Source organism: Vibrio sp. MMH1-50, assembly GCF_022347645.1.
Lineage (GTDB): Bacteria > Pseudomonadota > Gammaproteobacteria > Enterobacterales > Vibrionaceae > Vibrio > Vibrio harveyi.
Genome location: NZ_JAKRGG010000002.1, coordinates 1 through 57,671, shown reverse-complemented (window position 1 = coordinate 57,671; position 57,671 = coordinate 1). Strand labels below are relative to the sequence as shown.

At 45.6% G+C, this 57,671-nt stretch carries 40 protein-coding genes and 3 pseudogenes (1 of these 43 running past the window's edge); 25 read left to right on the top strand and 18 right to left on the bottom strand.

All coding sequences use genetic code 11. The features are described from left to right. A protein-coding gene (locus MHO32_RS02310) for a Crp/Fnr family transcriptional regulator (protein ID WP_239210584.1) crosses the window boundary here: on the bottom strand, nucleotides 1–451 show its 5' portion. The gene continues 230 nt to the left of window position 1, outside the view; the window shows 451 of its 681 coding nt (coding positions 1–451); it begins with the start codon at nucleotides 449–451; its stop codon lies off the left edge, out of view. A 212-nt stretch (nucleotides 452–663) separates the two neighbouring features. On the opposite strand from MHO32_RS02310, the gene MHO32_RS02305 reads away from it, so the two are divergent. The 5 genes and pseudogenes from MHO32_RS02305 to MHO32_RS25885 all read left to right on the top strand — a co-directional run. Further along, nucleotides 664–1,470, top strand: a complete 807-nt coding sequence (locus MHO32_RS02305; protein ID WP_239210583.1) for a class I SAM-dependent methyltransferase — start codon at nucleotides 664–666, stop codon at nucleotides 1,468–1,470. Nucleotides 1,471–1,473: 3 nt separating this feature from the next. Beyond that, nucleotides 1,474–1,797, top strand: coding sequence for a cupin domain-containing protein (locus MHO32_RS02300; RefSeq protein ID WP_009698239.1), 324 nt, complete (start codon nucleotides 1,474–1,476; stop codon nucleotides 1,795–1,797). Nucleotides 1,798–2,003: 206 nt separating this feature from the next. Continuing rightward, nucleotides 2,004–2,471 carry a hypothetical protein gene (locus tag MHO32_RS02295; protein ID WP_069686975.1) on the top strand — a complete coding sequence of 156 codons (468 nt, stop codon included), beginning with the start codon at nucleotides 2,004–2,006 and terminating at the stop codon, nucleotides 2,469–2,471. Between the two features lie 192 nt (nucleotides 2,472–2,663). Beyond that, nucleotides 2,664–4,301, top strand: a complete 1,638-nt coding sequence (locus MHO32_RS02290; protein ID WP_017819109.1) for a methyl-accepting chemotaxis protein — start codon at nucleotides 2,664–2,666, stop codon at nucleotides 4,299–4,301. 227 nt (nucleotides 4,302–4,528) lie between these two features. Further along, nucleotides 4,529–4,642 (top strand): annotated as a pseudogene (locus MHO32_RS25885) (alpha/beta hydrolase); the annotation flags it as partial. A 438-nt stretch (nucleotides 4,643–5,080) separates the two neighbouring features. Here MHO32_RS25885 and MHO32_RS02285 read toward each other — a convergent pair. Then, nucleotides 5,081–5,719, bottom strand: coding sequence for a winged helix-turn-helix domain-containing protein (locus MHO32_RS02285; protein ID WP_239210582.1), 639 nt, complete (start codon nucleotides 5,717–5,719; stop codon nucleotides 5,081–5,083). 497 nt (nucleotides 5,720–6,216) lie between these two features. Here MHO32_RS02285 and MHO32_RS02280 point away from each other — a divergent pair, with 497 nt between their 5' ends. The 3 genes from MHO32_RS02280 (at nucleotide 6,217) to MHO32_RS02270 (ending at nucleotide 11,812) form a co-directional block, all read left to right on the top strand. After that, the gene (locus tag MHO32_RS02280; protein WP_017188234.1) at nucleotides 6,217–7,353 is read left to right on the top strand and encodes an efflux RND transporter periplasmic adaptor subunit; all 1,137 of its coding nucleotides are present in this window, start codon (nucleotides 6,217–6,219) and stop codon (nucleotides 7,351–7,353) included. A gap of 2 nt (nucleotides 7,354–7,355) precedes the next feature. Continuing rightward, nucleotides 7,356–10,517: an efflux RND transporter permease subunit gene (locus MHO32_RS02275; protein WP_239210581.1), complete on the top strand. Its 3,162-nt coding sequence runs from the start codon at nucleotides 7,356–7,358 to the stop codon at nucleotides 10,515–10,517. Nucleotides 10,518–11,359: 842 nt separating this feature from the next. Next, nucleotides 11,360–11,812 (top strand): MarR family winged helix-turn-helix transcriptional regulator, encoded by a 453-nt coding sequence (locus tag MHO32_RS02270; protein WP_005446725.1) that lies wholly within the window; start codon nucleotides 11,360–11,362, stop codon nucleotides 11,810–11,812. 28 nt (nucleotides 11,813–11,840) lie between these two features. On the opposite strand, the gene MHO32_RS02265 is transcribed toward MHO32_RS02270, so the two are convergent. Beyond that, the gene (locus tag MHO32_RS02265; protein ID WP_050935199.1) at nucleotides 11,841–12,587 is read right to left on the bottom strand and encodes a FadR/GntR family transcriptional regulator; all 747 of its coding nucleotides are present in this window, start codon (nucleotides 12,585–12,587) and stop codon (nucleotides 11,841–11,843) included. 517 nt (nucleotides 12,588–13,104) lie between these two features. On the opposite strand from MHO32_RS02265, the gene MHO32_RS02260 reads away from it, so the two are divergent. The 3 genes from MHO32_RS02260 to MHO32_RS02250 all read left to right on the top strand — a co-directional run bounded on the left by MHO32_RS02260 (nucleotide 13,105) and on the right by MHO32_RS02250 (nucleotide 16,600). Continuing rightward, nucleotides 13,105–14,352 (top strand): allantoate amidohydrolase, encoded by a 1,248-nt coding sequence (locus MHO32_RS02260; RefSeq protein WP_038875687.1) that lies wholly within the window; start codon nucleotides 13,105–13,107, stop codon nucleotides 14,350–14,352. A 132-nt stretch (nucleotides 14,353–14,484) separates the two neighbouring features. Further along, nucleotides 14,485–15,876, top strand: a complete 1,392-nt coding sequence (locus tag MHO32_RS02255; RefSeq protein ID WP_009698222.1) for a YfcC family protein — start codon at nucleotides 14,485–14,487, stop codon at nucleotides 15,874–15,876. A gap of 22 nt (nucleotides 15,877–15,898) precedes the next feature. Next, nucleotides 15,899–16,600, top strand: coding sequence for a DUF1028 domain-containing protein (locus MHO32_RS02250; protein ID WP_239210580.1), 702 nt, complete (start codon nucleotides 15,899–15,901; stop codon nucleotides 16,598–16,600). A gap of 64 nt (nucleotides 16,601–16,664) precedes the next feature. Here MHO32_RS02250 and MHO32_RS02245 read toward each other — a convergent pair whose 3' ends face one another. From MHO32_RS02245 to MHO32_RS02230, 4 genes are all read right to left on the bottom strand, one after another. Beyond that, entirely contained in the window at nucleotides 16,665–17,474 is an 810-nt protein-coding gene (locus MHO32_RS02245) for a fumarylacetoacetate hydrolase family protein (protein ID WP_239210579.1), read from the bottom strand. Nucleotides 17,475–17,561: 87 nt separating this feature from the next. Further along, nucleotides 17,562–18,518 carry an AEC family transporter gene (locus tag MHO32_RS02240; RefSeq protein WP_009698219.1) on the bottom strand — a complete coding sequence of 319 codons (957 nt, stop codon included), beginning with the start codon at nucleotides 18,516–18,518 and terminating at the stop codon, nucleotides 17,562–17,564. Between the two features lie 179 nt (nucleotides 18,519–18,697). Further along, nucleotides 18,698–20,314, bottom strand: coding sequence for a polysaccharide lyase 6 family protein (locus MHO32_RS02235; protein WP_239210578.1), 1,617 nt, complete (start codon nucleotides 20,312–20,314; stop codon nucleotides 18,698–18,700). A gap of 65 nt (nucleotides 20,315–20,379) precedes the next feature. Beyond that, nucleotides 20,380–22,158 (bottom strand): sodium:solute symporter family protein, encoded by a 1,779-nt coding sequence (locus MHO32_RS02230; RefSeq protein WP_239210577.1) that lies wholly within the window; start codon nucleotides 22,156–22,158, stop codon nucleotides 20,380–20,382. A 1,421-nt stretch (nucleotides 22,159–23,579) separates the two neighbouring features. Here MHO32_RS02230 and MHO32_RS02225 point away from each other — a divergent pair. Both MHO32_RS02225 and MHO32_RS02220 read left to right on the top strand, forming a co-directional pair. Beyond that, complete coding sequence (locus tag MHO32_RS02225; protein ID WP_005450861.1) at nucleotides 23,580–24,839, top strand: alginate lyase family protein; 1,260 nt, start codon at nucleotides 23,580–23,582, stop codon at nucleotides 24,837–24,839. A gap of 69 nt (nucleotides 24,840–24,908) precedes the next feature. Then, nucleotides 24,909–25,625, top strand: a complete 717-nt coding sequence (locus MHO32_RS02220; RefSeq protein WP_005450860.1) for an oligogalacturonate-specific porin KdgM family protein — start codon at nucleotides 24,909–24,911, stop codon at nucleotides 25,623–25,625. Nucleotides 25,626–25,783: 158 nt separating this feature from the next. On the opposite strand, the pseudogene MHO32_RS02215 reads toward MHO32_RS02220, so the two are convergent. The 4 genes and pseudogenes from MHO32_RS02215 to MHO32_RS02200 all read right to left on the bottom strand — a co-directional run. Further along, nucleotides 25,784–25,885 (bottom strand): annotated as a pseudogene (locus MHO32_RS02215) (DMT family transporter); the annotation flags it as partial. Nucleotides 25,886–25,938: 53 nt separating this feature from the next. Then, on the bottom strand, nucleotides 25,939–26,655 hold the full coding sequence (locus MHO32_RS02210) for a 3'-5' exonuclease (RefSeq protein ID WP_239210576.1): 717 nt from the start codon (nucleotides 26,653–26,655) through the stop codon (nucleotides 25,939–25,941). Then, nucleotides 26,655–28,517, bottom strand: coding sequence for a putative nucleotidyltransferase substrate binding domain-containing protein (locus tag MHO32_RS02205; RefSeq protein WP_239210575.1), 1,863 nt, complete (start codon nucleotides 28,515–28,517; stop codon nucleotides 26,655–26,657). Before MHO32_RS02205 ends, MHO32_RS02210 begins: the two co-directional genes overlap by 1 nt. A 177-nt stretch (nucleotides 28,518–28,694) precedes the next feature. Continuing rightward, complete coding sequence (locus MHO32_RS02200) at nucleotides 28,695–29,414, bottom strand: FadR/GntR family transcriptional regulator (protein WP_005450857.1); 720 nt, start codon at nucleotides 29,412–29,414, stop codon at nucleotides 28,695–28,697. Between the two features lie 368 nt (nucleotides 29,415–29,782). On the opposite strand from MHO32_RS02200, the gene MHO32_RS02195 reads away from it, so the two are divergent. The 3 genes from MHO32_RS02195 (at nucleotide 29,783) to MHO32_RS02185 (ending at nucleotide 32,872) form a co-directional block, all read left to right on the top strand. Continuing rightward, nucleotides 29,783–30,559 carry an SDR family NAD(P)-dependent oxidoreductase gene (locus MHO32_RS02195; RefSeq protein WP_239210574.1) on the top strand — a complete coding sequence of 259 codons (777 nt, stop codon included), beginning with the start codon at nucleotides 29,783–29,785 and terminating at the stop codon, nucleotides 30,557–30,559. 119 nt (nucleotides 30,560–30,678) lie between these two features. Next, nucleotides 30,679–31,395 (top strand): FadR/GntR family transcriptional regulator, encoded by a 717-nt coding sequence (locus tag MHO32_RS02190; RefSeq protein WP_005450855.1) that lies wholly within the window; start codon nucleotides 30,679–30,681, stop codon nucleotides 31,393–31,395. A 187-nt stretch (nucleotides 31,396–31,582) separates the two neighbouring features. Then, a complete protein-coding gene (locus MHO32_RS02185) occupies nucleotides 31,583–32,872 on the top strand; it encodes an MATE family efflux transporter (protein WP_239210573.1) in 1,290 nt (429 codons plus the stop codon). Between the two features lie 767 nt (nucleotides 32,873–33,639). Here the strand turns inward: MHO32_RS02185 and MHO32_RS02180 are convergent. Both MHO32_RS02180 and MHO32_RS02175 read right to left on the bottom strand, forming a co-directional pair. Further along, on the bottom strand, nucleotides 33,640–35,805 hold the full coding sequence (locus MHO32_RS02180; protein WP_239210572.1) for a heparinase II/III domain-containing protein: 2,166 nt from the start codon (nucleotides 35,803–35,805) through the stop codon (nucleotides 33,640–33,642). A gap of 2 nt (nucleotides 35,806–35,807) precedes the next feature. Next, a complete protein-coding gene (locus MHO32_RS02175; protein ID WP_009703184.1) occupies nucleotides 35,808–37,973 on the bottom strand; it encodes a heparinase II/III domain-containing protein in 2,166 nt (721 codons plus the stop codon). 421 nt (nucleotides 37,974–38,394) lie between these two features. Here MHO32_RS02175 and MHO32_RS02170 point away from each other — a divergent pair, with 421 nt between their 5' ends. From MHO32_RS02170 to MHO32_RS02155, 4 genes are all read left to right on the top strand, one after another. Continuing rightward, nucleotides 38,395–38,730 (top strand): cupin domain-containing protein, encoded by a 336-nt coding sequence (locus tag MHO32_RS02170; protein ID WP_005450851.1) that lies wholly within the window; start codon nucleotides 38,395–38,397, stop codon nucleotides 38,728–38,730. A 34-nt stretch (nucleotides 38,731–38,764) separates the two neighbouring features. Continuing rightward, nucleotides 38,765–39,697: a sugar kinase gene (locus MHO32_RS02165; protein WP_050926276.1), complete on the top strand. Its 933-nt coding sequence runs from the start codon at nucleotides 38,765–38,767 to the stop codon at nucleotides 39,695–39,697. A 78-nt stretch (nucleotides 39,698–39,775) separates the two neighbouring features. Next, nucleotides 39,776–40,399: a bifunctional 4-hydroxy-2-oxoglutarate aldolase/2-dehydro-3-deoxy-phosphogluconate aldolase gene (locus tag MHO32_RS02160; protein WP_005388506.1), complete on the top strand. Its 624-nt coding sequence runs from the start codon at nucleotides 39,776–39,778 to the stop codon at nucleotides 40,397–40,399. Between the two features lie 618 nt (nucleotides 40,400–41,017). Next, on the top strand, nucleotides 41,018–42,775 hold the full coding sequence (locus tag MHO32_RS02155; RefSeq protein WP_005450846.1) for a sodium:solute symporter family transporter: 1,758 nt from the start codon (nucleotides 41,018–41,020) through the stop codon (nucleotides 42,773–42,775). 177 nt (nucleotides 42,776–42,952) lie between these two features. Here the strand turns inward: MHO32_RS02155 and MHO32_RS02150 are convergent. The 3 genes and pseudogenes from MHO32_RS02150 to katG form a co-directional block, all read right to left on the bottom strand. Further along, a pseudogene (locus MHO32_RS02150) lies at nucleotides 42,953–43,107 on the bottom strand (alpha/beta hydrolase); the annotation flags it as partial. A 405-nt stretch (nucleotides 43,108–43,512) separates the two neighbouring features. After that, entirely contained in the window at nucleotides 43,513–44,391 is an 879-nt protein-coding gene (locus MHO32_RS02145; protein WP_017819133.1) for an NAD(P)-dependent oxidoreductase, read from the bottom strand. Between the two features lie 427 nt (nucleotides 44,392–44,818). After that, complete coding sequence (gene katG, locus MHO32_RS02140; RefSeq protein WP_239210571.1) at nucleotides 44,819–46,999, bottom strand: catalase/peroxidase HPI; 2,181 nt, start codon at nucleotides 46,997–46,999, stop codon at nucleotides 44,819–44,821. Between the two features lie 796 nt (nucleotides 47,000–47,795). Here katG and trpS point away from each other — a divergent pair. After that, nucleotides 47,796–48,818 carry a tryptophan--tRNA ligase gene (gene trpS, locus MHO32_RS02135; protein ID WP_009698207.1) on the top strand — a complete coding sequence of 341 codons (1,023 nt, stop codon included), beginning with the start codon at nucleotides 47,796–47,798 and terminating at the stop codon, nucleotides 48,816–48,818. A gap of 194 nt (nucleotides 48,819–49,012) precedes the next feature. Then, nucleotides 49,013–49,567, top strand: a complete 555-nt coding sequence (locus MHO32_RS02130) for a hypothetical protein (RefSeq protein ID WP_009699822.1) — start codon at nucleotides 49,013–49,015, stop codon at nucleotides 49,565–49,567. A 185-nt stretch (nucleotides 49,568–49,752) separates the two neighbouring features. Here the strand turns inward: MHO32_RS02130 and MHO32_RS02125 are convergent, their stop codons facing one another. Together MHO32_RS02125 and MHO32_RS02120 are read right to left on the bottom strand one after the other, a co-directional pair. Beyond that, nucleotides 49,753–50,712 carry a chromosome partitioning protein ParA gene (locus MHO32_RS02125; protein WP_239210570.1) on the bottom strand — a complete coding sequence of 320 codons (960 nt, stop codon included), beginning with the start codon at nucleotides 50,710–50,712 and terminating at the stop codon, nucleotides 49,753–49,755. Beyond that, nucleotides 50,709–52,037 carry a sphingomyelin phosphodiesterase gene (locus tag MHO32_RS02120; protein WP_222325670.1) on the bottom strand — a complete coding sequence of 443 codons (1,329 nt, stop codon included), beginning with the start codon at nucleotides 52,035–52,037 and terminating at the stop codon, nucleotides 50,709–50,711. The genes MHO32_RS02125 and MHO32_RS02120 overlap by 4 nt, the downstream gene beginning before the upstream one ends. A gap of 508 nt (nucleotides 52,038–52,545) precedes the next feature. On the opposite strand from MHO32_RS02120, the gene MHO32_RS02115 reads away from it, so the two are divergent. The 3 genes from MHO32_RS02115 (at nucleotide 52,546) to MHO32_RS02105 (ending at nucleotide 57,529) form a co-directional block, all read left to right on the top strand. Then, nucleotides 52,546–54,186: a methyl-accepting chemotaxis protein gene (locus MHO32_RS02115; protein WP_005450826.1), complete on the top strand. Its 1,641-nt coding sequence runs from the start codon at nucleotides 52,546–52,548 to the stop codon at nucleotides 54,184–54,186. A gap of 209 nt (nucleotides 54,187–54,395) precedes the next feature. Then, on the top strand, nucleotides 54,396–56,834 hold the full coding sequence (locus tag MHO32_RS02110) for a M9 family metallopeptidase (protein WP_239210569.1): 2,439 nt from the start codon (nucleotides 54,396–54,398) through the stop codon (nucleotides 56,832–56,834). A 443-nt stretch (nucleotides 56,835–57,277) separates the two neighbouring features. After that, nucleotides 57,278–57,529: a hypothetical protein gene (locus tag MHO32_RS02105; protein ID WP_005450822.1), complete on the top strand. Its 252-nt coding sequence runs from the start codon at nucleotides 57,278–57,280 to the stop codon at nucleotides 57,527–57,529. Nucleotides 57,530–57,671: the final 142 nt, after the last annotated feature.

The following is a 57,671-nucleotide window of genomic DNA, read 5'->3' as shown; positions in this document are numbered from 1 at the left end:
CCAGCTTCATCACCAGTCTTTGGTTCGCGTTTACTTGCGTCAAAATGTTCACGGTATCCATCAGCTGGTGGATGCGATTGGTCATGTAGTTCATGACTTTTAATGAAGTCTGCGGAGACTGAGTAAACACCGTTAACACATCTTGGTAGTGGAACACTGATAACTCCGTGTCCTGATCGACACGGGCACTCATCGGATAGGTTCTTGGGGACATAAACATCGCCATTTCCGCAATCATTTCTCCCGCCATAAACACTCTAAACAGCTTTTCGTCGCCGTTTGGCATCAAACGAAACAGCGAGACTTTTCCTTTCTCTACCAAATACATATTTTCCGCAGGCTCCCCACGTTCAAACAGTTGATGCCCTGCATCGCAATGCAAAGGCGAGCGTTTTGAGAAGAGTTGCGTTTTTTCTTCTTCGTTCAGGAGCGAAACAATAGAGCCGGGCACGCTGTTTTCCTTAGCTTGATAATTATCAAGCAGCAAATTCGGACTTGGGGGATAAGATACAAATAATAATCATTATTGATTGATGTGCCAACTTATCCAACCTGAGAAAGGAGAACAGTTATGGACGGTATTAGCCACGTATTTCGATGGGTTGCCTTGTGCGGTCTGGTCGTTCTTTTTGTTCCCGTCGCCATCTTTGCTTAGGAGTCATTATGTCTAAACGATTAGCGATGCCCAATGAAGGGCGAGAAGTGACAAAAACACCGGGACACTGGGTACTCGCTCAACTGGGTAAGAAAGTGCTGCGTCCTGGTGGCAAAGAGCTAACACAAAAAATGCTGCAAGGGTTGGCAATTACCCGTGATGACTGTGTTGTCGAATTCGCGCCTGGTATGGGTTATACGGCACGTTTGTGCTTGGAAAAATCCCCTGCAAGCTACACCGCTATCGAACAAAATGAGCAGGCAGCCGATATTGTTCGCTCTTACTTACAGGGGGCAAACCAACGTTGTCATGTCGGGAATGCACAAGAGACAGGGTTAGAGCCAGAATGCGCTTCAGTGGTTTATGGCGAAGCTATGCTGACGATGCAATCCGATGCGCGTAAAAACGAAATTATTGCTGAGGCTGCTCGAATCCTCGCAACTCATGGTCGTTATGGTATCCATGAACTGTGCATTACGCCAGATACTATCGATGAAGATAAAAAGCGCGCGATTCAAAGAGAAGTTTCCGAGGTCATTCAACACCCCGCCAAACCTATCACACCCGCAGAGTGGAAAGCTCTGATGGAAGAGAATGGCTTTGTCGTTGAGTTTGAAGCTGTTGCTCCAATGCATTTACTCGAACCAAAACGCGTTATCGCCGATGAAGGCTTGAGTGGGTTCTTAAAAATCGTGAAAAACGTACTGACTAAACCGCAAGCGAGACAGCGTGTGTTAGGCATGCGTAAGATTTTCCGCAAACACGAAAAGAACCTATCTGCGATAACGCTTGTCGCAAGAAAGAAGGAAAGCTAAATCATGTTTGAATACACCTTATATGAAGATCTCGCCAGCGAAGTGGATATCCCCAAAGCAGGTATCACAAGTTGTCCTGTGTACAAAAGTGAGCGTTTGCGAGGTGTTATTTTCGGGTTCGCCGAGGGTGAAGAAATGAGCGAACATACTGCAGCAGTACCAGCGATTGCACAAATACTCGAAGGAGAATGTACGTTCACATTAGAAGAAGAGGCGAAAGAACTAAAAGCTGGCGCTTGGTTGCTAATGGACGCGCATTTGCCTCACAGCATTATCGCAAAAACGCCATTGAAGCTGATGCTGTACCTGTTGCGCGAGCCTAAGTAATGTTCAAATAAGGTACGCCATCATTAAAACCAAATTGTTAGTTTACTAGGGCAACAGTATTTGGCAGCCTCAATAGCGATATTGAGGCTGTTTTCTTTCTGTTTCATTATTCGCCATTGTGCGTCCCAAAAGCCACGTGCACATTTGCACTCTGGCGTGTCATTCTTAAGCTATCTCTCTCGGTTTTTATCTTGATAGGCAAGGGCATGAAGGAATACGCACCGCAGTACAGCAAAAAACAAAAGATCATCAGGGTCGTTATTGCTGGCGTATTTTGCATTCTAGCTGGTGTGCTGTTTAAGCTTGAGGGGGAGCCTCTACTGCAAGCAGTTGCCAAAGCGCCGGAATGTTATGAAGTGTTCGGTATGCAGGGATTAGAACTTCTGGTTTACATACTGTTCTTTTGGGTGCCACTGTCCGTGTTTTTACTTGCTGCGGTATTGATGTTGCCACTTGGCGTACGTGGTTTGATCGAAGGTCAGTTTCCACCTAAAGGTGTGAAGGTATTCAGACCCACTGTGATTCAACGCGGCAAGCTCGGTACGTTCAAATCCCTTATTCATCTCTTGTTCCCCTTATTGTGCTTTGGTTCTGTCGTGTGGGGTAATGGTCAAATCGAACCCATGATGGAGATCTTCCAACCAAAACAAGGGGAAACAACTTGTATTGACTGAAGTTCTTGATGTGTCTTTGTGACCTTGGTCCCTTATAGATAAGCCAATAAATTCAATTATTTGTTGAATCTAAAATATTAGTCGTAAAGATAAAAATTATTATAATACGTTGCACTGTATATGAAATTACTTGTGCTGTCTCTTTGTTATAATTGGGCGCGATTTGAACAATATAACAAAAGGTATCTATTCATGTTCAGCAACCTCTCTATCAAGCAAAAGATAGTTCTCCCTCTATCTTTGATGATTGTATTACTGACTTTAAGCTCAGTATTGAATGTTCTCACGATGTGGAAACAAACCGAGCTTAGCGACACGCTTAACGAGCAGGTTACCCCAAGCCTTTTTACCATTGAAGATGCGTATCGCGACCTCTATCAAGCAACTTCAGCGATTCAAGGTTTAGCTCTGGCGCAGTCTCAAGCGGAAATTGACCACCATCTATTTGAATACAAAGACAACGCATACAAAGCTCTGCCACGTATGAAAAAAGTCATGTCACTGTCCGATGCGGGGGTAATGCCTCGCAGTCATGGTAGCGAGGTGCAGAAGCTAGTATCAACAGGTGAGAAATGGCTGCAAAGCTATGAAACCATGATCAGCAAGCCACAATCGCAGTGGGTAAGTTATTACGAGTCAAACAAAGCGGAATTTGAACACCAATTTGGTGCGGTACGTGAACAACTAAATGTGGTGAAAGATGCGATTGAAGCAAAACAAAAGACGCTAAAAACGGATATCGCAGCAGCGGCGCTCCGTGCAGAACTTATTCTTGAAGCAGGCATCGCAATCGTGATTATTGCAGCGCTTGGTATGGTGGTATTACTGCTAAAAACTGTTGTGAAGCCAATCAACGACATCAAAGAAGCAATGGTGCAAATTGCGTCTGGAGAAGGGGATTTGAGCCAACGTATTAGCATCAACTCGCAAGATGAAATTGGTCAACTTGCTGGTGGCTTCAACCAGTTCGTGACTAAAATTCAAGCGACAGTGTCACAAGTCGTCGAAAGCGCAAACACATTGCGTCAGGAAATGAACAACCTGAATTCGTTGACCTCAACCATTGCAGATTCAACAGTTCATCAACAACGTGATAGCGAAGCTGTTGCCGCAGCAGTTCATGAAATGCAAGTGACCAGTCGCAACGTAAGCGACAGCGCTACAGAAGCCGCTTTGGCAAGCCAAACAGCGAACGAAGAGCTGTCGAATACCAATGTGATTTTGGAGCAAACAGTCGCAGCGATTCGTGATCTTGCGGGTGAGATTGAAAGTGCAAGCCAAGTTATCAATACACTAGATAATGACGTAAGCAACATTGCTTCGGTATTGGACGTTATCCGTGGCATTGCAGAACAGACCAACTTGTTGGCATTGAACGCGGCGATTGAAGCGGCGCGTGCTGGTGAGCAAGGTCGTGGTTTTGCTGTTGTGGCAGATGAAGTTCGTTCCTTGGCCAGCCGTACTCAAAAGAGCACGGGCGAGATTCAATCGATGATTGAGAAGCTGCAAGCAGGCGCTGCTCAGGCGGTGGAAGTGATGCAGGGCAGTAAAACCAGCAGCGAAGACACCATTCAATCGGCAGGTTTGGCGACAGAATCTTTGGCTGAAATCCTTAACGCGATCGCACGTATGAACGAGATGAACACGCACATTGCGACAGCAGCAGGTCAACAAAGCTCAGTGAGTGATGAAGTGAACAGCAACGTTCAAGGTATCGCAGACAGCAGCACGTCGATTGTTGATGTGGTGAGCCAAGCGCAACAGTCACTGTCTATGCTGTCAGAACAGACGCAACAGTTAGACAAGCAAGTCAGTCAGTTCCGCGTTTAATCAAGTGGAAGATTAGGTAACTCAAAGCCCCTTTAGTTTGGGGCTTTTTTGTCTTTAGGTGTTTGAACCCGCACCATTATTCGGGGGGCGGGAAGTCTCTATTCATCATTGAAGCTGGTGTCTGGCGATGTGCATTTCTCGCTTTCTTCCTACGAGCCACCGACATCGGAACAAAATATTTATCGTAAGGTCATGACTAAACGAGACTTCCGTTTATTAATGAGTAGAAGTTGTGGATTGAAGAAGGAGTGGGGCATAGTGCGCCGATATTTGATTCCCAGAAGTATGTTCCGCACGTGATGGCGTTTCTTAACAAACACTTTCCCGTTATTTCGAAATAAAAGAAAACCGAGCTGAAATTATTCAGCTCGGTTTTTATGCTCTAACTGCGACTACAATCGTCTTAATAAAAGCATCTAAATCCCATGTTTTTTAGGGTTCGCTCCGCTCTGCCAAAAAAGAGCAAACTGCATTGTTCATCTAGATAGTAGATACGATTGTGGCGCATGGTCACTGGCTTTTCGTAACTCAATACAATGTATTCGTTTCCCTTAGACTTTGAATATTCATATTGATAGTCAAGCGCTTGAAAGTCTGTCACAGCACCACCGATCGGTGAGTAATGATTCCGAGTCTCAATGTGATCTTTGTAGAGTTCAGTATAGGTCGTCCACCTATATTGCATCGCTTCTACCTTGCCAAACAGTTGAACTTTTGACTGGTGTGCAGTGAACAAGAGAATACCGTTGAACACGACTAATGCTATCAATACTTTGTGTTTATGGGCATTGAAGTAAAAGCTGATCTTTGTGATAAATGCATTCATGGTTGTTAATTGTCACTATCGTTTTTCCGTCATCGGAACGTTTTATTTCTGGGTAAGCTTTGGCTCTTAGTACTTGTTCAAAGTCGTGCTTGTAATACAGCGCTTTCGCTGTTTCATAAAGGTTGAAGACTGTTAGCACGAGCAATGCTGCGAGTAGAAGGCTCCATAAACCTTGGCTTTGACCCGTTTTGATAACACTCATTGGAGGCGTTTTTTGCTTTGGCTCAATTATTGGCTCAGAAACGAGCTTTTCTTGCTCAGCAACATCGAAGTTTAATGCATAGCCAACACCAGGGGTGTTTATGAGAATCGCTTTGTCGTCATCTTCTAGTGTGCGTCGAGTGCGATTGATCAGCTGCGGCAAGCTCTCTTGTGAGATATGCTCATAACCCCAAACCTGTTGGATAATCTCTTTATTGCTGATCGTGTTTGGATGCGCATCAACGAGGCAGTTCAATAATGCTTTTTGTTTATTGGTGAGCTTAATTGTGTCTTGCTCTTCTGTTTTGCCACTCAAAAGGGAGGGCAGTAAATAGTGAGTCGTCCTGTCCCATGTGAATTTCCCTAATACTATTCTATTGTTGTTTTTCATAACCAACTTATTTCGTATTTCAGGCTGTTTTAGGGGAGCGGATTATAGGGAAATGAAGAAGGAAATCAACGTCTATATTTGAAAAATAATTACGCAAAGCGAAGCGTAAATGTTCAGCTTATGATTCAATGTTAATCAGGTGTAAATGAAATTCAATGCCACTTTGTTATCATTTCAGTTTATGCTCTGCTTATATTAATTTCTCTCCAATATGACTTTTTGTTGATTTTTTTGTCACTAATTCTCTGGTTTTGTCTACTCTTTTTTCCTGTTTTTCTTAAGAGAAATTCAATTTCAATTGCTCACAGAAAATTTATTTTTCCAATAGAAAAGCGCTCAAATTGAGAGATCAATTACAGCTTTAGAACAAACATTTTTGTCTATCGTAAAGAGCGGTAAATTTTGTTGTATGTACAACATTGAATAATTATCATCCCGACTAATATTTGCTGACTTTTTATTGAGTCACGTTTTTTAGTTAGGAAGAGAGAATTTTCATGACACGTAGAACCACGCTATCGCTCTTGATTGCGTCGAGCCTATTATTGGTCGGGTGTGAACAGAGCCAAGAAGGACAAGCACAAGGTGGTCCAGCGCCGACACCAGAAGTGACGGTAATGACGGTTGAACCGGTTCGCCAAGCGTTAACGGTAGAATTGCCTGGTCGTAGCCGAGCGTTTAAAGAGGCAGAAGTTCGCCCACAGGTCACGGGTATTATTTCTGAGCGCAATTTTGAAGAGGGTGGTGTGGTTGAGAAAGGTCAGTCGCTTTACCAGATCGACGATTCTACGTTCCAAGCAGACCTATTAAGTGCAGAAGCGGAATTGATCCGTGCTCAAGCTTCGGAAGAATCGACGTACTCAACAGTTCGTCGTTACCGCGCGTTGATTACGAAGAAATCGATCAGCCAACAAGATCTCGATGAAGCAGAAGCGGCTTACAAAGAAGCGAAAGCGCAAGTGTTGGTAGCGAAAGCGAAGATCAACACAGCGAAGATCAATCTTTCTTACGCACAAGTGAAAGCGCCAATCAGCGGTGTGATCAGCAAGTCTAACGTAACGGCGGGTGCGCTAGTAACGGCAAACCAAGCGGCGACGCTAACGACTATCCAACAGCTAGACCCAATCAATGTTGATATCGTGCAATCTTCTGCTCAGCTACTCCGTTTGAAAGCTGCGATGTCACAAGGTCACTTGCAAAAAGACGAATCCGCTCAAGTAACACTAACGCTTGAAGACGGTTCGACGTATGCGCATAAAGGTATTATGAAGTTTACCGAAGTGAATGTAGATGAAAGTACTGGCAGCGTAACGCTACGTGCAGAATTCGCGAACCCAGATGGCTTATTGCTACCGGGTATGTTTGTGCGCGCAACGGTAACAGTAGGTGTGGACCCAGTGGCGATTCTTATCCCGCAGAACACAGTTACGCGTGACGCAACGGGCAAAGCCTCAGTAATGACAGTGGGTGCGGACAACAAGGTAACAATAACTCCGGTAACAACGGCGGAGTCTATTGGTAACCAGTGGCGTATTACTGACGGTCTGAAAGTGGGTGATAAAGTCATCACAACCGGTCTACAGATGATCCAACCGGGTAATCCAGTAACTATTCAATCAGGTGAGCAGGCTTAATCATGGCACGATTCTTTATCGATCGTCCGGTATTTGCTTGGGTACTTGCGATTCTGACTATGTTGGCGGGCGTAATGTCTTTGTTCAACTTGCCAGTTTCTCAATATCCAACGATTTCACCGACCACGATCTCAATCAGTGCTCGTTACCCTGGTGCTTCTGCGAAAACCGTAGAAGACTCAGTAACTCAGGTTATCGAGCAAAACATGACGGGTCTGGACTACCTGCGTTACCTAAACTCAAGCAGTGATGCGTTTGGTAATGCCACCATCACGCTGACGTTTGATAGCGAAGCCGATCCAGATATCGCGCAAGTTCAGGTGCAGAACAAACTGCAATTGGCGATGACATCACTTCCGATGGAAGTACAAAGCCAAGGTATCGTTGTAAACAAATCTAACACCTCATTCTTGATGGTTGTGGCGGTTTACTCTGAAGACCCGGACTTTACAGAAAACGACATCGGTGACTTTGTTGTTACCAATATTCAAGATCCGATCAGCCGTGTAACGGGCGTAGGTCAAGTGCAAGCGTTTGGTTCTCAATACGCAATGCGTGTTTGGCTAGACCCATTCAAACTGACTCAGTTCAACCTTACTGCAATCGACGTCGCGAACGCTATTCGTGAACAGAACGCACAGGTTTCTTCTGGTCAGTTGGGTGCAGCGCCTGCGCAAAAAGGTCAGTTGCTTAACGCGACCATTTCTTCAGCAAGCCGTTTAACCAGCGTGGCTGAATTCAGAAACATCATTCTGAAATCAGAAGCGAACGGTTCGAACGTTTACCTTAAAGACGTGGCGCGTGTTGAGCGCGGCGCAGAAAGCTACGATATCAAAGGTCAATACAACGGCTTCCCGGCGGCAGGTCTTGGTATCTCTCTCGGTACTGGTGCGAACGCGCTAGAAACGGCAGAAGCAGTAAAAGAACGTCTTGGTCAGCTAAGTGCGACTTTCCCAGATGGTTTGAAGATTGCTTACCCGTTTGAGACAACGCCATTCGTTGATGCGTCGATCAAAGAAGTAATCAAGACACTGCTTGAAGCGATCGTGTTGGTATTCTTGATCATGTACCTATTCTTGCAGAACTTCCGTGCGACGATCATTCCAACGATTGCGGTTCCGGTGGTATTGCTGGGTACGTTTGCGATCCTTTATGCGACCGGCTTTAGTGTTAACACCTTAACCATGTTTGCGATGGTTCTGGCAATCGGCTTGCTGGTGGACGATGCGATCGTTGTGGTAGAGAACGTGGAACGTGTAATGCACGAAGACGGTCTCGATCCAAAAGAAGCAACGAAGAAGTCAATGGGGCAGATCACTGGCGCACTAGTGGGTGTTGGTCTGACGCTGTCTGCGGTATTCGTACCGATGGCGTTCATGTCTGGCTCAACTGGTGTTATCTACCGTCAGTTCTCTATCACCATCGTAGCAGCGATGACGCTATCGGTATTGGTGGCGATCATTCTTACTCCGGCACTTTGTGCGAGCTTACTGAAAAAAGGCGATGCGGAATTTTCGGATAAGAAAGGCTTCTTCGGCTGGTTCAACCGTAAGTTTGATGCGGCAACGGCAGGTTACGAAGCGGGCGTAGCGAAAATGCTAAAACGCACTGGTCGTATGCTGTTGGTATTCGCGGCAATGAGTGCGGGTGCAGGTTGGTTGTTCATGAACCTTCCGACATCGTTCCTACCGGATGAAGACCAAGGTACCGTGTTCTCAATGGCAATTTTGCCACCGAACTCGACTCAAGAGCAGACTGAAAAGACACTAGAAAAAGTTCGTAACTACTTCCTTGAAGAAGAGAAAGACAATGTTAAATCTGTCTTCTCGGTAGCGGGCTTCAGCTTCGCGGGTCAAGGTCAGAACATGGGTATGGCGTTTATCGGTCTGAAAGATTGGTCAGAGCGTGAAGCACCAGGTTCGGATGCAGCCTCGCTGACAGGTCGTGCGATGGGGTACTTCTCAACGATTAAAGAAGCAATGGTGTTTGCGTTTGCACCACCGGCGATTCAAGAGTTGGGTAACGCGACTGGTTTCGACTTCTACCTACAGGACTCAACCGGTAATGGTCATGAAGCGCTTGTAGCGGCTCAATACCAAATCCTAGGTATGGCAGCACAAAACCCGAAACTGGTGGGTGTGCGTCCAAACGGTCAGGCAGATGCGCCGATGTACCAAGTTCATATCGACCACGTGAAATTGCGCGCGCTTGATGTGAGCATCAACGATGTAAACCAAATCCTAGCTTCGGCATGGGGTGGTGCGTACATCAATGATTACATCGACCGCGGACGCGTGAAGAAGGTAATGGTACAGAGTGACGCAGAACACCGCATGCAGCCGAAAGACTTCGACTCATGGTACGTGCGTAACTCACAAGGTGAAATGGTGCCATTCTCGGCATTCGCAACGGGTGAGTGGACTTACGGTTCTCCACTATTGCAACGTTTTAACGGTCTACCTGCGATGAATATCCAAGGCGGCGCGGCTCCGGGCGTAAGTACTGGTGAAGCGATGGCAGAAATCGAAGCCATGGTAGAAAAACTGCCTCCTGGCTTTACGGTGAACTGGAACGGCATCTCTTACGAGGAACGTCTGTCTGGTAACCAAGCGCCAATGCTTTACGCGCTGTCGATTCTGGTTGTCTTCCTTGTACTAGCAGCACTGTACGAGAGCTGGTCAGTACCATTCGCGGTTGTGCTTGTTGTACCTCTAGGTGTGCTAGGTGCGGTACTTGCAGTAATGACTCGCGGTATGGATAACGACGTATTCTTCCAAGTTAGTTTGTTGACCACTGTTGGTCTGGCAACGAAGAACGCGATTCTTATCGTTGAATTTGCGAAGGAATACTACGAGAAAGGCGCGGGCTTGATTGAAGCAACGCTGCACGCGGTACGTGTTCGTCTCCGTCCTATCATCATGACCTCGCTTGCGTTTGGTCTTGGTGTAGTGCCACTGGCTATCAGTGCGGGTGTAGGCTCTGCGGGTCAAAACGCGGTAGGTACGGGCGTACTTGGCGGTATGGTAAGTGCGACCTTGCTTGGTATCTTCTTCGTGCCTGTGTTTTTCGTTGTGGTTGAGCGTTTGTTCGACCGCCGTGCAAGAAAAGAGGCTCAAAAAGAGCAAGTGGAATCTACTTCACAACCAACGGCAAACCAAGAGTAGGACTTAGCGCTAAAGACTAAGTTATACTATTGCTAATAAGTACAAGAAAAGGGCGCTTCGGCGTCCTTTATTTTTGGATTCAATTGGATAGTTTGGTTTAATTTTTACGTCATTCTGAACAGCGAGGGACGAGTGTGATTCAGAATCTGCTTACCGAGTATTGTGGCTTGATGAGAAATATTGAGCCAAGAGCGTGTGGCAGTTAGATTCCTGATCTCGCCTAGGCTCGTCGGAATGACGGGGTGTTGCTCTCTCGGTTATGTTTCTCGTCATTCTGAACAGCGAGGGACGAGCGTGATTCATAATCTGCTCACCGAGTATTGTGGCTTGATGAGAAATATTGAGTGAGAGCGTGTGGCAATTAGATTCCTGATCTCGCTTAGGCTCGTCGGAATGACGGGGTGTTGCTCTCTGGGTTATGTTTCTCGTCATTCTGAACAGCGAGGGACGAGCGTGATTCAGAATCTGCCCACCGAGTATTGTGGCTTGATGAGAAATATTGAGCCAAGAGCGTGCGGCAGTTAGATTCCTGATCTCGCTTAGGCTCGTCGGAATGACGGGGGTGTTGCTCTTTCGGTTATGTTTCTCGTCATTCTGGACAGCGCGGGACGAGCGTGATTCAGAATCTGCTCACCGAGTGCTGTTGCTTTACGTGAAATATTGAGTGGGAGCGTGCGGCAATTAGATTCCTGATCTCGCTTAGGCTCGTCGGAATGACGGGGTGTTGCTCTCTCGGTTATGTTTCTCGTCATTCCCGAAAGCGACGAAGGAGCGCAGTCGGGAATCTCTTGCAAGCACCAGACTATCCAATTGAAAACAAAGCCGAAAGTAGAACAGGCAATATGAAAGATCAGAAGATTTCTCCGATATCCGTGTTGGATCAAAGCCCAATGTTTGTGTGTGGTGTGATGCACCGAACATTCCGTAATCGTGCACAAGCAGAGCTATCGCGTCAGAACTTGATGACGTTGGAAATGGCGAGTGCCTTGGCCGCGTTGGAAGAGTTTCAACCGATGAGTCAGCAAGAATTGGCGGATGCGGTACTAACAGAGCGAAGTGTCGCAAAACGCATGGTGGACAACTTAGAAAAGCGTGGCTTTGTACAAGTCTCTAAGAGCGAAACCAATCAGAGATTAAAGATTCTAACACTCACAAAAGAAGGGGTAGAAGCGGTACGCAAAGTGCACCGCATCATGACTAACCTCAAACAAGATTTCTTCTCTTGCCTGACGGAAGAAGAATCCGATGAATTCTTCCGTTTGGTGCGTAAAATGACCTTAGCCAATCACGCTTAATTCAGCATTTCAAACGATGGCGAGCCAATTAGCTTTCTGTGAGAAAACGGTTCGCCACTTCAGCTTCTTGTTTCTTCATCAATTGATGCGCGGTCAGCATGTGTTGTTCCATCACTTGCTTGGCTTTTGATGCGTCACTTTTACGCAATGCTTCCACCAGTGCACGTTGGCTTTGCACACCCGTTTGCCACAGCTTGTGGTTGCCCGGTTCATACAGTTTGCGATAAATCGTTAGCTCGGTAAGCATTTGCGCAGTAAAGCGAACCACAAACTTCAGCAGCTCGTTGCCAGAATAGCTCGCTAAGAGGCTGTGAAACTCAATCGATGCAATGTGGTGTTCGCGCTCTTGATACACATCTTCCGGTGGCGTCTGGTACTTATCGATCTGCTGATCGAGACGAGCAAGTTGCTCATCGGTCAATGTGCCCGCCAATGATGCCGCGATCTCTGGCTCTAGAGATAAGCGGATCTGGTACAGATCAGAAATTGAAACGTCTTTGAAGAACAGGTAGTTACTCAGTAGTGCCTGAGCTTTGTTCTCACTCATTTCGCTAACAAACACACCGCCTTTTGGCCCAGTCTTGGTCGAGAGAATACCTTGAGCCTCTAAGATACGCATGCTTTCACGTACTGTGCTTTTTGATGCATCAAAAGTTTCCATCACGTCGATTTCGCTTGGGAGACGATCGCCGGGTTGTAAAGCTTGATCGACAATCCATGCTTTGATCGATTCGGCTAATTGTTGAGTTCTACGTCCTTTTGCGCTGCTTGCCACATTATCCTCGCTGGTTTTTCTCGCGGTATCTAGGGTCTGTTGATCTTTCGTGGTTAAATTTTGTTCGAGATAAAGTCGTTTTAGGCGAGGCAAGGAGTGTGCCGCCTAGCCACTCTAAGCAAATACTCCTTAACAAAGCATAAAACGATTTTGCGGGGGCGCCTAGCCCGAACCCTTTGGGCAGCGTTTGTTGGCCATTTCTACTTCGTTATCGACTTCTCATGTAGGCTAACTACACATCAAAGTCTCCGCCTTGTGTAAACACCCAACAATTCGCTGCAAAAATCAGCACGAAAGGTTAACAGACCCTATTGAATTCTGAAGGAAATTCAAAGGATGTCACCTGTTTTCTACGTTTCTTTTTTTGGAAAAAGTACGGGTTGTTGATTATGAAACCATCCGATTATCGATCGAATCACTCTCACAAAAAAGTCTATTTATCATGATAAATGTCTTTCATTTGATATTTATCATGATAAATTAAAAATGAACATGGTTAGAAAAAGAGCGATTCAAGATGGAAAAATTTGTAGAAACTGCCAGCCTAGCGTGGGAGTGGTTGGAAGATATTGCTCAATGCAGCCAAACCCAAGACCCAGATAGCGAAGGTGTTACTCGCTTATGTGCCAGTGAAGAGCACGCAAAAGCGAATGAAAAACTACGTGAGTGGATGCTGTTGTCTGGTATGGAAGTGCGCATGGACAATGCTGCAAATCTTATTGGTCGCTATCACAGCCCAAATCCAAATGCCCAGACGCTGATTTTTGGCTCTCACCAAGACACGGTGCCAAATGGTGGTAAATACGATGGCATCTTGGGTGTGATTCTTCCAGTTGCGTTGATTCACTATTTTCATCAACAGAAATTCGAATTCCCATTCAATATTGATGTGATTGCCTTTAGCGATGAAGAGGGAACTCGATTCCAATCGACACTACTTGGCTCAAAAGCGATATCTGGGACGTTTGACCCAAGTGTGCTGGATGCGCGAGATGCCCACGGTGTAACCATGCGTGAAGCGTTAACGTCGTTTGGTTGTCATCCAGATCAGATCGAAAAAGACGCTTACGACAAAGAAAAGGTGTTAGGCTTTGTGGAACTGCATATTGAGCAAGGGCCACAGCTTGAACAAGCGAACTTGCCGGTCGGTGTGGTTACTGCCATCACTGGGATTGAGCGTCATACTTTGTCGATTGTTGGCAAAGCCGGACACGCAGGCACCGTGCCAATGGACATGCGTCAAGATGCGCTAGTTGGGGCAGCTCAGGTCATTCATATGTTTGACCAACTGTGCAAACGTGAAGACGACCTAGTGGGCGTCGTAGGTAAAATCGCCAACTTCCCAAATGGTGTGAATGTGATTCCTCAGCAGACGGACATCACTATCGAACTGCGCTCTCCAAATGATGCCTCTCGCATTGCCGCACGAAAAGAAATGCTGGAGAACATTCAAACCTTGATGGCGCAATACAACCTCGCGTATCACCACGAACAAACTTATGAGCAAGCTGCTGTCACCTGTTCTGATTCACTTTCTTCGGCACTTACTCAAGCGATCGCACTATCCAATATTGACACCAAACATCTATTCAGTGGCGCGGGTCATGATGGTCTGGCTGTGTGTGAGCTGACGGATATTGCGATGTTGTTTATGCGTTGTACGGGCGGGGTTAGCCATCATCCTGATGAAGCGATTTTACAACAAGACCTCGTAGCAGCAGTCGAGGTTCTGAACCATTTCTGCATGCTGATGAAACACCAATAAAGCGAAATAACACAAGAGAGGGTGGGGATTCATCCTCTTTTTTACTTTCAAAACCAAGACTTGGTTTTAGCTTGTGAACGTGAAGGCTCATACCAATGGGTTTTCATTCCTATACTAAGGAGAGATTTTGTTATGGATATGACAAAAAAGATGGAGACAACAGAGAAGAAGGCTTGGTACAAGAGTATGCCGGACCCAATGGTCCTGATCTTTATGATTTTGGTGGCAACGTATCTACTGACTTTTGTTGTGCCTGCCGGGGAGTTCTCACGTGTTGTGGTGGACGGTCGTACTACCGTTGTCCCAAACTCATTTGCTTATCTGAGTGATGTGCCTGCGGTGCATTTCTTTGACATTTTTGTCGCGATTCCGAAAGGTTTGATCAGCGCGGCACCTTACTTGTTCATCGTATTCATTGCTGGTGGTTTGTTCCACATCTTGCAACGCACTGGTGCGCTTGAGAACGCGATTGGTGTGGCGGTAAACAAAGCTGGCGTGAAGAACCGTAATCTTATCATCACAATCGGCACCTTTATCTACGGTTTCTTTGGCGTGGCGGTAGGCTTTGAGAACAACATCGCACTCGTTCCGGTTGCGGTTCTGATTTCTGCTGCGGTTGGTTACTCCAGCCTTGTCGGTACGGTAATGGCAGTGGGCGGTATCGGTGTAGGCTTTGCACTGTCACCAATCAACCCTTATACCGTAGGTGTTGCTCAAGGTATTGCTGAACTGCCTACTTTCTCGGGCGCTTGGTTGCGTGCAGCGATGGTAATTTCCTCTCTTGCATTGCTGTCTTACTACATCTGTACTCGTGTGGCGAAGATGGAGTTTAAAGAGCCAGATTCAGCAGAGGGCTTAAGCAAAGATTTATCGGAATACCACCTAGAGAAGAAAGACAAACTTACGCTAGGCGTATTCCTAGCTGGTCTTGGTGTGATGCTTTACGGCGTATTTGCTAACGGTTGGTACATCAACGAGATCGCAGGTCTGTTCTTATTAATGGCAATTGTGATCGGTGCGGTGAACGGTTTAAGTGCGAATGGCATCGTGAAGCAAATGATGGAAGGTGCATCGGGCGTAACCGCAGGCGCCTTGGTGATTGGTGTTGCGGCGTCGATTCAAATCATTCTCGACCAAGCGCAAATCATCGATACCATCGTTAACGCGCTAAGCTCACTTATCCAAGATATGCCGATTGCTATCTCTGCGATTGTCGCAAGTGTGGTGCAAGGTGTGATCAACCTATTTGTGCCATCGGGTTCTGGTCAAGCGATGGTGACCATGCCGATCCTAATTCCTGTTGCAGATCTTACTGGCATGAGCCGTCAGCTTATGATCACTGCATTCCAAGTTGGTGATGGTCTTACCAACCTTATTGTACCGACTTCTGGTGGTACGCTAGCCATGTTGGCGCTGGGTCGCGTCTCTTACGAGCAGTGGTTAAAGGCAATTATGCCATTCATGGTATTTGTTTACGCCTTGTGTTGGTTGGCGCTGTTTATTGGACAAATGGTCGGCTACTAACGTCTTTTTATATCGAGAATCTATGACGATTTCACTTATTCATGTTAATCCTGAAACGGGATTATCGGCTTCCATCACAGCCACTGGCGGTGTTGCCGTTGGTGGTTATGTGAACCACAGTTGGCGTGGAGTTGGCGCCTGTGCAACTCAAGGTTTGTTTACCAATCCTTGGTATGCAGACAATGCCAAGCGATGGTTATCTCAAGGACTGTCTTGTCATGAGGTGATTGACCGTTTGAAAGAAGGTGATGCGGAATTCGCCAAGCGCCAATGTATGGTAATGGACAAACATGGCCATACCGCGTTTATAAACGGCGAAGAGAACATCGCGTACGTAGGATCTCTAGCACTTCAAGATTTGGCGGTTGCCGGAAACATGCTTGAAAGTGATGCGGTTATTGAGGCGTTTGCAGATTCGTTCCTAGCTCAGACTGTGATCAATGCCGAGCAAGTGAGAGCTGGGGGCAAACCGCAATATCGTGATAACTATGAGGTAACGCTAGCGGAAGTGCTTATTTCTGCATTAGAAGCCGCATTGGAAGCGGGAGGGGATAAGCGCGGTACCTATTCTGCCTCTCTTCGTATAGAAAGTTATACTCATGCGCCGATTGATATTCGCGTTGATTGGTCTGATGACAGCTTGATGGAAGACATGAGAAGGGTACTGAGCCGAGTACGAGCGCCGAGCTTTCAAGAGTTTCTTAATGGCGTGCCGAATCAGTAAGAGGATTCATGTCGCGCAAAATAAAAAGCCGAACAGTGACTGCTGTTCGGCTTTTTTGTATTGGTTAAAACATAATTTTGTTTTCAACTTTAACGATGCCATTGAGTGAAACAGAAACGACATCGTTATCTTTCACCTCCACAGTGTGGGTTGGTAAGTCGATGTAAATTAAATCGCCCGGTTTGAGTGTGAAATACTGACTGAGTTCACTCACGATTTCTGCTGGAGAATAGGTAATTTCAGCAAAGGCGTCATTGTTAATGGCTTTACCGTTGATTTGCGAAGAAACATGAATCTGGGTGAAATCGAGTCCGCGAACGATCTCATTCGCAATTGGGGCAAAACCGTCTGCGCTTTTTGCTCTTAGCGAATGGGCATCATACTGCAGCCAGTTTGTTTCCGTAAGATCGCCCCCAACGGTGAGTCCAAATATAGCGGCTGACGCTTGCTTGGTATCGATGTTCTTACTTTGCTTTCCTATCACGACCACGAGGGAGCTTGAATACTCGATGTTATCGGCATCATATGGTACTTGGATTGGAGCGCCGGTAGAAATTAACGCTGAAGGCAGTTTAAAGAAAAACTGATAATCACTTTTCTTCGCCTTATCTGCTTGTTTTTTCGCTTGAACGATGAACACTTTTTCTGGCTTAGTCGGAAGCAGCAGACTGACATCATCAACGGAAACTTGACGAGGTGAGAGTGATGAATCGGAGAAAATATCCCCTTTAAGAGGATAGATTGAGTCTTCTACTAACTTGCCGTAACTGATTTTCCCGAGGTGTTGATAGCGAACATAAGTCGTTGACGCTGCATTTGCCGTTAGGCTGACCACACTTAAACACACGCCCAAACATAATGCGATGAGTTTCATTATAGAAATCCTTATTTTTTAGCGCATTATATCGGTTAATTGCTGGGAAGCGTATGCCGAACTCTCCTACTTGGGGTTATGTCCCGATTAAATTAGGTTGTAACTCTTAAGAATGACGATACCCAATGTACAGGTAATTGTTGAGAGTACGGTCGTTAAAGCGATGATGTTTGCCGCTAAGACAGAATTACCTCCCATAGAGCGTGCCATGACATAACTTGCCGCCGCAACGGGAGAAGCGTTCATAAAGAACAAAATGCCAAGCTCAATCCCTCGAAAGCCAACTAAATATGCACCTGTGGTAATCACGATAGGGGCGACGACCAGTTTGTAGCTGCTGGCAAACCAAGACGGCCCTTTCTCTTTCTTCATCAAACTTAAATCGAGTGAGCCACCGGTACACAAGAGGGCGAGGGGAAGCGTCATCTTCGATAGGTAGTTACCAGCATCAATCGCTACATCAGGAACAGGAATCGACAGAAGGTAGAACACCATGCCAGAGACGATCGCGATGATCAGCGGATTGCGCGTTAAGGTTCTCACCATCATTTTGGCGGCTTGAGATCCAGACGTTGCGCCTTTTGGAGACAAACAAATTACCGCTTGTACGTTATAGATAAAGGTGGTTACCGCAACATAAAGTGCAGCCAGCGCCACACCTTGTGAACCGTAAGCATTCGCCACATACGCAATGCCGATGATGCCCGTATTGGCGCGAAAGCCACCTTGGATTAAAACGCCTTGATCGGGTGACGATTTGAAGAACAGCTTGACGGAAACATAGGTGAAAATGAAAAACGCGATGCTGGCAACAATACCGTAATTGACGAAGCCGCTAGCCGCGGAGAAATCGTGCTCGGAGACGACGATACTTAAGAACAACATCGCAGGCAGCGTGACCTGAAACACCAGTTTAGAGCCGATTTCGATAAAGTTGTCGTTGATAAGTCCTATGCGTTTGAAGACAACGCCCAAAACCAGCATTAAGCAGATGGGACCAGTGATCGATAACGAGAATTGCAACTGATGTAAAACAGCATCCATGAGTGTATCCGCAGCAAAAGAAAAGAGTTTTATAATTGTCATACAATTAAACCACAACTCAATCTTGGGAGACAGTAGGGTGGTGAAATTTTCTTCAGTTATTGTGGGGTTACTGGTGAAAGGAGAGGGAAACCAGTCTGGCTTGTATCACCAGACTGGAAGCAAACTCTAAAGCAGAATTACTTTTGGGTATTTGCAAGGAGGTAATCAGGACCAGCTGTTTCTGCCGTTACTACAGACAGTTTGCTCGTATCCGCACCAACGCCTTGGTATTGGGTAAAGCCTTTTGCTTGCTCGCTCTTCGGCAGTTCTACTGAGTAAGAAGCGATTTGCTCTGCGTTAGTCACCGTGCCAACGTACACTTCGTTGTTGTAGGTAGGATTGACCAGCGGTAACTCTTCTGTCGCACGTACACTGACGAATTGCTTTTGCTGATGGTTATCAACCACGTTGCTATCGAAGTGAACATCTACGCCAGCGAAAATGTTTTTCACTTCACTGTTGTTGAACAAGCTCACACGGTGCGTTTGGTTGCCGTAGACAATGCCCCATTCCGTATCTACAAGGGTGTTGTTACGAATGGTGATGTTCTTTGGTGTCCATTGCTTGTTGAGCTCTTTGCCTTTCACTGCTTGGTCGAGCTTCTCGCCGTTTGCCACATCAATGATGCCCGTATTGATTACGATGCCGCCACGTAGATCCGCATTGCCTTCAATTTTGCCATCACGGCCACGCGTGCCAGTGATGTAGTTGTTCTCGATCACGTGGTCTTCATCGTAAATACGCATACCGCCAGTAAGCAGTTTTTCGTTACCTAGAATCACGTTGTCTTTCACTACGTTCGCTTTACCGTGACGAAGAGAAATCAGAGACGCACTTTCAAAGATAGTATTGCCAGAGATTTCATTGCCACCTGACTTAATCGAAATCAGCTCGCGTTCACCATCCATATCAATCAGCAGGTTATTGGTGAACTTAGAGTTTGACGCCCATTGAGACGATTTTGAATCGCCAATTCGAATCGCTTCCCAGCTGTTGCCGTTGTAACGAATCGCATCTTTGATGTCGAATTCATTGAACTGATTTGGCTTTTGGTCCAAGAAAATGTTGTTAGCAATAAGGTGGTTATCTGGTGTGTCATCTTTTTGTACACCAATCAAAGTGCCGCGCTTTTGCTTACCTTCAAAACGGTTATTGAGCACCTTGCCATCTTTACCCCAAAGTGAAACCCACAAGTATTTCGGGTATTCCGAGCGACGTTCGTCCGGTTGGTATTCGTAAGCGTGGTTGAAGTAGTAGAACGTAGAGTTTTGTAAAGTGTTGTTGTTACCCATCATACGCACACCACCGAAACGTTCAGCAGGACCGCCTTTGGTAAACACCAAACCGTCGACAGTGATGTTGTTACCTTCAAGACGAAGCTGAGCCAAACCCGTTAGCCAAACGCTGCCAGGTTGCTCCGCCTTGATGGTAATGTCGTTGGCTTTTACCGTGACGATATCAAGATCCGCGTATTTACCCGCAGGAATCGTAATTGTTGTACCGTCTGCGGCATTCTCCATTTGTTGTTTCAATGCTTGCACGGTGTCTGCGGATTGCGCTTGAAGTGCGCTGCCATCCACTGTGTTTAAGCGATCCGTAGCAAGCAAGTAATCGCGAGTGATGTCATTCACTGCGGTTTCAACAACAGCGGGAGCCGCGGCTTCCTTGGTTTGAGAAGGTGAAGTGTTACAACCTACTAGGGTTAGGGCAGAAATGGACGCGGCGACCACGCCAGCAAGCATTGTTTTTTTCATAGTCATGATCTTTTTTAAGTAGAAAGCGGTCGGAAGACGACCGCTTAATTAGAGAAGGGAGGAATCTAGCTTTCTGTAACCGTTTCTGAAGCTTGCTCTACTTTGTCGTCAACCGCTTTTACAAGCAGTAGACCAACAGCAAGAACAATCACACCACAGAAGACGAAGATTAGGCGTCCCCACATTGGGTTAGGCAGAACGAACATGGTCATCACGCCAACACCTGCGACTGCAATCAGTGAGCCAAGCATGCGGCGTTGTTTGTTATCCAGTTTCTTCTGTTCTGTAGACTCAGATACAAGTGGTGTCGCTAGGTTTTCGAAGAATTTGTCTACGTTCTTTTGACGTTCTTCTGAAAGCGGCTTGTAGAACAATGTCGACATCATGAAGAAGCCAGCGGTGAAGATTAGGTGAGCGATCAGACCGATAGCAACTTTCAAGTCAGACCATTCGCGACCTGTTAACGGCTCTAGGTTAAACCAGTTTTGAACCATGTCTGCTGTGATGACGAAGCCAACAAAGTAAGAGATGATACCACCCATGACTAGCGTGCCCCAGCCAGCCCAGTCTGGCGTTTTCTTAATAAAGAAGCCGCAGAACGCAGGGATGGTCATTGGGAAGCCGATTAACGCGCCCACATACATCATGGTGTCGAACAGGCTTAGCCCCTTCAGTGAGTTGATGAACAGAGCAACCAAGATGATGGCAACACCAAAGAACGTTGAGGTCAGCTTAGATACCACCACCAGCTCTTTTTCTGTTGCTTGAGGGCGAAGGATTGGCTCGTAGAAGTTCTTAACGAAGATGCCTGAGTTGCGGTTTAGACCAGAGTCCATAGAAGACATGGTCGCTGCAAACATGGCGGCAATCAGTAGACCCACCATACCTGCTGGCATGTACTCTTGTACGAAGTAAAGGTACGCGAAGTCACCAGCTTTAGAACCTGCATCTGGGTATTGTGCAGCTAGGTCAATACCTTGACCTGCAATGAACCAAGAAGGCATGAACCAAATTAGTGGACCCATTGTCATTAATAAACAAGCCAATAGAGCTGCTTTTTTCGCGTTCTTAGAGTCTTTTGCTGCAAGGTAGCGGTAAGAGTTCAGCATGTTGTTGGTGATACTGAACTGCTTAAAGAAGATAAAGAATGCCCAAATACCGAAGATGCTTAGGTAATTCAGGTTGTTACCTGAAACAAATGATGCGCCTTCTTCTACAGGGAAATTATTGATGATCTCTGTAACGCCACCGCCTTGAACGATCGCCACAACCGCACAGGTTACCGTTACTGCCATAATGATGACCATCTGCATGAAGTCAGAAGCGATAACCGCCCAAGAGCCGCCCGTTACCGACATTACAAGTACAACAAGACCTGTCACTATGATTGTGGTGGTCATATCGAAGCCGAATATGCCCGACGCGATGATTGCCAGACCATTCAACCAGATACCTGCTGAGATTACGCTGTTTGGCATGCCAGACCAAGTAAACACTTGCTCGTTGAACTTACCGAAACGCATACGAATTGCCTCTATAACCGTCACGACGCGTAGCTGACGGAACTTAGGCGCAAAGTAGAGGTAGTTCATTAGGTAACCGAATGCGTTAGCTAAGAAGATGACGGCCACCGCAAAGCCATCAGCATAGGCTTTACCAGCTGCGCCAGTAAACGTCCATGCACTGAACTGCGTCATAAATGCGGTTGCACCTACCATCCACCAAAGCATGCTGCCGCCGCCTCGGAAGTAGTCACTGGTGGTACTGGTAAACGTTCTGAACATCCAACCTATTGCAATTAAGAATAGAAAGTAGATGCCTACAATAAGGGTATTGAGTTCCATCTTTAGACCTTTTGATAGTTATTTAATGTCTTGAGGTAATACTAACTATCAGTCTGTTTATTTGTAGTACAATAACTCAAAAGCGTGACGAATGATCCGGAATGGGTCATTTCAATAATCATACAAGTGATCGTGATCGAATATTGACATTGCACTCAAAAAGGGAAAGGAAAACCACTACAACATCACATTAATCTATCAATAAATTGGATGTGTACGAGGTACGTTCAGTGGGATTTCTAGGTTTAGATATCAAAGGGTATAACGGTGTAAGAAGGTAGGAAGTATCATTAGATTTGTATGACTATTTAAGATAAAAAACGCCCACGACATGCCTGTAATGCGTGGGCGAAAAACGGTATTGATACCGTCTGAGCCAATGGCTCTGTTGGATTGCAATAGAACAGTGAAACGCGGTTCTGGATGTAGCTGAAAGATACTCGAGGGGTATATCTCTCATCGCTGCTAAGCACGTTACGCTGTAAGATCTTCGACAATCATTGCAAAGTTCAACAAAGCTAGGCTCTGTAAAGTGTTGTTATGATATGGGAGCAACTATACCAATCGACACAAGTCATCATCCTCGTCTGATCGATCTCGGCGCTTTACTTATGCCGATTGGTATTAACGATCTCCGCTTAACTTTCTCCACTTAATTAATGACTACTGACGAATAAAGCGTTTTCATTGGCTTATTGTCCGTCAATAGCAAGCCTAAACTGGTCGCTGGTCGCTGGTCGCTGGTCGTGATGGGGCGTGGCGACAAAAAGAACAATCTCTACACCCACTTAAGTCCGATGAGGACGACAACGGTAGGGAGCAACAACAAGCTGCTCAGGCCCATTAAAACTTGAGCAAAAGTGAGTAGGGATGACAAAACAGTATTCTTCAATGTTGAAATTTTCACCGGGTGAATTCATCCTGCTCGCTTTGCTTTGCCTCTATTGGCTATTTCTGCTGCTTGCTCACCTTTCTATCTACTTATGTCTCAGTCTTACATAAGTGATCTTCGCTTCTGTTGCGTCGAGCCCTCTTCATTTCATCTCTAAAAACCAAGGATGCTTAACCTGTAATTTGACTCTATGTAGGAAAGATCATGGCGAAAAGCACACGTCAACAGTAACTTTATGTTCTGTGTCTCAAAATCTCCAAATGATTATATTGTATGACAAATAAAGGTAAACTAAGTTGGTGTAAAAATATGCGGTAGAGCACACTTTTGCCCTAAATATTAAGACAATTAAAAACAGTGAAACAGCCTTAACATATTTAATATCAATAGTTTATTTAATTAAGTGGAAGTTGTAATAAAGCTTTATAAGGTGGATAAATCATACAATTAGATCTAATTCACAGATCGCTCAACATCGGCTAGGTACTATATTTGTAGTATTTTAACTCAAGATAAAAGGCCGATAATAATGAAATCCCTACGACCTCTACATCTAGCAACCTGCCTCAGCACCATTCTTTTCAGTGCTAACACTCTTGCTGCAGACTTTGTGTTTCTTGATGAAGCAACGCTTGAACAAAATCGCGCTGTTTTACAGTCAGATAAAGCGAGCGATTCAATGAAAGACGCGTACGATCGTCTGATTGAAGAAGCAGAACTGGCAATGAAAGATGGCCCGTTCACGGTTACCGCGAAAGGCATGACTCCACCAAGCGGTAGCAAAAACGATTACATGAGTATCAGCCCTTACTGGTGGCCAGATGAATCCAAAGAAGATGGTCTTCCTTGGGTCCGCCATGATGGCAAAACTAACCCTGCTTCGAAAACGGCGGAAACAGATTCTAAACGCATAGGTCATTTCACGCGCTCTGTCCGTGCACTTGCGTTGGCTTATTACTTCAGTCAAGACGAGAAATACGCAAACCAAGGTATTGAGTATGTTCGCACTTGGTTTATGAATGACGAAACCAAGATGAACCCGAACGTGAATTACGGGCAGGGTGTTCCTGGACGAGCAGAAGGACGTCGTGGCGGCATCATTGATACACGTACGCTGGCAGATCGCATGCTGGATTCCATTGCCATCCTATCGCTTTCTCCAGCTTGGACGGATAAAGACGAACAGCAAATCACACAATGGTACGGCGAGTACTTAGATTGGTTGATTGTTGATGACTTATCAGGTGGTCCGAAAGGCGAAGCGGCAGCGGCGAACAACCACGGCACTTGGTATGACTTCCAAGTCGCGAGTATTGCTTACTTCTTAGGTAATGAGCCTCTAGCAAAACAGATGGTTCAAAAGGGCAAGATGCGTGTAGACACTCAGTTTGAAAAAGACGGTTCTCAACCTCATGAAATCGAACGCACTCGTGCTTACCACTACCACTACTTCAGCTTAGATCCATTGGTCGGCATCGCTCAAATCGGTGACAAAGTGGGCATCGACCTCTGGCACTACCAAAACAAGAAAGGTGGCTCGTTAGCACAAGGTATTCAGCTAATGGCGACTTATCAAGATCCAGCGTCTGACTGGCCATACACCGCAAAAGACAATCCACGCCGAGTAGAACGCATGACACCAATTTACCTAAAAGCAGGTGTGGCGATGGAGAAACCTGAATGGGTGAAACTGGCAACAGAAACCGACTTTAGCCAATTCACAGTGAAGAAGAATTTGGCAGAAGTTTGGGCTCAGCGCGATATCGAATTGCTTTACCCAAAACAATAAAACCCTAGAAGGGCGGCGTGTAATGCGTCGCCACTTTGAAAAACTATTTATCTACAGTGGAACACTACTATGACATCTAAAAAACAAATTGCTTTAGCGATCGCAACCACCCTTTTTGCAGGCAGTATTTCAGCCGCATCACTAGACTTCCGTGAAGAATACAAACACGATTCAGAACAATGGGCAGGTCGTATTAAGATCAGTGGTAGCACTGGCAATCATTACTACGGCGTTGAAATGAAGCATACAGGCAACCTAAGTGAACTTCAGCGCGGTGACAGTGAGTTTGAATATGGTTACCACTTCAAATTGGATGACCACTGGCGTATTACTACTTCGATGCCAATTACGTTTGGTGATGAAGCCGTAACATACAAACCTCAGGTTCGCGTTCAATACAAATTCGATTCTGGTATCACAACGAAGCTTCGCTACCGTCACGAATTCCGCAACTACGCATCGGGTAAAACTTCAACGGGCTTAGATGGTCAGCAACATGATTCACTAAACGCAGGCAAGATCACAGGTAATATCGATTACAACTGGAACGCATGGCAATTTGGCTTTGAAGCGAACTACAAAGAAGATTTCTTCAGTAATGAGTGGAAGCTTGGCAACCGTGACGGTAAATACGAGTGGGATTACAACCTAAAAGTGGGTTACAAAGAGAAAGGTTGGGATTGGCGTCCATACGTTGAGTTCGGCAACGTTCAGTGTAACAGCTCTTGTGATGACAGCTCATCGCGCCAGCTACGTAGCCGTGTTGGTGTCACGTACAGCTTCTAATCCAAGCGAATACAAATTTAGAGTCTTTCCAATAGCCCGCCCCGAAGCGGGCTATTTTTGTATGGCTTTCGCATGATTACAGTACAAGAGCATATCAACATGAACCTAAAAACGTCTGCATGATCGATGTTTAATCCACTTAGATTGGTAACTTGTCGGATTAACTGGCGAATAAAGACGTATTGAAAAGTGGGAACTTCGCCATTGAGCATTTTGAGTGACACGTTCGAAAGAGACGCAACCAAGTTCGCCGCCACCAAAAGAAGGTGGCGCTAGATACGTCAGATTTTTTCATATTGGAATGTATAGTGAGCTAGAGACTCAATCGATAAAGGGTACCGATGGTAGTTTTCCCTTGAGGTGTAATTCGAGTTTTTTGTGCCAACAACAACTCTGCTGTCGCGACCGCATCCGCTAACGCATTATGTCCGTTGTACTCAGGCAAGCCATAACGAGCGCGAGTGCCTGATAGGGTGACATCAATTTCGTCACGAGGATTGATTGCTTTCTGTAAGTGTTTTTCAATGCACATAGTGTCGAGCCAAACCAAGGGCGGCTCGCTGAGTTTAAACACGCGCTGAAGATACTGATTGATGAACTGAGTTTCGACGACACAAGCGTGAGCGACTAAAATCTTGCCTTTGGCTGCGCAGAAGAATGCACGCATTGCATCATGGATAGAAACGCCTTCAGACAGCATTTGCGGCGTAATATGGTTGATCACGGCAGTTTCTGGCTTGATTTGCGAATCGCTATTAATGTACATGTGCTGACTGGTGGCAAGATCTACTTTGCCATGAACAATGTCGACCCAGCCGATTGATAAAATCAAATCTTCTTCGCTGTCTAATCCTGTCGTTTCCAAATCCAATACAATATAGCTGGCATCCTGAGCGAATTGCGTGGCGTCCAAATATGGCGTTTGAACCAACGCTTTGATGTACTCTGGCATTGCTGTTTGCTTCGCGTATTGCTCACGCTTTCGATTCAGGCGTGAGCAAGGGTGAAAGTGGTCTAAGATCCGCTTCATTAACGGCTCCCAAAGCGCACTTTCGCGGCTTCTTGCAAATCTGCAATAATACGGAAGGCGTCTTTCAGGTGTTGGCGTTCAAAGCTACCGAACGTGTTTGGGTCGATGTGGTTATTTGGTTCTTCACCGCGTTTAAGCGCCTCTAACTGATGACCAAAACGGAACGATAAGATGAACTGGTACGCGTTCAGGATGTTCTTGTACGCATCTTCACTCAATACACCCGCTTCATTGGCGGCTTTGAAGCGCTCGTCGGTCGCAGTTAAATCACACTCAACTGCTAAACCGTAAATGCGCGCCAAATCAATGATTAGGTTGATGGCGTACTTTTTCACGTCTAGCGTCTTCTTATTCTCGCCGGATTTCTCCAAGACTAAACTGTTGAAGATGCCAAGCGGAGGGTTCGTGTTTACCGCATCATTCACCAGCATGGAAAGGAATTCACGGTTACTGCGAATGTTGGTGTGCAGTTCATCTCGCAAGATACTTTCGTAATCTTTATTGCCATAAAGGGTACGAATTTCCAAGAACACACTGATGTTCAGTAAACGTTCGTACTCTGGGTTGGCAACCCATTTCTTGTAGTACTTCTTCCAGGCACTCAAAGGTTGGCACCACTTTGGCGTTGCGGCCATAAATTTGCCAGGACACAAAGGATAATCACAACTCGCAAGGCCGTTACTGACGATCATAGCAAGATGCTTGAAGTAAATTCGGTCATTCTCCGTCGCGTGGTCAGCAAGGACAATCGCACTGTCTTGATCCGACAGCATGTGGACTTCGTTGCGAGCGTGCGAACCTGCCACAATCCATGAGAACTTACATGGTGGAGGCCCAAGTTTATCAATCGCGATTTGAATCAAGCGGCGCGTGTAAGCGTCCATGATCATCGTCATCACTTTACCGATGACTTCCGGTGAAACGTGCCCATCAACCAGAGCTTCAAAGATAGCTTGGCGCTCTGGTGTGAAGCTCGACAGTGATTTTACGCTGCCCGCATATTTGATTTTTTCGATTAAGAAGATCGCTTGTACGCGGTGATTTTGTACAAGGTGCGTCGTAGTAAGAACACCTACGACCTTATTGCTCTCGACCAGCGGTAGATTGCGGATATTGTGTTGCATCATCATAGATGCAGCGTGTAAAACTAGGTCATCCGGTTTGATGGTCTGTGGATCGTGCGTCATGACCTCTGAAATAGGACTGTCGGTACTTACCCCTTGCGCGATAACACGCTTGGTCATATCGCGGTCGGTAATTAAACCGACGATTTTGTCATTCTCATAAACCACGGCACAAGGCGAGCACTTAGTTAGCATTTCGTTGGCTACGGCTTGAATCGACTGGTCGGCTGTCACTACAGCAACGCGACCACTGGCAACTTCACCAACTCGGCGAATGAACAAACCTTTCTCTTTGTTGGACCAAACGACATCCAGTGCTGATTTCAAACGAACCTGTGCCTGTGAAGCAAAATGCTCCGCACATTCAGGGTGCGCTTCAAACAATTTTTTGAGAGCAGAATTAGGAATTACGTACACCAGCGAGTTCTCGATAGCGATGGCTCGATAGCCCTTATTGCTGTCTATTTGGCTACCAAGAAAAGTAAAACCGAAAATGTCTTCAGGACCCAGTTTCGCGCGCAGCACACCATCAGACTTTCTTTGTTCCATGGAGCCTGTGCGGATGATATAGAGTGATTTCTCTTGCCCAGTCACGCATTGGTCAATGACTTCACCTTTGCCAAGGTAAGTAATCTGCACGTGCGATGCGAGTTCACGCAAAGCCGGTTTTGGAATTTTGTCGAATGGGTCGATTTGACCAATAAATTGCAAGATGTTTGGCAGCAGAGATTCAGTCATAACACGGCACATTAGATAATTTAATTTGTATTATTATATATCTAAAATCATGCAAAGTATCATTGATTAGGAAAATTTTTGTGAAGGTCGAAGGGATTCTGAGAGGATAAGAAGGAAAGAGTAGACAAAAAAGCACGCGCTAGGGCGTGCTTTTTAATGTCAGATCTAGAAAGTGCTTTAGTTGACTGCGGTCAGGCGGTGCTTTGAATCGAGTAGGTGGTTTGCCGAAGCTTGGCGAGCCTTATCCGGGTTACCTGCCATGATTGCATCGTAAATTTGGCGGTGTTCTTTGATACACGTGCTACCTTCTTCTGAAGAGTGGGCAATGAAGTTCACGAACATGGTCGTCAGAATATTGCCAAACGGGAGGTAGAAATCGTTACCTGTCGCATTGAAGATTAGGCTGTGGAAACGGGTATCGACTTCCATCCAACGTGCTTGGTCAAATTCTTCGGCTTCTGCCACTTCAACCATTTGTTGGAAAGTTTCCGATAATTCAATTCGTTGCTCTGCTGTCGCGTGGATAGCTGCGAGTGCACAGGCTTCCGGTTCGATAGCTCGGCGTAAACCTAGGAACTGACTACAGAATTGGTCAGTGTCAGCAAGTCCGTCCATCCATTCAATTAATTGAGGATCCAAAAAGTTCCAGTAAGCGCGGTTGATAACACGCGTACCAACTTTAGGACGAGACTCTAACAGACCCTTCGACGTCAGCAATTTTACTGCTTCACGTAATGCGGTGCGGCTAATGCCAAATTGCTCACAAAGAACCATTTCACCGGGTAGGATAGAACCTTGAGGGAGTTTACCAGACAAAATGCCACGAGCGATTTCACGTGCAACTTGCACATGAAGGCTTCGCTTCGAGCCTGAGATAGAATGAAATTCGCCAGACATAATCTTCACTTAATTGCTAAATATGTATTATTTAAGCCGTACTATAGCACTCCTACACCCCTGTACCAAGCGGATGTTAACGTAATATAAGAGGGGTCACAGAACCTTTCTTTGCAGCAGGCACAATCAATGTTTGCGTTGACTTCAGCCTATTCTCTCAATCGTTTTGAACGCTATCAACTTGTTAAATTATTCATACAAATAATAGCTCAAAAATCCAGCGCACTGTGACCAGAAGCACAATTGCGGTTCAAAAATGACGAATTTTGCCAGTTCTCACTCAATTGATAGTAAATACGCTTGCAGGAGAAAGATCTTATTGTATGATTTATTCGTTCGGCACGAATAACTAACATAGGTAAACCGTAATGTTTAACGATTTGAAAGGTAAACGCGTACTTATCACTGGCTCTACAGCAGGTATGGGCTTAGCGGCTGCACGCGTGTTTGCAAAATACGGCGCAAAAATCGGCATCAACAGTCATCAAGCTGGTCCGGATGCCGATGCTGCGGTAACCGAGCTTACCGCACTTGGTGGTGATGTGAAGTTTTTCCAAGCGAATCTTATGGTGACCGCTGATTGCGAAAAACTGGTTAAGGAGTTCACTGATCATTTCGGTGGCATGGACGTGCTAATCAACAACGCTGGTGGTCTTGGCGGTCGTGAAAACCTAGAAAACATTGATGATGAGTTTTACAACCGTGTAATGGATCTGAACGCACGTTCAGCGTTAATGACAACCAAATATTCAATCCCACACCTACGTACGTCGGCTGCAGAATCTGGTGAAACTGCTTGTGTGATTAGTACTGGTTCTATCGCTGCTCGCGAAGGTGGTGGTGTTGGTGCAGGTATCTACGCAGCATCAAAAGCGTGGTTGCATGACATTCACCGTAACTGGGTGAAAGAGTTCACTAAAGATAATATCCGTTTCAACATCGTTTCACCGGGCACAATCGACACAGCATTCCACGATGGTAAGTCTGATGAGTTGAAAGCGGCGATCGCAAATGGCATTCCAATGGGACGCTTTGGTCGAATCGACGAAGTTGCACCAACATTTGCTTTCTTCGCTTCACATGCATATGCGGGTTACATCACTGGTCAAGTTCTGGATGTAAATGGTGGTCAAATGGCGCCATAAGCGCTGACCCACTTCGTTTCAGACGAATACACTGACCTCAAAAAGCCAGCTTCGTCTGGCTTTTTTTGATCATTTATTGAGTGCCAAAGCACTGGAAACATAATTATAAGGAGCGTCAAATGGCAAAATTTTCTCTTGTGGAAGATTCACACCGCAAGATTCATGTGCAAGTTGCCAGACAAATCGCCCGCAAAATACTGTCAGGTGAGCTAAATCAAAATGAAAGGCTACCGAATGAAATGGAACTCTGTGACGCATTTGGGGTGAGTCGTACGGCATTGCGCGAATCAACCAAACTGCTTTCAGCAAAAGGGTTGATCGAGTCTAAGCCAAAAGTAGGGACAACAGTTCGTGCGCGTAATAATTGGCATTTTCTCGATCCACAACTCTTGGAATGGATTCAAGATTTAGAAGATACCGAGCCGTTTCTGGCTCAGTTTTTGGGGCTACGTAAAGCGATTGAGCCTGAGGCATGTGCCTTGGCTGCAAGTAACGCAACGGCAGAGCAAAGAAAGGAATTGTCGGTCATTTTTCAGCGTATGACCATGGCAGCCAGTCGCTATGACTATGACGATTGGACGGTCAACGACCACCTGTTTCACCAGACAATTTTCTTGTCCACGGGTAACCAATTCTATATTCCGTTTGGCAATATTCTCTCGACCATCTTTAAGCTGTTTATCGATCATTCAGCTGAAGGTGGTCGATTCTGCATTGAAGAGCATCGTGAAATTTATGACGCCATCATGGCGGGCAATGGCGATCAAGCTCGGTTAGCGTCGCACACTTTGCTGAATGACGAAAACCAAAAACTGTCCCAGGTCGTTAACGGTTGATGAATCAACATATGTTTGGCTTTGCTCCATGAATATGAAAAGGGGGGCAGAGCCAAGGTTTTAATGACAACCGCTTGTTGTGTTTGCGGTTCTCTGTGACAACTTTGAAAGGTCTAGCATGTCTTCCCAACCCTATATAAGAAAAAATTTGTCCCTCGCTTGGCCTTTGGCCTTGAACGCACTGTTAATGCAGTCGATGTTAATGATCGACACCTTCCTAGTATCACCGCTCGGTGAAGTTTCTCTTGCTGCCATGGGTATTGCTACCACCATCGTCTCCTTTGTTTTAGGTATACAAATGGCGTTGGCGAACGGTTCACAGTTGGTACTTAGCCGTGCGGTCGGATCTGGGCAACATTTGTCGCTCAACAAAGGCTTCTGGGCGGGCTTAATTATCAACGTTTTGGTCGCGGTTTTGTTTTGGACATTAATTACCGCCTTCGACAAAGCGCTGATCAGTAAGTTAACCGATAATGTCGCCCTTTATGCAGAGACCGAACGCTACCTCGCTGTTGCTAAGTTCATCATTATTTTCAACGCAATTACTCAAGTGATGATCGCTTTGTTTAATGCACTTGGTCGAACCAAAGTGCCGTTTAAAGGTTACTTGATTGAGTTGCCAGTGAACATGGCAATGTCTTATGTGCTGATTCACGGATTAGCAGGCTTTGAGGGGATTGGTGTGCAAGGTGCAGCGGCAGGCAGCTTAATCGCGATCACCATTCGACTGTCGTATTTGACTCTCTGTATCAAGTTAGATGACTCCATTGTCTTGTCGACTAAAAATCTGGATGCTTCACTGAAGAGAAACACACTCAATCACTTTAAAGAGATTTTCCCTGTTGCAGCAAACGTGACCATGCTGCAAACCGGTGCGACCATTTACATGTTGCTGTACTCGCAGCTTACCTTGAACGCCTACGTAGCTATGACCATTGTGATGCCTTGGATTAAAGCAGGTACACAGTTTATCACCGCTTGGGCGCACTCGTCGGCGATTACGATCAGTCAAGCTATCGGGTCACGACAAATGGATGAGTTACGTAAGAACGTTGATATCAGCATCGATATGGCAGTGATGATCTCATTTGTGTCCGCTGCCTTCTTTCTTGCGTTGAGTTTCGTTCTTCCTGATTTGTATCCAGATTTGGACTCGACTACATACGTTGCACTTGCTTCTATTGCCCCGCTGTACATTTTGTTGCCAATTGTGCGTGGCTATAACACGGTGCATGGGCATGTTTTACGTGCATTAGGTAAGACAACGGAAGTATTCAAGATTAACTTCACTGGTCAGTGGATAGTGTCTATCCCGTTATGTGCGTTGATCATTCTGCATTGGGACCTTTCTTTTTTCTGGGCGTTCGCCGTCATGCCATTTGAGGAGATAGTAAAAGCGCTACCGTTTAGGCATTTGGCGCGTAAATCCCTTAATGAGTTTGATTTAAAGAAAGCAGAGAAGCTTATGTATGATTAATAAGTAAGTTGTCATCCGATTAAAAGCCCTCAACGACGAGGGCTTTTTTATGCCAGTTGCTTGCTCACTATGGAAGGGAGACAACCGATGAGAGGGGCTTTTAGTACCGATTTCTGCGGATAAGGTACTCAGTGAAAGGGGCGTTTTAAGTGATAGGTCAGATTCAAGAGAGAGCAAGAAGCCCTCGCTTTGAAAAGCTCGAAACATTGGTCAAGTTGGTGGAGTTTTGTTCTCTAAGTTAAAGCTAAACCGCAAGTAACCTGATAGCTAATGATTAATTTCAACCATCCCTAATCAACAGAGTCCTGTGGTTAGGTGCTTTTTGTGCCTTCAATAAAACACGTACAAACGATTTGTTTTGATAAAACTGAGAGAGACTTAGTGATTTGAATTGAAAGAAAAAAGCCGAACATGACGTCCGGCTTTGAATTAGTTCCCGATTTTTTACATTAATTTCTAGTGGCTAGGGTCTGTTGACCTTTCGTGATGATTTTTGCAGCAGTTTGTAGGTATTTTATGCAAGGCAGAGGCTTTGATATGTAGTTATTCTACCTGATAAGCCGATAACGCAGTAGAAAGCACCTACAAACGCTACCCAAAGGGTTCGGCTAGGCGCCCCCGGCTAAAAGCGTTTTACTCTTTGTTGAGTCAATTTTACTTAGAACCACTAGGTTTCAATCGACTCGCCGCGATTAAAACGCTTTTGACTAGGCGTCCCCATCCGAACAAAATTTAACCACGAAAGATAAACAGACCCTATCTAAAGATTAAATTTGTGCGAATGCGCCTTCCCAAGTGTAAGCCACACCGTCGAATTCAACGCGATGTGCAGCGTTTTGCTTGTCTTCATCTAAGTTGCAAATAGCGAACAGATAAGCGTTGCCTGTTGTGGTTTGCAGACGAATCACAGTACCCACTTCGTTGTTGCCAACGACGGTTACTGACTCAACTAGACCACGAGCGCCAACCGATGCTTCGATAGACTCGTTGAAGTAACCGTGTGTTTCTAGCACTGAGGCAAACACGTGGTTCTGACCTGATTGACGTAGGATAAGTGCTGGTTCGCTCTTCAAGTTGAAGTCTGGATCATTTGCGCCTGTGCGGGTGAAGAACACTTTGCTGCCGTTAGCTGCGCTTGTGATTAGCGAGTAGTAGCTGTTGTCGTGCAGCCAGCTTACCAGTGAACTGCCTTCGACTTGACCAGAACCGATGTTCCATAGGTGCTGGTAGCCGTTGTCTTCGCCCATTGGACGCAGCGTGCTTTCTACATCGTATTCAAAATCCGTACGGATGATTTGACCAGAGTAGTGCACTGGCAGGTCGTATTGGTGTTCTTGATCTGCTTCGATGCGGTAAACATCAATCACAAGCGGTTTTTCAAATTCTGGCAACTCAGCAAGAATGATGCTGCGCTGCATGTCTACGCCGTTGTAATAACCAGAGATGCGACCGCTCATGCCTTGCAGTTTTTCGTCATCAGCTTTGAAGAAGTGCTTAGAACCGAACTTGGTTTCTGCTAGCGCTGTGTCGAAGTTGTTTTGTGTCTTTTGGTCAACCGTTACTGTGTTGTGTGCGACCGTCTGCTTACAGTAAGACTTGTTCTCTGGGATGTAACGACCGCCAAATTTAGGCTCAACGTTTACCCAGCGACCAAAGCCGTAATCGTGCAGCACTTCATGACCGCGGTTAAACACGCTCAGGTGTAAACCATCGTAGTGACCGTGGTCTAGCGCTGAGTGGTACTGGTGATCGGAGCCGTGTTGACCAAACCAGATAAGCGCCATTGTGTCGTCGTCTTGCTCGTCACGGTGACGAAGAATGCTTACGCCGCCTTTTTCGCCCTCTGGACCGTCTGTTACGAATAGGCTACCCCAGTTGAATGGTTTGATGTTATCTGCGGCTGCAACTGCGTCAGACAATGTTTTACCTGAGATATGAACCCAAACGTCTTGCTGGTGGTCTGCCATACCAAGTAGCGTTTCAGACTGCTCGTAACGGTGGAAACATACTGACGTAGCCATGATTACGCCTTCATCATTGATCGAAATCGTCTTCGATGAATCGTTCAACGCTGGCAAAGTACCATCTGGGAATGCCGTCTTAAATACGGCATAAGACGTGGTCTTGATGACCGAGTCGTTAAATTCGTAAATACCAAGCTCAGGCTGACGACGCTCAATCGCTTCTGCGAATAGGTAGATTGGACGTAGCGAGAAACGGTGGTAATAAGGACCTTCCATGTAGTAGCCGTCTGGCGAGAACAACTGGTCTAACTGAGCTAGGAAGCCGCCGCTGATCTTGTCTAGTTTCAAGCCGTAAAGCGCTTTGTCTACCGCATCTTGATCGTTAATTGCGTAACCACAAATACCCACAGCGGCTACTGCCCATAGACCGTGGTTGTGTACGATGTCGAAGTCGTGACCGTAAGTTACCACGAACAGCTCAATCATTTGCTTGAACAGGTCGTTCTCAATCAGTGTTTTTTGCTCTTCTTCCAACGTGTGATAAATGCAGCTGTACGCACAAGACGCGTATAGCATCCACATGTTCTCGTTAAGAGTTTGGTGGAAGAGCTTACCCGGAGGGTTAGAGTCACGGCTGGTGTTGCTCTCTAGCGTCGGATAAACCTTCGCGTAAGCCGTTAGCATGTCCACGATGTAATCGCGGTATTTCTGTTCGCCAGTGATAAGGAATAGGCGCCCCGCTAGATCGATGTGGATGTAGTTTTGCTTGTGACGGTTATGCTCGTAACCGCCGCCTTCGCCGTGACCTGGAACTTCAATACCGACCTCTGCCATGTAAGCGTCAGTTTGTTTGATGTCACGTGCTAATGCATTTCCTAATAGGCTATCCGTGCCAAGTGCTTTGCTTAGTTCTGCCGCTTCTTCAAAGTTCATTAATAGCGGTTGGTAAGACTGGGTTTGGTAGCTCATTATTATTTCTCCTGCCCGAATGCGTTCACTTCTAGAGAGTAGAAGCCATTCCAGCTGTAGGTTTTACCGTTCATTTCTACTTGGTGTGGGGTTTGGTCGTCAGCGCCTAGAACATTGCTGATCATCACAGTAACCAGTGATTTTTCAGTCGTGATTTCTACGATGCTGCCAACGGCGTTGTAACCCACGACGCGGATATCTTTCACCTGACCACGTGCATTCACCGATTGCTCAAACTCTTCATTGAAGTAGCCGTGTGTTTCTAGCACAGAAGCAAATAGCGTCGATTCGCCCTTGCTGCGTAGAATGAATGCCGGTTCGCTACGTAGGTTAAAGCTTGGGTCATTGGCGCCAGTGCGAGTGAAGATCACTTCATTATCGCCGTTCTGTTTCGCGCTGCTGCTTGTGCCTAACCAAGTGTAGTAGGTGCTGTTTTGTAGCCAGCTAACTAGCGCCATATCTTGCACTTTGCCGCTGGCTACTTTCCAAAGGTGTTGGTAACCGAAGTCATCGCCAAGCGTGTTCAGTTCACCAAAGCTTTGGTAATCGAAGTTAGTACGTACGATTTGACCATCGTATTGATGAGAGTAGTCGTACTGATGCTCGCCTTCACCTTCGATGCGGTAAAGGTCTAGCAATAGCGGTGCTTCAAGCTCATCTAGGTTAAGCATGAACACACTGCGCTGCATGTCTGTGTTCGGGTAGTGGTCGTTCGCAAACGCGCTCATACCGTTGATTTCAGTGCCTTCCACTTTGAAGAAGTGAGGCAAACCGTGCACTGAATCAGCGCGGTCTACATCGAAACCATTCTGACATTGCTCATCAATCGTTACCGCGTTATGCGCGATAGTTTGACGTGCGTACGATTTGTTTTCGTCTAGGTAACGACCGCCGAATTTAGGCTCAACGTTTACCCAGCGACAGAAGCCGTATTCACGCAGCACTTCTTGACCACGGTTGAAGAAGGTAATGCCAAGCGTATCGAAGTTACCATGTCCCATGCCGTGTTGACCGTAGTTCATCACAAGCTGTGACACATCACCGGTTTTATCCTGCATACGGATAAAGCCTTGTGCACCGTTGTTGCCAGTTGGACCTTCGTTAAGTTCCACACTTGGCCAGAAAGGTATACCGATTTCACGGTCTGCGATTGCTTTATCGTAAGCTTGAGAAAGCTCTAGACCGCATGGGTGCATCCAAACGGCGTTTTGAATCTTCGCCATGCCTAGAATGTTGTCATCCAAGCCGTAGTGCTTGCTGTAAACGCTCACTGCAACTTGAACACCCATATCGGTAATGCTCATGGTACGAGATGCGTCGTTTAGGGCTGGGAACTCACCATTCGGGTAAGCTGTTGCTAGCATCGCCTGTACTGTGTTGCCAATCACTTTGTCTTTGTAGTTGTAGATGTCTACTTCAGGCATGTGACGGTGTACTACTTCTGCGAATACACAAGTTGGACGAATCGCATAACGATGGTAGTACGGACCTTCCATGTAGTAACCAGAAGGTGCGAACAGTTGTGAGATTTGCGCTAGGAAGCCGCCAGTATCATCACGATCTTGACCATACACAGACATCTCTAGATATTCAGGTTTGCCAATAGCTAGACCACAAATACCAACAGCCGCCACTGCCCAGATACCGTGGTTGTGAATACGGTCGAAATCGTGCGCGTATTTCACGGTGAACATGTCTAGCATTGGTTCGAAAATGCGCTCAACAACCGCAGTGCGCTCTTCTTCTGTCATCACTGATGCCACGCAAGAGTAGGCAAGACTAGTAAACATTAACCAACAGTGTTCATTAAGGATCTGGTGGAAAAGACGACCTGTAGGGTTAGTGTTTTTCTGTACGTGGAAATCAAAGGTGAGGTACTTCTCTGCGTAAATAGCGAGAAGATCTTTAACGAACTGCGCGTACTTTTCTTCTTGAGTGATCAAGAACAAACGACCCGCTAAGTTCATGTAGGTATAGTTTTGTTTGTGGCGGTTGTGCTCGTAGCCACCCGCTTCGCCGTGACCTGGGACGTCTAGAGGCAGACGCATGAAGGCTTCAAGTTCCTTGCGATTCGCTTCAATGGATTTGCCCATTAAGCTCGGCTTTCCGACTTCCTTTCTTAGTAGTTCGACTTCTGCTTCAGTCAACAAAATCGGTTGTGTAGTCATTTCTTTACCACCCTCAGATGAAGTGTGTTGTTTTCTTAAACTCTCTATAAAGTAATACAATATTAAGTTTGGGTGTAGTTTTTGTGGCAAAAAGGGAGAGTGAAATCACGTGATTTTAGTTAACTTATTGATTTTTAATGCGGTGGAAATCCTTTATGTGGCTGATATTTCTACGTTATCAATCGCTAAGTGGAATGCTTTAGGTCTCCCCATTTGATGAATATCACATATTTTTAGATATATTGTATGACAATTGAGGTGGATCGGATATGCTCTTTACCAATTCGACAGCAGACCCTTTCGTTTCGTGTTTCACTTTTATCAACATGACGGTTTTTTAAGAGAACCTTCTTGTAAAAGCATGGCTAAGAATGAAGTGCAGTAGGGTTCGCTTTAATAGAGACTTTTTAGGAGTATGACGATGAATTCTTTCTTTGTATTAGATGAGAACCCGTGGGAAGAGTTAGGCGGCGGTATCAAGCGTAAAATTGTTGCTTACACAGATGATCTGATGGCTGTTCACCTATGTTTTGACAAAGGTGCGATTGGTGCTCCACATACGCATGAGATTCACGATCAAATCGGTTACGTAGTACGTGGCAGCTTTGAAGCAGAAATCGAAGGCGAAAAGAAAGTACTGAAAGAGGGTGATGCGTACTTTGCTCGTAAGCACATGATGCATGGTGCGGTTGCACTAGAGCAAGACAGCATTCTTCTGGATATCTTCAACCCAGCTCGTGAAGACTTCTTAAAGTAACGTATAGCGCAACCTCAGTTGCTAAGGTGACAGTATGAAATCATTAAATATCGCGATCATTGGCGAATGTATGGTTGAGCTACAGAAAAAGGAAGGTCAGTTGAGTCAGTCATTCGGTGGTGACACGTTGAATACCGCTCTTTACTTATCCCGTTTGACGAAAGCTCACGATATCAAAACTAGCTATGTAACTGCCCTGGGTAATGATCCTTTTAGCCAAGAAATGCTTTCAGCATGGCAAGAAGAAGGCATTGATACCAGCTTAGTGTTGACTGTTAATGGTAAACAGCCGGGTATTTACTACATCGAAACGGATGAGACAGGCGAGCGTTACTTCCACTATTGGCGTAATGAAGCAGCAGCAAAGTTTTTGTTTGAACAGGACGAATCTTCGGCACTAGTCGACACGCTTTATTCTTATGATGCGGTTTACCTGAGTGGCATTACATTAGCGATTCTTACTGAAGAAGGTAAGACGCAGTTGTTTGCATTCCTCGAACGCTTTAAAGCGCACGGCGGCCAGGTTATTTTCGATAATAACTACCGTCCTAAATTGTGGGAAAGCCGAGAGAGTGCCATGTCTTGGTACCTTAAGATTCTTAAGTTTACCGATATTGCTCTACTCACATTTGAAGATGAGCAAATGCTGTATGGTGATGAGCACCTAGAGCAATGTATTGAAAGAACCTCTGCACTGGGCGTAGATGAAATCATCATTAAACGTGGCAGCAAAGATTGTTTAGTTGTGGCGAATGGTGAAGCGCAATACGTGGCACCAAACAAAGTCGATAGCGTGATTGATACGACGGCAGCAGGTGACTCTTTCAGTGCAGGCTTTTTGGCGAAGCGTTTGACTGGTGGTAACGCGGCTGAATCAGCTTACTCTGGTCATTGTATGGCTGGTGAGGTTATTCAGCACAAAGGTGCCATCATTCCACGTGAAGTGATGCCCGATCTTCCTTTGTAATTCTTTTGCGGAGTGTTGAATAATCGGCGCTCCGCAGTGATTTATTGAACTCAAGTTAACGACGATGAGTACACTCTTATGACGACATTAAACGAACAATTAGCAAACCTAAAAGTAATTCCTGTTATTGCCATCAACAAAGCAGAAGATGCGATTCCTCTAGGTCGCACTTTGGTTGAAAACGGTATGCCTTGCGCTGAAATCACGTTCCGCACAGAGTGTGCTGCAGAAGCGATTCGTGCTATGCGCGCTGAGTTCCCAGAAATGTTGATTGGTGCGGGTACAATCTTAACTAATGAACAAGTTGACCAAGCGATTGAAGCCGGTGTGGACTTTATTGTTAGCCCAGGCTTTAACCCTCGTACGGTTCAATACTGCCTAGACAAGGGCGTAGCTATTGTACCTGGCGTAAACAATCCAAGCCTTGTTGAGCAAGCGATGGAAATGGGTCTGCGTACACTTAAGTTCTTCCCTGCTGAGCCATCTGGCGGTGTTGGTATGCTTAAAGCACTAACGGCCGTTTACCCAGTAAAATTCATGCCAACAGGTGGTGTGAGCCTAGGTAACGTAGATGAGTACTTGTCTATTCCTTCAGTGCTGGCATGTGGCGGTACTTGGATGGTTCCTACAAAGCTTATCGATGAAGGCAAGTGGGATGAACTAGGTACATTGGTTCGTGACGCAGTCGCTCACGTAGCATAAGTGTCGTAGCGCCCCGATAGAATTAGCGAAAAGAATGTAAAGCGAGCCTTAGTGCTCGCTTTTTTGTGTTTGAAAGAGGTGAGATAAAGGAACCAGAAAAGAGATTTCCTACTCAGTCGTTCCTCCTTCTAGGAAATGACGGGCAGGAGCAGGGGAAAAGCTGAGAGGAGAAGCATGAGGTTTGAGAGCTGGGAATAGAAATGCGCAGAACCTACTCCGCGTCATTCTCGAGAGCGACGAAGGAGCGAGTCGGGAATCTCAATTTTTGTATTCATCTATAATCGCGCTTGCGATCCAGTTCATCTGAAACATCTCATTACGTTTCCTACAAATAAATGCCACGCATTTTTGATCTTCAGACAAAGCACAAGAAAGAAAAATATTCCATACTTTAATGGATTTCTAATATATTATTTGTATTACAATATAATGCAATGGCTTACGTGGTGATTATTCCTTTAAATCCCAAAGTGCCAAGAAAATAAAGGCTTTTAGTGTGTTTTCTTCGTCGAATAACTTATGCTTTAGATCACAATTAAAGCTTATTGTAGTACAAATAAAAATATGAACGGAGTAATCTAGGCAGTAGAAAATGATCAAACTCGAAAGGCTGAAAAAATGACTATTGATACTTTTGTTGTTCTTGCCTACTTCTTCTTCCTAGTTGCCATTGGTTGGATGTTCCGTAAGTTCACGACGTCGACCAGTGACTACTTCCGAGGGGGCGGTAAGATGTTATGGTGGATGGTAGGTGCTACCGCCTTCATGACGCAATTTTCAGCATGGACGTTTACAGGTGCCGCAGGACGCGCGTTCAACGACGGTTTCGTTGTTGTAATCCTATTCTTAGCCAACGCATTTGGCTACTTCTTGAACTATCTCTACTTTGCTCCAAAGTTCCGCCAGCTACGTGTAGTAACGGCAATCGAAGCAATTCGTCAGCGTTTTGGTAAAACGTCAGAGCAGTTCTTCACTTGGGCTGGCATGCCAGACAGCTTGATCTCAGCTGGTATCTGGTTGAATGGTCTCGCAATCTTTGTGGCTGCGGTATTCAATATTCCGATGGAAGCGACCATTATCGTAACTGGTTTGGTTCTGATGTTGATGGCGGTAACGGGCGGCTCTTGGGCGGTTGTTGCTTCTGACTTCATGCAGATGCTGGTTATCATGGCGGTAACCATTACTTGTGCGGTGGCGGCTTACTTCCACGGCGGCGGTATTGGTAACATCGTGTCGAATTTCCACGGCGACTTCATGCTGGGTAATAACCTGAACTACATCAGTATCTTTGTCCTTTGGGTGGTGTTCATCTTTGTTAAGCAGTTCGGTGTAATGAACAACAGCATCAACGCTTACCGCTACCTATGTGCAAAAGACAGTGAGAATGCGCGTAAAGCTGCAGGTCTTGCATGTGTGTTGATGATTGTTGGTCCTATCATTTGGTTCCTACCTCCTTGGTACGTAGCGGCATTTATGCCTGACTTCGCAGAGCAGTACGGCTCAGTAGGTGGTGATGCAGCTTACCTAGCGTTCGTACAAAACGTAATGCCGGCGGGTATGGTGGGTCTTCTGATGTCAGCAATGTTTGCGGCGACCATGTCTTCAATGGACTCTGGTCTAAACCGTAACGCAGGTATCTTTGTGATGAACTTCTACAGCCCTATTGTACGCCCGCAAGCGTCACAGAAAGAGCTGGTTATCGTGAGTAAAGTGACGACCATTATGATGGGCTTCATCATCATCGGTATTGGTTTGTTTATTAACTCATTACGTCACCTGAGCTTGTTCGATATCGTACTAAACGTAGGTGCGTTGATTGGTTTCCCAATGCTGATTCCTGTGTTACTTGGTATGTGGATTCGTAAGACTCCAGACTGGGCTGGTTGGGCAACACTCGTTGTAGGTGGCTTTGTTTCTTACATCTTCGGTATCTCTCTACAAGCACAAGATGTTGAGCACCTATTCGGACTAGAACAAGCTCTAACAGCACGTGAGTGGGCTGACCTTAAAGTTGGCTTGAGCCTAGCGGCGCACGTTGTCTTCACTGGTGGTTTCTTCTTACTAACAACACGCTTCTACAAAGGCTTGACGCCTGAGCGTGAAAAAGAAGTGGACCAATTGTTCGAGAACTGGAACACACCGCTTGTGGCTGATAGTGAAGAGCAACAAAACCTAGATACAAAACAGCGTGGCATGCTTGGTAAGCTTATTAGCGTAGCAGGCTTCGGTATCCTAGCGATGGCTCTGATTCCAAACGAGCCAACAGGTCGACTGCTGTTCATCTTGTGTGGTGCGATTGTTCTCTCGGTTGGTGTTCTATTGGTGAACGCGGCGCGAGGACCTAAAAGCCCAAAGTTAGCTAACGCGAAAAGCTAACCGCAATTAACAAACTCTCTATGAAAAATCCCACGGTCAATACCGTGGGATTTTTTTGTTTATGGTGTCATTAATTGAGCCACAAACGATCTTTATCATTCCAATTAACTTGCAGTGAACGATTCTGAAAGTGTGCCATGACGGATGTTTGCGCTGCTTTGAAAACGCTGCAGTAGAGCGCGTTGCTAAACCATTCAGTCCAGAGAATGACAAAAAGCCATGAATAACACCCAGATAACGCTTGCAGTATGCTCCCACTCCTTGAGCTGTAGTCATCGATAATCATCACGCCGTGGGTCATGTTCTGCGGTGATAATGTTTGTTCTGGGTAGTTCACCGATGGTTTGTAGACGTGGCGGTGATTTAAAGGTTTCGTAGAGTTCAATCAATAATCGCCAACAAAGTATACAAGCCAACCCCATTAACATTTACCAAGAATATCCGTTGGGAGCGTGTCATGAACTCGGGTTCTTACTAAACCAATGGCGGTGTCAAACCACTTGGACAAACCTTGTTATCGCACGACGTTATTCTCCTTGCTTATTTTTGGTAAACAGGGAATCGATGGCAACATTCTGAATCCTGCATCTTGAAGCTGCTTGAGTACATATACAGTTTGAACGTAGGGTGTGGATCTCAAAGAGGGAGAAGGAGTGAATTTAAGAGGAGAAAAGAAAGCACAAAAAAAGCCTTGCTACGGGGTTAGCAAGGCTTTGGAAGCGCAGTTTAGTAAAGTATTAACCTTCTAGCTCTGCGAAGTAATCAAAGATCACTGGTACGTCGTTTTGACCAAGACCTTGGTCCACTGCAGCTTGTAGACTCTTAGAAGTCCCTTCTGCGATAAGAGACTCAGTGCCTAGGTCTTTTACCATCTCTAAGAAGTAACCAAGGTCTTTGTTTGCGTTTGCAATAGAGAAACCAAGCTTCTCTTCGCCATCTACAGCGTAGAACTTACAGAACTGCATGAATGGTGAGTTTGATGGACCAGCAGACATGATGTCGAATAGTTGTTGACCATCAACGCCAGCACGTTTAGCAACCGCAAATGCCTGAGACATGGTCGCTACTGTTGTCATACCCATGAAGTTGTTTACTAGCTTAGTCACATGACCAGAACCTAGCGCACCAAGGTGGAATACGTTTTCACCTTGATCGTCCAGTACAGGCTTCACCTTGTTGAATGTTTCGATGTCACCTGCAGCCATGATGTTCAAAAGACCATCTTTTGCGTGAGCAGGCGTACGACCTAGAGGCGCATCGATCATACCTGCGCCTTTAGCTGCAAGGTCTGCACCGATCTTACGAGTAGAAGCAGGGATCGACGTACCGAAGTCAATCAGTGTCGCGCCTTCTTTAATACCCGCTAGGATACCTTCTTCACCATAAACGATTTTCTCAACAACTTCAGATGTTGTTAGACATAGCATCACGATGTCACTTGCTTCAGCCAGTGCTTTAGGTGAGCTTGCTTCTTTTGCGCCGCGAGCAACACATGCTGCTACTGCGTCTTTATTCAGATCCATTACGTTTAGTTCGTAACCACGGTTTTGAAGGTTCTCAACCATGTTTCCACCCATCAGACCAAGGCCGATGAAACCAATGACAGGTTTTGTCATATCAAACTCCAAATATCGTATTGTATGATTATATGCTTTTATCTTAATTCCTCATTTTGAATTTGCAATCGGAAAATGAGACGAAAGGCGATTTGCCACTGGTTTTTGATAAAAATGAGAGGTTGGTTAGCCTATTGGTGCGATTTTTATTGGCTTTGAGTGATTTTTATGTCTTCGGAATAAGGTCACGAAAACGAGAAGATATAAGCAAAAAATGGGTATTTGATTGAGATACGTTTGCCTTCTGAATATGGTTAATTGTATGACAATATCGGGCGGTTAATCTTCAGTAAAAGAATCTAAGCCAAAGAGAGGAGAGAACGAGGAAGTATGGATAGAGAAACCAGAAATAAAAGAAAGGTAAGAAAGAGAAGAGCCATAATGTTTGGCTCTTCTCTCAATGGTTAAGCTTGATTAAGTTAGGCGATTAAAGGTCAAAGCGGTCGTTGTTCATTACTTTTACCCATGCAGCAACAAAATCGTGCACAAACTTCTCTTTGTTGTCGTCTTGTGCGTAAACCTCGGCATAAGAGCGGAGCACGGAGTTTGAACCGAACACCAAGTCAACACGTGATGCTGTCCATCTTGTTTGACCAGAAGCTCGCTCGCGGATTTCGTATTCGTTATCACTGGTTGGATGCCAGGTGTAGCTCATATCAGTGAGGTTTACGAAGAAGTCATTCGTTAACGCGCCGACATTATCAGTGAACACACCATGCGCAGCGCCGCCGTAGTTGGTACCAAGCACGCGCATGCCACCAACTAATACGGTCATTTCGACTGCGGTTAGTTGCATCAATTGGCTTCTTTCAAGCAATAGTTCTTCTGCCGTCACAACGTAATCTGATTTTAGCCAGTTACGGAATCCATCATGGATCGGCTCGAGTACATCGAAGGATTCGGCGTCAGTCATTGCATCGGTTGAGTCACCACGACCTTGGCTAAATGGCACAGAAATATTCATGCCCGCATTCGATGCTGCTTTCTCAATACCCACTCCGCCAGCAAGCACAATCAAATCCGCCATGCTGATAGGGGAGTTGTGGGTGGTGCGAATTGAATCGAGCGTGTTGAGCACTTTCTGCAATCTTTCCGGTTCGTTACCTACCCAATCTTTTTGCGGTGCAAGGCGGATACGCGCACCGTTTGCTCCGCCTCGGCGGTCTGAACCACGGAATGTTCGCGCGCTGTCCCATGCGGTTGAGACTAATTCTGCGATACTTAGCTCGCTGTTAAGAATCGCCATCTTGAGTGCATCGATATTGTCTTCAGATAAGTGATAAGACACCGGTGGTACCGGATCTTGCCAAATCAAATCCTCGGCTGGCACATCAGGGCCGAGATAACGAGATTTAGGTCCTAAATCGCGGTGAGTCAGTTTAAACCAAGCTCGAGCAAAGCAATCCTCAAAGTACTTAGGGTCGTCGCGGAAACGCTCGGCGATTTTGCGGTACTCTGGGTCAAACTTCAGTGCCATATCCGCATCGGTCATCATCGGATTGCGGCGGATGCTTGGGTCTTCCACATCCGCAGGCATGTCTTCTTCTTTGATGTTGATTGGTTCCCATTGCTCTGCGTCTGCTGGGCTCTTCGTTACCCACCAGTCGTAGGTGAACAACAAATGGAAGTAGCCGTTATCCCACTTGGTTGGGTTGGTTGTCCATGCGCCTTCGATGCCACTAGTGACGGTATCACGTCCTATGCCACGAGAAGTTTTATTTAGCCAACCGAAACCTTGGTCTTCAATTTCAGCGCCTTCAGGTTCAGGACCAAGTAACGAAGCGTCGCCGTTGCCGTGTGCTTTACCAACAGTGTGACCACCGGCTGTTAATGCAACGGTTTCTTCATCGTTCATTGCCATACGGGCAAATGTTACACGCATGTCGTGTGCGGTTTTGATGGGATCGGGTTTACCGTCGACTCCTTCTGGGTTTACGTAAATCAGGCCCATCATCACTGCTGCAAGCGGATTCTCGAGATCACGTTCGCCAGAGTATCGGTTGTTTTCACCGCCACTTGGTTGCAGCCACTCTTTTTCTGCGCCCCAATAAATGTCTTTTTCTGGATGCCAAATGTCTTCTCGACCGCCGGCAAAACCGAACGTCTTGAAGCCCATTGACTCATAAGCCATGTTGCCAGCAAGAATCATTAAATCCGCCCAGGATAGCTTGTTACCGTATTTTCTTTTGACCGGCCATAAAAGGCGACGGGCTTTGTCGAGGTTGCCGTTATCTGGCCAACTGTTGAGGGGAGCAAAACGCTGATTACCTCGACTTGCACCACCACGACCATCGGCAATTCGATACGTACCTGCAGAGTGCCACGCCATCCGAATCATCAAACCACCGTAATGACCCCAATCCGCTGGCCACCAATCTTGGCTATCGGTCATCAGATCTTTCAGGTCTTTTTTGACTTCCTCTAAGTCAAGAGAGTTAAAGGCATCAGCGTAGTTGAACTCTGCGCCCATTGGGTCAGTTTTGTGATCGTGTTGATGTAGGATATCGAGGTTGAGGGTTTTCGGCCACCAATTGAACTCTGTGGCTTGTTGGTTGGTATTCGCTCCATGCATGACAGGACATTTGGAGTGATTGTTGTTGTCGCTCATCTTTTGCTCCCTAACTGGGGTTAGTGTCCTGAAAGTTTAGTTATTGGTTAGCTATTTCGCCCTCATGGTTTGGTTATATTTTTCAAGGTTTTGGTCAAAAGATGATCGGTGTCATTCTTCTTTTGATAAACAGTATTTGATGCTAAATAACTCAAATTCTTATCCATTAAACATCTAAATAAAAGCATCCTAAAAGAAGTATCTAAACGTGATTTTTCAAAATACGTACCTTTGTAATCCATGTCGGATTTCATTGAACTTGTTCTAAGGCCATCACATTTCTAGGGCTAAGTGGTTTAAGTTTGTGCCAAAAGTCGTAACGCTGTGTGCAACAGAGTGAGCTGAGGGTTATTCGCAGTATTGGCTCACCGAAAAGGATTGATTACTGTCCCATTGATTACGAGTACTGAGCCGAGCGATGGCTCACGTAAATTGAGAGTCGAGAAACAAAGGATGAGAAGTAAACAGAACAAAGCGGTATTACTCGCGTTTGTGTCAGGGAGTGTATTTGGCGCGGCGCTCGTTATCGCTATGTATATTCAAATTTGATGCGTGTATGGCAAAGCCACCAAAATTGAAAAATCAAATTGTGCAAGGAGTAGGGTTGTTTTCAGCCCTGCTCCTTGTTAGTTTTAAAAACATGAAAACGACATTTACTCCTTCATCAAACTTCTTCTGGTGGCGCTCTAATTAGAGCGGCGCGGAATCTTTACATTCTTACGCTGCTGGACGGTAGCTGAGAATGTCATGTCTTTTTTATCTCCAGTAGCGATCTATTTTTCTTTGGAGATAAGTTATGAACACCTCACACGATACTCAAGAACGCGAAATCATTTTAACTGGAGATCGAGCTACAGGTCCTTTGCATCTGGGTCATTACGTTGGTTCACTACAACAACGTGTTGCTCTACAAACTCAACATGAGCAAACCATTTTGGTTGCCGATATGCAGGGCTTAACCGATAACGCGCATAATCCCTCTAAGGTCTCGTCTAACATTTTAAATGTGGTCGCGGATTACCTTGCCGTCGGGATTGACCCAACCCAAACTACCATTTGTTTGCAGTCTCAAGTCCCGGCTCTTGCCGAGTTGACAATGTACTACAGTAACTTGGTTTCTATCGCACGCTTGGAGCGTAACCCGACGGTGAAAAATGAAATTCAAAGCAAAGGGTTTGAGCGTTCCATTCCGGCTGGGTTTCTGACGTACCCAATTTCTCAAGCCGCGGACATCACAGGTTTTCACGCGACTCTCGTGCCTGTCGGAGATGACCAATTACCGATGCTAGAACAGACCAATGAGATCGTTAGAAAGATAAATCACCTTGGCGGAAAAGCCATCTTGAAAGAGTGTCGTCCATTGCTCAGTGACGCACCACGCTTGCCAAGCACTGACGGTAAAAACAAGATGTCAAAAAGCATGGGCAATGCAATCAACCTTGGAGCAACAGAGAAAGAAATCTCTGCGGCAGTGAAATCGATGTACACCGACCCAAACCACCTACGCATTGAAGACCCAGGTCAGGTTGAAGGAAATATTGTATTCACATACCTTGATGCGTTTCATACCGACAAAGATTATGTAGAAGAACTCAAAATGCTTTACCGCCGTGGTGGATTAGGCGATGGAACAACCAAGAAAGTATTGGAAGAGTGTCTGCAAGAGATGCTTCGTCCTATTCGAGAAAAACGCGCCATGTTCCTTGATGATAAAGCACAGCTTATCGACATCCTAAAACAAGGCAGTCAGCTTTCCCGTGAGAAAACCGAGCAAGTGTTGTTTGATGTGAAAGGAGTGTTTGGTTTGAATCTGTTCTGAGACGACCATCGAATACCTACCTCGCTAAACGAATTCAATTTGGGTTACGGTGACAGATTATTTCGTTAAAGGCACAACGTTTTTCATGGCGTTGTGTCTTTTTCTTCTCTCATTTTTTGTTGAATTTTATTGATAATAATTCTCATTACATTATTTTAATGGTCTCAAATACACATATTGTTGCGGAGACCAACATGGAACACACGGATATTACTCAACTGCTTATTCCAAAAAGTGATTGGGCGGCGCCTGACCTCTTTCTCTATGAAGGTGAAGATAAACTTCGTTTGAGTTTAGAAGGGGCGATTCAATTTAGTGGATTAAATAGCATTGGTGGTGTGGTACTGGGCTTTAGAATGATCCAGTATGCAGTGCAATTAGCGGCGGGTGATCAGTCTTTGCAACGTGATGGCATCAGTGTGTATACCGCTTTTCCGGGGCGTGGTGCACAAGATGCATTTGAGTACACGTGTCGTGCGTTACGTGATAAGCGTTATTGTTGCGATACGACGTTGCATCACCCAGCGGCGCAGACAGGGCAACGTGGTCAGTTCTTATTTACGATTCGTTTGAATGAACAGTCTATGGTGATGACACCAGCAAATGGTTTACCAAGGAAAAGCTATTTTGAAGCAGATCGTCACTCGCAAGACAGCCGAGAAGCAGCACTGAAATGGCGTGATGAGAAGATTAATTTTGCGAACACGCTTCTAAGTTTGCCACCAGAAGAGTGCTTGCGCGTGCTGTAACTCTTGAGTTGTGCCAACAGAATGAATAACAAAAGGTCGCTTTAAGTGAGCGACCTTCTTGTATCAAGCATTCGCGGGAACCAGATTCCTAGTCGCGCCTAGGCTTGCTGGAATGACCTAGTTTAAGTTTTGAGCGAGTAGGGAATTTCTTGGTTATCCTTACTTCTTAATAAACAAGTGAGCGATTAACCCGCGAAGAACTCACGGCGAAAATCGGCTACCGCTTGTTGATAATAACGTTGCCAATCCGAGTCCGACAAACCCGCGTGACTAGTGGCTCTTTGCGTTGCTAATTTAGATTCAAGCTGTTGCAACTCGCTCTGATAATCGCGCACTTGCCGCTTTTGCTCCGCGACCTGTAGTTCACGAGCGTGTATCTCCTCACTCTCTTGTTCAGAAAGGTAAGTTTGTTGAAGCTTCTCAACCAAAGCCTTGCGCTCCGCATGACCCATGTCTTTCGGTATCAGTTCAACAGCGCGTTCATATTTCGCTTGTTCACTGACCAATCCCAATGCTTCTTGATTGCCTTGCCAATCTTGGACTAACTTCTCAAAGGTTTGCACATAGTCTTGAGGTGAAGTCGAATCCAACTGCTCTGCCTGCAAACTGAAGTCATAGAGTGCAAACTCATCGGCAAAAATTACGTCTGCTAGTTCCCCCCATATCTTCCTCGCTTCTGCCTTGAGAAGTGCGATGCGAGAGGCAAGAGGCTGATGCTCATCAAACATTAAATTACCAACACTTTGTTGCCATAAGCTATTGAGCTGGTGGTAATTCGCCAGCAGAGCAAAACGTTCTTCTGCCATGTAGCTCTCTAACTCAGCAAGCTTGGATTCACAGTTATGGTCGGACATACATGAGTGCCAAAACGCTTCTATCTCATCCTTTAATACTCTACCTTTGGCATCACTTAACCGTCCTGCAATTGCTTTGAGTGGAGAGGGAGTATCCTTCGCTTTTGGTACGATTGTTTTGTTTGCAGTTTGATTGGTTGTGGAAGACGTAGATGCAGCGACTTGGGGATTCGTCGCACTCTCCAATACGGAAGAAAACGGCAGAAAGCTCTCGCTCTTTTCGCCTTTGCTTGAGAACCAAATCGTGCCCGCCACAACGGCGGACACAGTGACTAACGCAATACGCTTCATGGTTTGATCACAGCGCTAACAGGGAAGTGATCCGACAGATTGTAATGCTTCCACAAACTCTCCGCTGTTGAGCGTGGAATGTCGACACGGTTATCGTTAAACGACTTCACGCCATATTCATTACTCACCATTACATAATCTAGATATTCCACATTCTCACCCCCGGATAGGGCTTCTCCAGCAAAGTTGTTGATGCGAGGATCAAACGTCGAAGCGGTATAACCAGAGTATTGCGGTTCTATCGCGCTTAGGTTGGCGATCATTTGCTGGTAATCGCCAGGGAACTTCAATTTGTTCACATTGAAATCGCCGCTGTAAACCACCGTTTCATTACTCGGAATATTGAGAGATTGCGCCATTGTGCGCATTTGCTTGAACTGACGCTGTCGGTATTCGCGTGCAGTATCAGTATCGAAAGAGGCTGTATGCGTAGCGAATACGTGATATGCCTGACCACCTTTAATGATCTCTGCGTAATTCACTCCTTTGTCTGCGAAGCAATCTGTTCCGGAGCAATCTGGGAAGACGTATTGAGCCTGATTAACGATAGGGTAACGGCTCACAATGATCACGCCACCGTCGTAAATGTTGAAGCCGTCTTTATCCAGCATCTTAGTTTGGTAAGGATATTCTTTGGCGAGTTCGCGTAAGAAAGCATCGCGACCACTAGCAAACACTTCTTGCAGTGCTAACACGTCATAACCTTTGACATAATCGGGAATGAGTTCAAAACGATCACCAATATGTGAAGCAATCGCAGGCAGCGCCCAAATGTTATAAGTCATCAACTTGAGATTTTGTTCATCAGTATCGACGACTTCATCGATTTTGTTTGGAGTAATGGTGTAGTACAAATCGTCATAGCGCGCAGTGCTTGCGGATTTAAAAGCCAATTCAGAAGGGCGAGACCCAAAGGCACTAGTGCTAGAACGGTGAATATTACGATCATCTTTCAGCGTTAAATCCACATCTGCTGCAGATAAACCGTACTCAATGGTCGAGTTGTACCAATGACCTTCCATGACTTGGTTAAGCGTAACGCTTTCACCTTGCGGGTTAGACACCACAGTCTCGAAGCGATAATTCTGACCGGACTTAACACCTTCCCAGCGGTTAAAGCTGAGTACGGATTTGGTTTCCCAAGGACCAAGCACTTGCACATGTTGCTGCCATTCCTCTCCGTATTTCAGTAAATCGCTGCCTTCGTGTTTCACTTGAATGGTTAACGGTTGGTCAGAGTTATTAGTGAGGTATACGTCCGTATCTGCCAAGCTTGGTAATGCCACTAAACCGCTTAGCAAAAGACTCCACTGCGTAGATTTCATCTTGTTTATCCATAAGTTGTGTTAGAGCAATAATTCTTATTTATAAATATGACTAGCACGTTAAATATGGATGACAGATTATCTTTTGACCGAATTTGTTGATGAGTTGTGATCCAGATTCCAAGTGGAAATTGGAAAATATGAGGAGACCGAATCAGACATTTATTAAGCACTTGTTAAACAATAATTATTCCTTAAATTTATTGTTCGATGGTACCTATCGGTTTTATTGATGTAACCGATTGGACGTTGACAGGTTAGGTTGTAATAATCCCGCAAACCATTCTGTTTCACATAATAAAATATTGAACTTAACCTTCTGATTCCACTGCTTATTCAAACTCAAATATGTGATCGGGATAGCGTATAGAACATGCCTGTGATGAATTCTCATTTAGTTTGGAATTTTTGTCAGAACAACAAGGTCTGTTCTCTTTCGCACAAAATTAAAATGAGAGGTAACCAGCGAAGTTGCCTCACTTATCTCGTTTGCTATCAGGAGAACGAAATGCAGTCCCTTGCTCAGTTAAAAGTGAGAACCCGTTTGGCGCTTGGCTTCGGTACATTAGTGGCGCTTATGGCGATACTTACGGTTGTCGGAATTCAGAAAGTTAACTTTATTGATATGACCTTATCTGAGGTTACGGATGTCAACTCTGTGAAGCAGCGCTATGCCATTAACTATCGAGGTAGTGTTCATGACCGTGCGATTGCAATTAGAGATGTTGCAATGGCGCGAAATGTGGAAGAAATGCGCGCCTTTGAAGAGGAAATCAAACGTCTGGAAGCGTTTTATCGCGAGTCTGAACAACAGATGCAAAGCATGATGGCGAGTGATGTTCCTTTTACCGCTAAAGAACGCGAGATATTGCAACGTATCGATGACATCCAAGCGAAAACACTTCCTCTCGTTCAAGAAGTTATCGCTAAAAAAGAAAACGGCAAACCGGTCACGGATTTACTTTTGGAGCAAGTCCGCCCTAACTTTGCGATGTGGCTAAAGGTGATCAACGAGTTTATTGATTACCAAGAAACGTTGAACCAGAAATTGACGCCAGTAGCGCGAGAGCAAGCAAGTGGCTTCCAAAGCTTAATGCTTGCTCTAAGTGGAATTGCTTTGCTGATTTCAATCTTAGTTGGTTTTGTTATTGAGCGTAGCTTCCGACGCTCTCTAGGTGGCGAGCCATTTGAGGCACAACGCGCGATTCAAACAATGGCAGAAGGTGAGTTAACCCAAGATCATAGTGACAGCGCACAAGGCAGCATTTTGCATTCTCTGTCTTTGATGTCAGAAAAGCTCAGCTCGATTGTCAGCAATATTCGTGGCGCTTCTGAGCAATTAGCAGAGCAAGTCGAAGAAGTCTCTCGTGGTTCTCGCTCGGTATTTGATACTGCTCAACAGCAAGCGTCTCTTACGGATCAAATGGCGATCAGATTAGAAACCATGCATGCGAGTATCGATGAGATAGCCAAGATCGTAAATTTATCGGAGCAAAACTCAGTTAACACATCAGAGAATGCTCGTGATGGTCGCGAACGCATTGCTGCTGTAGCAGAACAAATGTTATCCGTTACTGCAGCCGTAAATGGCACAGTAGGGCAGGTGAAGGCACTTGAGACAAAAACGCGTGAAATTGGTGGCATCGTGAATATGATCAGTGACATCTCTGAGCAAACTAACTTGTTGGCACTTAATGCTGCAATTGAAGCTGCGCGAGCGGGTGAATCTGGACGCGGTTTTGCAGTCGTTGCTGATGAGGTAAGAAACCTCGCTAAGCGTACGGGGGAAGCCACTACTCAGATTGAGAAGATGCTGAAAGAGGTTCAAGCCCAGACGGTTGCAAGTGTGAACGCGATGGAAAGCACGCAACCACAAGTGGAAAGTTGTCAAAGGAACACAGAAGAGGCGACGCATTTATTGGTTAGCATTGAGAAACAAGCGCAGGACTCCCTTGATCGAGTGCGTGATATTGTGACGGCCACAGAAGAGCAAGTTCAAGTTGTGAGTGAGCTTGTCGTGGCGATGGATCAGATTTCCAGCATGTCGAAAGAATCGATTGACTCGATGAAAAACAATGACGTCGCAAGCCAGAATCTGAACGCACTTTCTAATAAGCTCAAACAAGAAGTGGCTTATTTTAAAGTTTAAAATCTGATTGCGACCTGTAAAAAAGCTCAGTGAGGATTCTTGCTGAGCTTTTTTATTTGAATTCATAAGTTTATCAATATTTTGTAAAACGTTTTCGTTTAGATATTTCTGAACTAACTTCATAAAAAATTATGCCATCAATTGCACTTAACTGTGCAAGGAGAATATAAATCACCGCTCAAATATATAACTAATTAATGAGTGTTGTTATGTCTCATACCCGTCTATTCCCACGTCATCGTTTGGCGCTAGCTTGCATGCTTGCCAGTGTTTCCAGTTTCTCATTTGCCCAAGAACAATGTGATGTTGCTGATCTTCAGCACGCGGTTGACCTCGCTTCCGCAGTGTCTGCTGCCGACTATCACTGTTACAGCTCTTGGTTTTCTGCTCCTGCTGACTCGTTAAATGATATTTACACCGAAGCGAGCTTGAGTCGCATTCAAACTGTATTAAATCAAGAAATTACTCGTTACCGAGGTGACGCCGAGCAAGCGCGTAAGTTAGAAAACTTAGGTGAATTTGTGCGTGCTGCTTACTACGTACGCTATAACGCGCAGCAACCGAATTTCTCCCAAGCTCTGAGCCAACGCTTTGCGCAGTCAATAAATGCGTTTCTTGCTAACCCACACGCGCTTGATCAAGGTCGCGAACAAGTGGGGGCGATGAAGAGTTTGACCTTAATGGTCGACAACGTAAGACAATTACCGTTGACCATGGATGCTCAGCTCACTGCTCTTCGTCACTTTAATCGCGAGACGGCAAAAGATACGCAGTGGGTGGCTGGGCTGAACAATCTATTCCGTGCCATGGCAGGGCATGCGTCGAAGGATGATTTTTATCGTTACATGGCAAGTCACACACAGCACATCGATACCTTAGCTGCCTTTGCTCGTGATAACGCTTGGGCGCTTGATACTGATGCTAGCTTCCTCGTGTACAACGCGGTACGTGAAACTGGTCGTTTGCTAGCAAGTCCGGATAAAGCGACGAAAGAAAAAGCACTACGTGTAATGCAGCAAGTGATGGTGCAAAACCCGTTGGGTAGCAAACACGACAAACTTTGGTTAGCGGCAGTTGAGATGATGAGCTATTACGCGCCGGAAGGGTTGAATGGTCTCGATTTAGACCAAGCAAAACATGATTTAGCTGCGCGTGTTTTACCGAATCGTCATGAGTGTGATGGTCCTGCAATTATTCGCTCACAAGATCTGACCCAAGCTCAGGCGATAGAAGCATGTGACGTGCTTTCTGCCAAAGAAGCGGACTTTCACCAAGTTGCGAATACCGGGAATCAGCCAGTGGCAGATGACCATAACGAACGGGTAGAAGTGGCGGTGTTTGCTAATAATGGCAGCTACGTAGATTATTCATCTTTCTTATTTGGTAACACAACTGATAATGGTGGACAGTACCTAGAAGGTAACCCATCAGAAGCCGGCAATGTGGCGCGCTTTGTCGCTTATCGTTACGCCAATGGTGATGAGCTTTCTATTCTCAATCTAGAGCATGAGTACACCCATTATCTGGATGCGAGATTCAACCAATACGGTTCGTTTAGCGAAAACTTGGCACATGGCTATGTTGTTTGGTGGTTAGAAGGTTTCGCTGAATACATGCATTACAAACAAGGCTATGACGCAGCGATTGGTTTGATTGACAATGGAAAGATGAGTTTGTCGGATGTGTTTGCAACCACTTACTCTCACGATTCCAACCGTATTTATCGCTGGGGTTACCTAGCCGTACGTTTTATGTTGGAAGAGCACCCTCAGGAAGTAGACACTCTGCTGGCGCTTTCGCGTACTGGTGAGTTTAAGCAATGGGCGCAGCAAGTGCAGATATTAGGTCAGCAATACAACGGCGAGTTTGACCGCTGGTTAGATTCTGTTGCTAACCAACCAGAGCAGCCAGACCCAAATCCAGATACCAAGCCAGACGAGCCGACAGACCCTTCTGATCAAGTCACGGCGCTAGCGACCAACCAAAGCGTGGTAATTAGTGGGGAAGCATACAGTGAGCAGTTGTTCTATGTTGACGTTCCAGAGAAGAGCACACACTTTGAAGTCGTGTTGCAAGGTGAGAATCAAGGTGATGCAGACCTTTACATGAGCTTTGAGAAAGAAGCGCATTACTACGATTTTGAATTCAGCCAGTACGCAGATGGTAGTAATGAGGTCGTCACCTTTGAGACCGAACCTTCTGGCTACATTAAACCTGGTCGATACTACATCAGTATTGCTGGTCGTACTGAATTTAATGCTGTGACTCTGGTTGCGACGTTAGAGACAGAAACACAAACACCCCCAACACAAGAACAAGATGATTTGGCGCCTGTAGTGTTGGAATCTGGCCAGGCAAAGACCTTAACCGTGCATCAACAACGTTACGCTGCGGTATATGTTCCGCAAGGTGTAAAAGAAGCTCGCGTATGGTTAAGTGATAAAAACAACAATGACGAAAATGGCAATGTTGACCTCTACGCTAGCCGAGCGTACTGGCCGACAGTAGAACAGCACGAATATGCATCAAACTACTGGGGCAGCAATGAATATCTGCAAATTCCAGTTACCGAAGCTGGTTACTTGCATTTCTCATTAAATGCTAAGCAGCAAGGGGATGATGTCGAGATGCTGGTATATTTTTACTGAACTATACCCAAGTAACCTTGAGATGCTAGGTTCAGTGAGAATGACTTGGTTTGTAGACGCGGCGACGATTTAGCGATCTAGTCACTTTAAATTAAGCCAAAGCCGGACGTAGTTGTCCGGCTTTTTCGTATCAAGATTCTGAGCTTCTATATTTCTTCGGCAGAGTAGGTGAGTGGTTCTGCGATGTACGTTTACTTTGTCTGCTTCTCTTACTATCGATATCTCTTTATATCCTCTACGAGCAGCTGACATTGCTTGTCTAGCTATATCGATTGTCTAGTTATGATGATTAAAAACAATCATTTAAACCAATGCGCGGTAAATCATGTTTTGCTATTTTATGACGTGATGCTGCAATAAAGTTGTCATGTTTGGGCTATAAGTTGTGCGACTTAAATGAGCGAGCTAAATGGCTCAACACTCAACCTGAAGATTAGAGAATCATGGTAAAAGCTGTAAACCCAACGGATGAAATCATCATTAAGTTGCTTCAACACCAAGGCTGTATCAAAAGCGAAGCAGAAGTTCTTTTAAAGAAAGAGGTCTACCGTCTCCAGCCAGACGAAATTGAGAAAGTGAAAAACTATGCTCAGCATTTCGGTATCGATGCGAAAGAAAAACTCATTGATGAGATCTTGGAGCTTCGAAGAGAAACGCTGTTAAAGAAGATTGCCAGCACTGAGGTGCCGAACTAGCCCAAGGTGATGCTCAATCCTGTCTCGACATTTGATCGACTTCTATACCCAAGTAACCTCGAGATGCTCGGTTCAGCGAGAATGACTGGGTTTGTAGACGCGGCGGCGATTTAAAGGTCTAGCGGGTCTAAATCAAGAATCG

Excerpts from the sequence above, each read along its gene's own strand:
- MHO32_RS02305 (WP_239210583.1), top strand. The coding sequence starts at position 664 with ATGTCTAAACGATTAGCGATGCCCAATGAAGGGCGAGAAGTGACAAAA.
- MHO32_RS02300 (WP_009698239.1), top strand. The coding sequence starts at position 1,474 with ATGTTTGAATACACCTTATATGAAGATCTCGCCAGCGAAGTGGATATC.
- MHO32_RS02295 (WP_069686975.1), top strand. The coding sequence starts at position 2,004 with ATGAAGGAATACGCACCGCAGTACAGCAAAAAACAAAAGATCATCAGG.
- MHO32_RS02290 (WP_017819109.1), top strand. The coding sequence starts at position 2,664 with ATGTTCAGCAACCTCTCTATCAAGCAAAAGATAGTTCTCCCTCTATCT.
- MHO32_RS02285 (WP_239210582.1), bottom strand. The coding sequence starts at position 5,719 with ATGAAAAACAACAATAGAATAGTATTAGGGAAATTCACATGGGACAGG.
- MHO32_RS02280 (WP_017188234.1), top strand. The coding sequence starts at position 6,217 with ATGACACGTAGAACCACGCTATCGCTCTTGATTGCGTCGAGCCTATTA.
- MHO32_RS02275 (WP_239210581.1), top strand. The coding sequence starts at position 7,356 with ATGGCACGATTCTTTATCGATCGTCCGGTATTTGCTTGGGTACTTGCG.
- MHO32_RS02270 (WP_005446725.1), top strand. The coding sequence starts at position 11,360 with ATGAAAGATCAGAAGATTTCTCCGATATCCGTGTTGGATCAAAGCCCA.
- MHO32_RS02260 (WP_038875687.1), top strand. The coding sequence starts at position 13,105 with ATGGAAAAATTTGTAGAAACTGCCAGCCTAGCGTGGGAGTGGTTGGAA.
- MHO32_RS02255 (WP_009698222.1), top strand. The coding sequence starts at position 14,485 with ATGGATATGACAAAAAAGATGGAGACAACAGAGAAGAAGGCTTGGTAC.
- MHO32_RS02250 (WP_239210580.1), top strand. The coding sequence starts at position 15,899 with ATGACGATTTCACTTATTCATGTTAATCCTGAAACGGGATTATCGGCT.
- MHO32_RS02245 (WP_239210579.1), bottom strand. The coding sequence starts at position 17,474 with ATGAAACTCATCGCATTATGTTTGGGCGTGTGTTTAAGTGTGGTCAGC.
- MHO32_RS02240 (WP_009698219.1), bottom strand. The coding sequence starts at position 18,518 with ATGGATGCTGTTTTACATCAGTTGCAATTCTCGTTATCGATCACTGGT.
- MHO32_RS02235 (WP_239210578.1), bottom strand. The coding sequence starts at position 20,314 with ATGAAAAAAACAATGCTTGCTGGCGTGGTCGCCGCGTCCATTTCTGCC.
- MHO32_RS02230 (WP_239210577.1), bottom strand. The coding sequence starts at position 22,158 with ATGGAACTCAATACCCTTATTGTAGGCATCTACTTTCTATTCTTAATT.
- MHO32_RS02225 (WP_005450861.1), top strand. The coding sequence starts at position 23,580 with ATGAAATCCCTACGACCTCTACATCTAGCAACCTGCCTCAGCACCATT.
- MHO32_RS02220 (WP_005450860.1), top strand. The coding sequence starts at position 24,909 with ATGACATCTAAAAAACAAATTGCTTTAGCGATCGCAACCACCCTTTTT.
- MHO32_RS02210 (WP_239210576.1), bottom strand. The coding sequence starts at position 26,655 with ATGAAGCGGATCTTAGACCACTTTCACCCTTGCTCACGCCTGAATCGA.
- MHO32_RS02205 (WP_239210575.1), bottom strand. The coding sequence starts at position 28,517 with ATGACTGAATCTCTGCTGCCAAACATCTTGCAATTTATTGGTCAAATC.
- MHO32_RS02200 (WP_005450857.1), bottom strand. The coding sequence starts at position 29,414 with ATGTCTGGCGAATTTCATTCTATCTCAGGCTCGAAGCGAAGCCTTCAT.
- MHO32_RS02195 (WP_239210574.1), top strand. The coding sequence starts at position 29,783 with ATGTTTAACGATTTGAAAGGTAAACGCGTACTTATCACTGGCTCTACA.
- MHO32_RS02190 (WP_005450855.1), top strand. The coding sequence starts at position 30,679 with ATGGCAAAATTTTCTCTTGTGGAAGATTCACACCGCAAGATTCATGTG.
- MHO32_RS02185 (WP_239210573.1), top strand. The coding sequence starts at position 31,583 with ATGCAGTCGATGTTAATGATCGACACCTTCCTAGTATCACCGCTCGGT.
- MHO32_RS02180 (WP_239210572.1), bottom strand. The coding sequence starts at position 35,805 with ATGAGCTACCAAACCCAGTCTTACCAACCGCTATTAATGAACTTTGAA.
- MHO32_RS02175 (WP_009703184.1), bottom strand. The coding sequence starts at position 37,973 with ATGACTACACAACCGATTTTGTTGACTGAAGCAGAAGTCGAACTACTA.
- MHO32_RS02170 (WP_005450851.1), top strand. The coding sequence starts at position 38,395 with ATGAATTCTTTCTTTGTATTAGATGAGAACCCGTGGGAAGAGTTAGGC.
- MHO32_RS02165 (WP_050926276.1), top strand. The coding sequence starts at position 38,765 with ATGAAATCATTAAATATCGCGATCATTGGCGAATGTATGGTTGAGCTA.
- MHO32_RS02160 (WP_005388506.1), top strand. The coding sequence starts at position 39,776 with ATGACGACATTAAACGAACAATTAGCAAACCTAAAAGTAATTCCTGTT.
- MHO32_RS02155 (WP_005450846.1), top strand. The coding sequence starts at position 41,018 with ATGACTATTGATACTTTTGTTGTTCTTGCCTACTTCTTCTTCCTAGTT.
- MHO32_RS02145 (WP_017819133.1), bottom strand. The coding sequence starts at position 44,391 with ATGACAAAACCTGTCATTGGTTTCATCGGCCTTGGTCTGATGGGTGGA.
- katG (WP_239210571.1), bottom strand. The coding sequence starts at position 46,999 with ATGAGCGACAACAACAATCACTCCAAATGTCCTGTCATGCATGGAGCG.
- trpS (WP_009698207.1), top strand. The coding sequence starts at position 47,796 with ATGAACACCTCACACGATACTCAAGAACGCGAAATCATTTTAACTGGA.
- MHO32_RS02130 (WP_009699822.1), top strand. The coding sequence starts at position 49,013 with ATGGAACACACGGATATTACTCAACTGCTTATTCCAAAAAGTGATTGG.
- MHO32_RS02125 (WP_239210570.1), bottom strand. The coding sequence starts at position 50,712 with ATGAAGCGTATTGCGTTAGTCACTGTGTCCGCCGTTGTGGCGGGCACG.
- MHO32_RS02120 (WP_222325670.1), bottom strand. The coding sequence starts at position 52,037 with ATGAAATCTACGCAGTGGAGTCTTTTGCTAAGCGGTTTAGTGGCATTA.
- MHO32_RS02115 (WP_005450826.1), top strand. The coding sequence starts at position 52,546 with ATGCAGTCCCTTGCTCAGTTAAAAGTGAGAACCCGTTTGGCGCTTGGC.
- MHO32_RS02110 (WP_239210569.1), top strand. The coding sequence starts at position 54,396 with ATGTCTCATACCCGTCTATTCCCACGTCATCGTTTGGCGCTAGCTTGC.
- MHO32_RS02105 (WP_005450822.1), top strand. The coding sequence starts at position 57,278 with ATGGTAAAAGCTGTAAACCCAACGGATGAAATCATCATTAAGTTGCTT.